Origin of the sequence: Mesorhizobium sp. M4B.F.Ca.ET.143.01.1.1 (genome assembly GCF_004792275.1) — a bacterium.
Lineage (GTDB): Bacteria > Pseudomonadota > Alphaproteobacteria > Rhizobiales > Rhizobiaceae > Mesorhizobium > Mesorhizobium abyssinicae.
Genome location: NZ_SRSR01000005.1, coordinates 1 through 56,242, shown reverse-complemented (window position 1 = coordinate 56,242; position 56,242 = coordinate 1). Strand labels below are relative to the sequence as shown.

Sequence of the window (56,242 nt, the reverse complement as noted above, 5' to 3'; positions counted from 1 at the left end):
TTCGTTCTTGAGCTTCTCGACCAGCTCGGCGACGCTCTTGACCTTGACGCCCGCCTTGCGGCCGCCGGGTTCCTCGGTCTTGATCACCTTGAGGCGCGGCTTGACGTCGGCGCCGTAATCGGCCGGGCTCTTCTCGTCGAGCGGCTTCTTCTTGGCCTTCATGATGTTGGGCAGCGAGGCGTAGCGCGGCTGGTTCAGGCGAAGGTCGGCGGTGACGATCGCCGGCATCCTCAGCTCCACCGTCTGCAGGCCGCCATCGACCTCGCGCGTCACCTTGGCATGATCGCCGGCGAGCTCGACCTTGGAGGCGAAAGTGCCCTGAGCCCAGCCGAGCAGGGCCGCCAGCATCTGGCCGGTCTGGTTGCTATCGTCGTCGATCGCCTGCTTGCCGAGGATGACGAGGCCGGGCTGCTCGGCGTCGACCACGCCCTTCAGCACCTTGGCGACGCCGAGCGGCTCGGTTTGCTCTTCGGTCTTGACCAGGATGGCGCGGTCGGCGCCCATGGCCAGCGCGGTGCGCAGCGTTTCCTGCGCCTGCTGCGGGCCGATCGAGACGACGATGATCTCTTCCGCCTTGCCGCCTTCCTTCAGCCGGATCGCCTCCTCGACCGCGATCTCGTCGAACGGGTTCATCGCCATCTTCACATTGGCAAGCTCGACCGCCGAACCGTCCGACTTCACCCGGACCTTCACGTTGGCATCCACAACCCGCTTCACGGGCACAAGGATCTTCATTTTCCTGTCACCTCTTTCAAGATTTTGGGCGCGCTATAGCAGCGCGCGCCGGGTCAGAGTTGTCGAAAGCCGACATTCCAGACGGAATTCTGGACTTCATCCGCCGTTGCGGTGGCGTTTCCGTAGTGGCGGGAATCGGGCGCGTCAATATCCGCGACGCACTCAAATCGGTTCAGTCCTGGCTTGAAGCGGCTCCTCGACCCCACTGTGGCGCGGGCTGCGCCGGAGCTGGAGCGCTGGCGGCTGGTTCGGTCGGGACGGGCGCCTGCTCGACGTCTGGCGCAGGTTCGGGTTCCCCATCCGCGCCGGCGAGCAGCGGCACGCCGCGGTTGCGCAGGACGAGCACCAGAACGGAGCCGGCGATGATGCCGCCGATGTGGCAGGCCCAGGAAACCTGGTCCTCGCCGCCGGCGGCGAACATGACGATCTGGAAGACGATCCACAGGATCAGCGGGATAAAGGCCGGGATGCGCAAGGGAATGCGGGCGAAGGCGAGCACCCAGACCTTCACCCTTGGGTAGAGGATCAGATAGGCGGCGACGACGCCGGCAATGGCGCCGGAGGCGCCGATCAGCGGCACCTGCGAATCCCAGGCCACCAACCCTTGGAAGAAGGCGCCGGCAATGGCGCAGGCGAGGTAGAAGATCAAATAGCGGATATGGCCGAGGGCGTCCTCGACATTGTCGCCGAACACCCACAGGAACAGCATGTTGCCGCCGAGGTGGAAGATATCGGCGTGCAGGAAGGAATAGGTCAGGTAGCTCAGGCTCTCCGGGATGACGACGAATTCGGGCGAAAGCTCGACCCTGTCATGGACGACGGAGGGGATGAAACCGAGGCCGAGCACCGCGGCATTGGTGAAATCCTCGCCGCCGAGCGTGGTGGCGAAATAGACGAGCACGTTGGCGACGATCAGGCCGATCGTCACATATTGCAGGTGGATGTGACGCAGCCTGTTGGTGTCGTATAGCGGGATGAACATGAGACCCTGGCCCTTCCGCTTCCACGTGGAGTCAGCGGTTCTTGCCCGGAACCCATAACACGTCGGCCTTTCCATTGTCATTGACCGCACGGGCGGCGACGAACAGAAAGTCGGAGACGCGGTTGATGTACTTGATCGCCTCGCGGTTGACCGGCTCGCCGGGGTCCTGCGCCAGCGCCACCATGATCCGCTCGGCCCGCCGCGCCACCGTGCGGGCAAGGTGAAGTGCGGCCGCCGCCGGCGTGCCGCCGTTCAGCACGAAGGATTTGAGCGGCTGCAGCTCCTTGTTGAGGAGGTCGATGTCCTTCTCGACGCGATCGGTCTGCGAGGCGACGATACGCAACGGCTCATAGCCGAGCGGCTTGCCGTCATCCGGCACGGCGAGATCGGCGCCGAGATCGAAAAGGTCGTTCTGGATACGCGACAGCATGGCGTCGATCGAGGGATGGCCGTCAACGGTGTGGATGCGGGCCATGCCGATGCAGGCATTGGCCTCGTCGACCGTGCCGTAGGCGTCGATGCGCAGGTCGGATTTCAGCCGCCGCTCGCCGGTGCCGAGGCCGGTGGTGCCGTCATCGCCGGTGCGGGTGTAGATCTTGTTGAGCTTGACCAAGCGCTGCCCTCCCGAGAGCAATTCCAGGAAAAGTGCGTAGCGGTTTTCCGTCCGGAATTGCGTCAAAACAAATAGATAGAGCGGGTCAGCGATTCTATGAAAAGCTGAACCGCTCGATCGACCGATACCCTCACTTGCGGGTGAAATACACCGCCAGCATGATCAGCACCAAGGCGATGAACTGCAACAGCACGCGCGCTTGCATCAGCTTGTTCGAGGTCATGCTGGAGCCGCCGCGCAACATGTTGATCAGGCCGCGGATCAGCACGAACACCACGGCGAGCATGACGAGGACGGCGAGGATATTGAAGACGGTTGCCATAGTCTGTTTCCAATCAGTTCCGTTCAGGCCCGTTTGGCAAGCAGGCGATAGAGCATCGACGCCGGCAATATGCGTTTGAGGACCACGCCGATCCTTGCCGGCACCGTTACCACATAGTGTGGGCGCGGGCGCCGCGACAGAAGCGCATGGCGCAAGGCGGTGTGAACCACTTCTGGCCCGGGTTTCAGCCGCGAGACGCTGCCGCCGGCCCTCAGCCTCGCCAGCTGCGCCTCATAGGCGGCGCGATGGACGGAGTGCTCGTGGTCGATGTTCTTCAGGAACCAGAACAGCCCGTTAGAGGCGATCTTCGACGTCACCGGACCCGGCTCGATCAGCGAGACATGGATGCCGCTACCCTCAAGCTCCTGGTGCAGGCACAGCATCAGGCCCTCCAGCGCATGCTTTGAGGCCGAATAGGCGCCGCGAAAGCGGACCGGCGTCAGCCCGAGGATGGAAGAGCAATGGACGAGCCGGCCATGGCCCTGGCGGCGCATCACCGGTACGATGCGGCGGGTGAGGTCGTGCCAGCCGAAGAGATTGGCCTCGAACTGCTCCTTCAGCGCTGAAACCGGCAGGTCCTCGACGGCGCCCGGCTGCGCGTGGGCGCCGTTGTTGAACAACGCGTCTAGCCCTCCGCCGGTGCGCTCCAACACCGAGGCGACCAGCGCCTCGATCGAGGCCGGCTCGCGATAGTCGAGATAGAAGGTCTCGATGCCGTCGGCCTCGAGCGCGGCGATGTCGGCCGGCTTGCGCGCCGTCGCGAACACCCGCCAGCCTTCCGCCTTCAGCGCTCGCGCGCAATGGGCGCCGATGCCGGAAGAGGCGCCGGTGACGATGATGGTGCGCGGCGCGTTCACGGCGTGGTTTGACCTAGGGTTGCCATTTGCCGCATTCACTTCCCATATTCGCGGCGTCGAGACAATCGAAGGGAACGCGGTACGTGTTGCGGAAGATCGTCGCCCTGCGCCGCGTGCTCTATGACGCGATCGGTCATTTCAACACCGATGACGGCTGGGCGATGGCCAGCCATCTGGCGATTACCTCGCTGATGGCGCTGTTTCCGTTCCTGATCTTCGCCACGACCCTGGCGAGCTTCCTCGGGGCGCAGGCCTTCGCCGACACCGCCGTGCACCTCGTCTTCGACACCTGGCCGGAGCAAATCGCCAAGCCGATCGCGCGCGAGGTGCTGAACGTGCTCACCGTCCGGCGCACCGACCTTTTGACCTACGGCGTGCTGCTTGCCGCCTATTTCGCCTCGAACGGCATTGAGGCGCTGCGCACCTCGCTCAACCGCGCCTATCGCGTGTCGGAAACGCGCGGCATCATCTATCGTCGCGTGCAGAGCATCATCTTCGTGCTGATCGCCACCGCCTGCTTCCTGGCGATCAGCGTGCTCCTGGTGTTCGCGCCGCTTTTGGCGCGGCTGGCCGAGGCCCATCTCGATTGGATCAGGCCCTATATGGGCACGATCACGCTATGGCGTTACGTCATCGCCTCGACGGTCATCGTCATCGGCCTGTTCTCGGTGCATTTCTGGCTGCCGGCGGGCAAGCGCCGCCTGCTTTCGATCGTGCCGGGCATCATCTTCACGCTCGCGGCATGGCTGATCGGCTCGACGATCTTCGCCACCTATCTCGACCATTTCTCGTCCTATGTGACGACCTATGCCGGCCTTGCCTCGATCATGATCGCGGTGGTCTTCCTCTACATCGTCTCGGCGATCTTCATCCTCGGCGGCGAACTCAATGCCGCGATCAGCCGCTATCTCGAGGCGCGCGCCCGCGTCAGCTGAGCCTGTTCCGGATCATGTCCTGGCCGCCGCGCGGTCGCCAGGCCGACGCCGAGCGTGGCGATCGCCATGCCGACGATCTGCAGCAGATTGAGATGCTCGCCGAACAGCGCCCAGGCGATGACCGCGGTGACCGCCGGGACCAGGTAGAACAGCGAGGCGACCTTCGACATCTCGCCGTCGCGGATCATTACCATCAACAGGAAGATGGCGCCGATCGAGAGCACCAGCACCAGCCAGGCCATGGCGAAGATCAGCTCGCCGTTGATGGTGACGGTGCGCGTCTCGAGGGCGAGCGAGGCGAGCGCCATCAGCGCGGCGCCGCCGACATACTGCCACATCGTCGCCGTCACCAGATCGCCGCCGGAGGCGAAGCGTTTCTGCCAGACGGTGCCGGCGCTCATGGCCAGCACCGAGATCAGTGAGGCGGTCAGCGTGGCGGCGGTGACGCCGCCGCCAACGGCTCCGAGCTTCGGCCACAGCACGATGACGACGCCGACGAGCCCGACGGCGAGGCCCGTCCAATGGCGCGGCAGGATCGCCTCGCCGAGGAACTTGCCGGCAAGCACCGCCGTAATCAGCGGCTGCAGGCCGACGATCAGCGCCGAAAAGCCGGCGGGCATGCCCCTGTGGATCGCCCAGAACACGGCGCCGAGATAGACGCCGTGCATCAGCACGCCGGCAAGCGCGGCATGGCAGGCCTCGGCTCGGCTCGCCCTCCTCGAGCCGAGCACGATCGTCAGAATTGCGAGCAGGATGGCGGCCAGGACGAAGCGCGCGGCGAGGAAGGTGAAGGGCTCGGCCCAGGGCATGGCATAGCGCGCGCCGATGAAGCCGGTCGCCCACAGGACGACGAAAGAGGCGGGTATGAACCGCTTGATGCTGTGCATGTTCGGGGAAGGGCCTGTTGCTTCGTGAAGAGGTGACTAGCGAGATTGCTCTAATGCCGTTCAATCCGGCAATCAAAACGAAACGATTGATCCATAAGCTCATCCGAATTCAACATAGGGCGCCACGGCAACCGACAAGTTGTCGATGGATCAAGGGGCATGGCGTTCAGCGCGCCATGGGCAGGCATGCTTTTGCATCTCGACACGAGCTGGCTGCTGATGACGGTTGCGACCGTCGCCGTCTTCGGCTTCTTCTTCGGCACCGCGCTTGACGCCATCATGCAGGACGACGGCTTCGGCTCGACCGGCAACACGCTGCTGTTCACGGCCGGCTTCTTCCTCGCGGTGATCGTCGCCAATGAACACGGCATCAGCCTCAGGGACCTCAAGATCGCGGTCGCCTGGGGCCTGGGCGGCGCCTTCACCTTCATCAGCGGCATGGCGCTGATAAAAGCCGGCCTGGCGCGCTGGTGATATTCAGGTGAGGCCGGCCTGCGAACGGCAGGCTCCTGTGCCTGTACGGCGCCGCGCGTCCTGCTGGACGCGCTAAGGACGCCGCACCACTTATGCTAGGCGGCCTGACCTGAATCTCAGCATACCCACCTCGAAGAATCCTAGAGACCGACCAGCCGCCGGACGTCGTCCGGCGACGCGCCGGCTTGCCTGAGCGCGGCGAGGCCGGTGTCGCCAAGGCTCTTCGACAGCTTGCGGCCGTCGGGGCCGAGCACCAGGCGATGGTGGAAATAGGCCGGCCGATCGAGGCCGAGCAGGTCCTGCAGCAGGCGCTGAACGCTGGTCGCTAGGAACAGGTCCTGGCCGCGCACCACATGGCTGATGCCTTGCAGCGCGTCGTCGACGATGACGGCGAGGTGGTAGCTGGTCGGGATGTCGCGTCGCGCCAGGATCACGTCGCCCCAGTCCCGCGGCCGCGCCTCGATGCGCCGCGTGGCCCCGAGCGTCTCATCGCTGAATTCGGTCCACGACAGGTCGCTCGAAACACGCGCCATCGCATTTTCGATATCCAGCCGCCAGGCGAAGGGAGCGTTCTCGGCGATCCGCCGCTTGCGTTCGCTGATCGGCAAGGCCTTGTCCATGGCGGGATAGAGCGGCACGCCATCGGGGTCGCGCGGCCAGTCGCGGCCGCGCTTGTCGCTGTCGGCGATATAGGCCCTGATCTCGCCACGGCTCATGAAGGCAGGGTAGACGAGCTCCTCCGCGACCAGCCGGTCGAGCACCGCCTGGTATTCGGCGAAATGGTCCGACTGGCGGCGCACGGGCCGCTCCCACTCCAGCCCCAGCCATTCCAGGTCGCGATAGATGCCGGCTTCGAATTTCGGCGTGCAGCGCGTCGTGTCGATGTCCTCGATGCGCAGCTGCAGGCGCCCACCCGCCGTCTCCGCCAGCCTCTGGTTGAGCAGCGCCGAATAGGCGTGGCCGAGATGCAGGTCGCCATTCGGGCTCGGCGCGAAGCGGAATGTCAGCAGCGTCATCTCTTTGGCGGCAATCGGGTTGTGCGGCGCTTTCGCCGGTTGCTACTTTGCACGGCCATCAATTGCCACTTCGTGCGCGTCCTGGAAACAAGCAAACATGCAACGTATCGCCAGCCTCGACGACATCGCGCAAGGACTGGACGCGCTCTGCCTGCTCGATCCGCGGCTGGAGAAGGTGCGCGGCATGGCGGGCGAGGTGCCGCTCAGGCTTTCCGAGCCGGGGTTCAGGAGCCTGGCCTCGATCATCGTCTCGCAGCAGGTGTCGCGCGCCAGCGCAGACGCGATCTTCGGCCGGCTGGTGCGGCTGCTTGATCCGCTGACGCCAGAGGCGGTGCTTGCCGCCGGCGAGGACATCTTTCGCGAGGCCGGGCTGTCGCGGCCGAAGCAGCGCGGCCTGATCGCTGTCGCCAGCGCTGTCGCCGAAGGTCTCGACCTCCATCATCTTTGCCGGCTCGATGCCAATGAGGCGATCACGGCGATGACGGCGGTGCCCGGCATCGGTCCGTGGACGGCGGAATGCTACCTGCTGTTCGCCGCCGGCCATCCCGACGTCTTCCCGGCGCGGGACGTCGCGCTGCAGAGCGCGGTCGGCCACGCGCTGGGCATCGACCCGCGTCCGCCGGAGAAAACGCTGATCCGCCTCGCCGAATCATGGAGCCCGTGGCGAGGTGTCGCGTCGCGGCTTTTCTGGGCCTACTACCGTGAGACGCGGGGCAGGGACGCCGCGCCACCGGCGTAAATCCGTAAAAAAGCCCTAAAATCATGCGTTTTTGACATTTCGGGCGCGCGACAATCCGCTTCACATCCCTGTCATGTCGGGCTTACAGTATCCGCGCCGATCGGTTACGGCGCCGCGCATCCGGTTGGATGCGAAAAAGACGCCGTAAGACTTTTGAAGTTGCGCATGATCCTTTCGATTTTCGGGGTCATGCGCGGAGCCAAGGAGGTCAACGACGTGACGGTTGCCGTATCTCCGGATGGGCTTCCAGCACTGGTGCTGAACGCGGACTACCGTCCGCTCAGCTATTACCCGCTGTCGCTCTGGTCATGGCAGGATGCCATCAAGGCGGTGTTCCTCGACCGGGTGAACATCGTCGCCGAGTACGAGCATGCCGTCTCCTCTCCGACCTTCTCGATGAAGCTGCCCAGTGTCGTCAGCCTGAAGGCCTATGTGAAGCCGTCGAGGCATCCGGCCTTCACCCGCTTCAACGTCTTCCTGCGCGACCGTTTCCAGTGCCAGTATTGCGGCACGCCTGACGACCTGACCTTCGATCATGTCATCCCGCGCCATCGCGGCGGCGCCACGACCTGGGAGAATGTCGTTGCCGCCTGCTCGCCCTGCAACCTCAGGAAGGGCGGCATGATGCCGGCGCATGCCAAGATGTGGCCGCTGCAAAAGCCCTATCAGCCGACGGTGCACGACCTGCACAACAACGGCCGCCTGTTCCCACCCAACCATCTGCATGAAAGCTGGATGGATTATCTCTACTGGGATGTCGAACTGGAGCCTTAGAGTTCGGCACAAATCCGCGAGCCCGGCCGTCTGCCGCAGCTTTCTGCGCTTCCGGTGCTCACGTACTTAAGTACGCTCCGCTCCGGTTCTCGAAAGCCGCACCAGCCAATCCGGGCTGGCGAATTTCTGGACGAACTCCGTGTTGCGCTCTTCAATTCAATCCCGCGCGAACGCGCTGCGAAAGGCGACAGCGGCGAGGATGAAGCTGGCGATGGCGTTCCAGCCGGCCAGCGACAGGCCGAGGATGCGCAGCGCCGCCTTGTCGCAGGAGGGCGGTACGAACTTGTCGAGCGCGTCGAGCACGCCCTTGCCGCCGGTGTCGACCGGGCCGGCGCCGGCGGTGCAGTCTGCCGGGCCCTGCCACCAGGCCCATTCGACGCCGGAGTGATAGACGCCGAGATAGAGGCCGTAGAGCATCAGCAGGCCGCCGAGGCCAAGCAGGCCGCGCGTCAGCCACGCCGGCGCCTTGAGCAGCGAGGCGATCACCGCCAGCAGCATCAACGGCGCGCCGATGTAGTAGGGGGTGCGCTGCTCCAGGCAGAGATGGCAAGGGATGTAGCCGCCAATGTACTGGAAGGCGAGCGCCGAGCCGACGGTGGCGGCCATGGCGACGGCGAGAAACAGCGCCGCGCGCGTCCGCTGGCGTCCGGTGTCGGCATTCATGATCGCTGTCATCGAAGGTGGTCCGTTGGCTTGGTCGCTAGAGCATGATGCCGAAAAGTGTGAAGCGCTTTTCGGGCGACATCATGCTCTATCTCTTTGCTTAGGGCCGGATTCAGATTTCAGGTCGATTCGACCTGAAATCATCCGGCTCCAGATTGTTTTGACGCAATTCCGGACGAAAAGCCGCTACGCACTTTTCCTGGAATTGCGCTAGGCGTGGGCGTATCTGACGAGGATATAGAGCAAAATAAGGGCAGCGGCGCCGGCGCCGACGATCATGCCGAGGCGCTTCTCGATGAACTCCTTGATCGGTTCGCCATAGCGGCGCAGCAGCCAGGCCAAGAGCAGGAAGCGGGCGCCGCGCGCGACGATGGCAAGGCCGATGAAAAGCAGCAGATTGACGCCGATGACGCCGGACAGGATCGTCACCACCTTGATCGGCGGCAAATGCGCGGCGCCCGAGGTGATCAGCATCAGGATGATGAAGCCGATGCCGGAAGAAGTCCGCAATGCCTCGAACTCGTCGTACTTGCCGTAGAATTCGAGGATCGGCTTGGCCACCGCCTCGTAGGCGTAGTGGCCGATGAACCAGCCGAAAATGCCGCCCAGCACCGAGGCGACGGTGGCGATCAAGGCATAGCGGTAGGCGCGCTCCGGCTTCGACAGCGCCATCGGCAGATAGAGCACGTCGGCCGGCACCAGGAAGACGGAACTCTCGACGAAGGCGATGAAGGCCAGCCACCATTCGGCCGATTTGCGCGCCGCCAGCGAGAGCGTCCAGTCGTAAAGTCCGCGAAGCATCGGCTCTCCTGTGATTTCGCCGCCCTTCAGGCTCTGCGCCCAGCATGTCGGGCGACATGCATCGGCGCGCCGCTTGTCTAGAAAGATTTTCCGCGCCGCACAATGGCAGCACCTTCACGAAACCGAAAGGTGAAGTTTGGTCGCGGGCAAGATGCGGATCGGGAAACTCGCCAGTTGACGAACAGGCCCGCAACCGTATAGTCCGCGCCCATCCAGGCCGCCCGGCCTGAGCCCCTATGGCGGAATTGGTAGACGCGCTCGACTCAAAATCGAGTTCCGCAAGGAGTGCTGGTTCGATCCCGGCTAGGGGCACCATTGACCGCCAGTCGTTGCAAGACCTTCAAGGACCTGGACTCCCGAGAGGTGCATAGCGAGGTCGAGCAGACCCCGCGGGAGATGTTCCAAGAACCGCACCTGAACGCCCGAGCTTGATCATAGTTGACCGGCTCCGGCGAGGACGGCTTTGTTCCGCTGCAGCAGGCGCGGTTTGCTGGTGGGGTTCTTGTTGTGATGGTATTCTGGTCCTCAAGGGATAGGCCCGGTCGACCGCGATTGTGGTCAACTCGGGCACCACGCTTGGGAGGAACCTCGCGATGGCGCGTTTTGCCCACCTTGCCCTCGTCTTCGCCTTGGGATTGTCGCCTGGAATTGCACTGGCTGGGGAGCCTTTCGTCCCAAGCTGGATCAAAAACGATCCCGCGGCCAAGAAGGTGGCCATCGAGATCGTAGCCGACTGGAACCAGATCGAGCGGTACCGCAGGGACAACATCCGGACCGACATCATCGACTTCAACGGCTACTGGGGCGGCAATCTCACGATCATCGTGCCGGAAGACTGGTCGGTGCAGATCGATTTCATCAATGGCTCCTCGAATTTCTGGCACGGCCTGATGGTGACCAGGGTCTATGCCCAGTCGGAGATGCCAGTGAAGTTGAAGGCCGAGGATGCGATCTGGGGAGCGTACACCACCCCGCTGGAGGGGATCAAAGTCAATGAGAAGCGACAGCTCAACTTTGTTGCGCAGCAGACAGGCAGCTATTTCCTCGCCTGTCCGAGACAGACACACCTGATGGACGGACACTGGATCGGTTTCGAGGTGAGAAGCGAACTCGAGCGGGCCGCGGCAATCGTTCATGAAGACCAATTTCCGCAGGAGCAGCCCCCGGGACGTCCATAGATCCGCGCGAGCAGGCCTGAGCCATGACGCCGTCATGGATTCGCCGCAGCCTGACCGGGCACCGTTGACGGCGGTTTGAGCAGCGGGGACCGGGTGGGGGGCTTGGGGTTGGTCCCCGCTGCCTTGAGCTGCCTTCGCGGGTGGCAGCACAACCAAATGGCGACTGAGCAATGACAGGACCCTGACAGGCGAGCCTTGGGGGCCTGTCAGTCTTACGACGGCTGATGCCGCCCGGGGCCAGCCGGGCGGATGTCTCAAGGTGCGGCCGGGGACGGAGCTTCAAAACGTTGCGACTTCCGTAACCCCAACCGCACACCTGGCCTGACGTACGTGCCCACCCGGTGACGGGTGCCCACCCAATGACCCCAGCGTCAAGCGACAGGTCATTTGTAGCCGATATGGACCGCCGCCAAATCGCCCGCTTGAGCTAGCGCGGATAGACAATTCGGGTCAGCGGGCCTCAGCGCGGTAAAAAGAGGGGGCCGGAATGTCCCGGTGCGGGCAAGACCTGCGGCCGGCAAAACCTACCGCTCCGTGAAAGCACGCGCGAAGGAATCGAGCATTGGCCGGGCGAGATACTCGAAGAAGGTCCGGTCGCCGGTGTTGATGAACGCCTCGACCGGCGTTCCCGGATAAAGCTGTTCCGCTTTCACCCCGGGCGGCAGCTGGTCGGCAATCTTCAGCCTGGCGCGGAAATAGGGCTCGTGCGTCGCCTGGTCGATCAGCCGATCGGCGGAAATCTGCGTCACGGTGGCCGAGACCTCCGGCGTCAGCCGCGTGTTCAAGGCCGCCAACCGGAGCTTCGCCGGCTGACCGACACGCACCTCGTCGATGTCCTTCGGCCGCAGCTTGGCATCGACGATGAGACCCGACGCGGTGGGCAGGATCTCCATGATCTTTTCGCCGGGGGCGATCACGCTGCCCGTGGAATTATAGGTCGACGACACCACGATGCCCGCTGCCGGCGCCTTGATCGTCGTGCGCTGAAGCACCGCCTCGGCGGCGCGCATCTGTTCCTCGATGTCGGCCAGATTGGTGCGAACCTCGTCCAGCTTGGTGAGGGCCTCCTCGACGCGCTGCGTCGTCGCCCGCTCGATCTGCTGCTCGGCTTCGACGATCTGCGTGTTGGCCGCGGCGAGATTGGCTTCCAGCGCTCCGGCCTGGCCGACGAGATCGGCCTGCGAGCGCAGAAGCTGCGAATACTCGGTGCGATTGGTGAGGCCCTGGTCCAGCAGGCTGGTCTTGATGCCAAGCTCCTTCTTCACCACCTCGGCCTGTTGTTGAACGGCCTGCTTTTGGGCGTTCAAGCCAATGACGGACTGGCGATGCATGGCGACACGCTGGGCGAGGATCGCTTGTTCCGAGCGGAAGCGGGCGAGCCTGGCGGCGAATTCCTTCCGCTGTTCCCGCACCAGATTTTCGAAATCCTGCTGGAACGGTGCCGGCGCGGCGCCGGAGATCGGCGCCAGCCCGTCCAGTCCGTCGCGCTCGGCCTCCAGCCGTGCAGCACTCGCCCTGAGCGCGATCGACTGTCTCGTCAGCCGGTTGAGGTCGGCCTGCGCTGCCGTTCGATCAAGCAGGATCAGCGGCTCACCCTGCTCAACGCGGTCGCCTTCATGGACCAGCAACTGATTGATGATGCCGCCCTCGGAATGCTGGATGAGGATGTTGCCGCCGGTCGCCGCGATCGTGCCCTGCGTGATCACCGCGCCGGAGAGCGGCGCGCTCACGGCCCAATAGCCAAAGCAGCCGGCCAGCAGCGCTGTCGCCGCGTAGCCGGTCAAGGCCACGCGCCGGAAGTCGGTGCGGGGCTGCGTTTCGAGGGTGAGGCGCCCGGCGGCCATGGCTAGGACCCGAAGCGGATGCTATGCGGACGGATCGTCGGCGCGAAGGATCCGGTCACCACCGTGTTCGGCTGCGCGGCCGGCCCCTTGCCGGTCACCGGCTGCCGCAGCACCTCGCCGCTCGGACCGAAAGCCTCGATCACGCCGCCGCGCAAAAGCATCACGCGGTCGCAGGCCGCGGCGATCGAAGGACGATGCGTGATCACGATCGTCGTCACGCCGGCCGCCCGCGCTGCGGCAAGCACCGCCTCGAGCGCCATCTCGCCGCCGCCGTCGAGATGGGTGCTGGGCTCGTCGAGCACGAGGATGCGCGGATTGCCGTAGAAGGCGCGCGCCAGGCCGATCCGCTGGCGCTCGCCGCCCGACAGTGTCCTGTCCGATGGACCGACCGCGGTCTGGTAGCCGTCGCGCAGCGCCAGGATAAGCTCATGCGCCCCGGCGCGCCCTGCCGCCTCGATGATCGCCGGGTCGGCCGCTTCAGCGTCGAAACGGGCGACATTGTCTCCGATCGATCCGGGAAAGAGCTCCACCTCTTGCGCCAGATAGCCGATGTGCTTGCCGAGCTGGTTTTCGTCCCAGGTCCTGAGGTCGGCGCCGTCGATCCGCACCGAGCCGCCGGTCGGCTGGGCGGCACCGACAAGCAATCGCGCCAGCGTGGATTTGCCGGCGCCGCTCGGGCCGACGATGGCCACCGCTTCGCCGGCGGCGATCTGGAAGTTCAGCCGCTTGAGGATGGGCTCCGCGCCCAGCGGGGTATTCGGCGCGATGAAGAAAATATCCTGCGCGGAGATCGCGCCGGAGGGATCGGGCAGGGTGAGCTTGCGCGCTTTCGCCGGATGCGCCGCAAGCGCGGTCGCCAGCCGCTTCCACGCCCGCCTGGCGTCGACGATCTGCCGCCAGGATCCGATCAACTGGTCGAGCGGCTGCAGCGCGCGCGACGACACCAGCGAGGAGGCGAAGATCATGCCGGCCGTCATCTGTCCCTGCAGCACCAGCCAGGCGCCGGCGCCGAGGATCGCCAGCTGCAGCACCATGCGCAGCGCCCGCGACGCGCCGCTGAAAATCGCGTTGGCGCTCGAGGAGCGGTCATGCAGGACGAGCGCTTCCCCGACGTGCCGTCCCCAGACCCGGGCGGCGTTCTCGATCATGCCCATGGCGCGCAGCGTTTCGGCATTGCGCTCGAAGGCCTGCTCGGCCCGGCTGGCGAGCGCCGAGCGCTCGGCGGACAAGGCATCGTTCCTGCCGATGGCGAGCTGGTTCGCCACCACCAGGAGAAGCAAAAGCACGGCGCCGGCAAGCGTCAGCCAGAACAGCACCGGATGGATGAGATAGAGCAGAGCGAGGAAGGCGGGCGCGAAGGGAAGGTCGAACAGCACCGCCACGCCGCGCGACCTGATGAAGGCGCAGACCGAGGCAAGATCGCGCAGCGGCGACACGCCGCCTGCATATCTGGCGCCCAGCGAGGCGGCGAATGTGCTTGCGCCCAGCTTCCGGTCGACGGCGGCTGCAATGCGCTGCGAGTAGATGGCGCGGACGGCGTCCAGGAAGCCGAGGAAGGCGAGCGCGAGAACGGCGATCACCGACAGGTAGGCAAGCGTCTCGACGCTGGAGGAGGGCAGTACGCGGTCATAGACCTGAAGCAAATAGAGCGGAATGACCAACAGCAGGATGTTGATCAGCAGCGAGAACAGGCCGACATCGGCCACGGCGCGCACGAACACCGCACGAAGGCTCGAGCTTGCGGTCGCTCCTGCATCGTGCGATCGCTCACGATCCCGGGACATGGCGCCGGTCCGCCTAGACAGTGTGTTCGCCTGTCGTGCTCAGGTGGCTCTGCTGCAAATCGTCCAGCGTGTAGGCGCGGATATAGTCGATCTTCATTTCGGCCGGCGTGGCGAGATGGTCCGGCGGTGCGCCGGCCTGACCGCCGATCGCGAGATCGACCAGCATGTACATCGGCTTGTTCATGTCGGACGGCGTCGCCACCTCCGCCACCTGCACGCCGTCATAGGTCCACACCAGCTTGTCCGGGGTCCACAACAGGCCGTAGGTGTGGAAGCCGTCGGTGTCGGATACATTTACCGTCGACCCGACCTTGGTGTGGGTCCCCGTCTGATTCGTGTGCGCAGTCATCAGCAGCGAATTCGGGTTCTGGCCGTACATTTCCACCACGTCCAGCTCCGGCGGCCACGAGCCGTCTTCCGGCAGCAGCCAGAAGGCCGGCCAGGCGCCGGTGTTTTCCGGCAGGTCGGCCCGCATTTCGAAATAGCCATAGGTCTGCGAGAAGGTGTCGTGCGTCGTCAGGATGCCGGAGGTGTATTCATAGTTGTTGATCAGCGGCTTGATGTCGGCCGGCGCCTGCGCGGCGGTGATCGTCAGCACGCCGTTGTTGATGCTGAACGGATGGACCGAGCTCGTCGGGGCGTAGTCGGCGTCGATGTACCATTGCAGCTCGTTGTTCTGGGTGAGCGTGCTGCCGTTCGGCTGCCCCCACCAGAAATTGGTATCCCAAGTGCCGCCTTGGCTGTTGTGAAGGCTGAGCGTGTTGAAATTGTCGGAGAAGGACAAGGTCATGCCGGACTTGTCGATCGGCAGATCGAACTGGCCAGCCGACAGCTTGTCGACGGTGGTGTTGTTGAACACCAGCACCTCATCCGATCCAAGGTTGAGCAGGAGGTTCGGCCCCGACTGGATCATGTGCGCCTTGACGTCGTCGAACGACATGAAGTCGTAGCCGTTGAGGCGGACGGTGTCGTCGGCGCCGAAATCGGTGATCAGGTCGCTGCCATTGCCCTTGGTGATGATGAACGTGTCGGCGCCGCCGCCGCCGATCAGGACATCGTTGCCCTTGCCGCCGTCAAACGTCTGGCTGCTGGTGCCGCCCTTGATGATATTGTCGAGCGAATTTCCGAAGGCATATTTGTTGGCGCCGGTGACGACCAGGTTCTCGAAATTGTCGGGGAGCTTGTAGCTCATCCAGGTGTCGATCGTGTCGATGCCCTGCCCGGGCAGCTCGACGGCCCGGTTGATCGTTGAATAGAGGTGGTAATAGTCGTCGCCAGCACCGCCATACATAGTGACGTTGACGCTGGTGTCGCCCCAGAACGAATCGTTGCCGGACGTGCCGCGCAGCTCCGGTCCGGCTCCGGTTGCGGAGTACCAATGGGTGGAAGCGCCGGTGTAGGGAAGGGGAATGCCTTTGGCGTTGACGACACTGGTCATCGGACGATCCTTCCTCGGAATGCCGGCCTGTTCGAGCCGCTCGATGGGAGTTCAAGCGACCGCTTACGGACCAACGTTGTAGTTCAAATTATCGTTCCAAGGAATGACCATATAGTACAGGGAAATTGTCATTTCCGCCGATTAATCTTTCGGTCGAAGAGAATGAGGAACCGCTAATACAATTAAAGCGTGAAGCCGGGGCAATTTTACTCAATATTTCCGGAATTCTGCCGAATCATTAGGCAGATCGCTGCGTAAGAATGCATTTGTCTTGACGCGGTCACCGCTCCTCAAAAGGGCAATGGCCTACCGCATGTTCCCCGTGTGCCCTTGCGAGTACCGTCCTGGCTGCGGCCACACCGTCAGGCCGTGGGGCTCCGCTCCGACCGGGATCCTGGTGACCGCGCCCGACGTAGTGTCGAACATGTAAACCTCGCTGTCGAAGCGGCCGGACAGCCATAGCTGCCTGCCGTCGGCGCTGACATTGCCCATGTCGGGGCTGCCGCCGCCCGGGACGGGCCACTGGGCGACGACCGAGCGGGTCGCGAAGTCGATCACCGTCACGCTGCCGGGACCCTTGGCACGGCCTTGCTCCATCTTGTGCGAGCCGCGATTCGAGACGTAAAGCCGCTTGCCGTCGCGGCTGACGACAAAGCCATGCGTGCCGATGCCGGTGGCGATGAAGCCGATTTCCTTGAAGCTGTCGCCGTCGACCAGGAAGACGCCGTCATTCATCATGTCGGCGACGTAGAAGACCTTGCCGTCGGGCGAGAGCCTTATGTCCTGCGGCATGCCCATCCTGGAGAGGTCGAGCCGGCCAAGCACCTTCTGGTTCTTCAAGTCGACCTTGAGCAGCCCGCCGTCGCCGTATTCGCAGGTGAATATGGCGTAGGAGCCGTCGACCGAGAAATCGGCGTGATTGATGCCGGCGCAGTCGGGCGTGGCGATGACCGACTTCAGCGCCATGGTCTGCGGGTCGCGCAGGTCGAGCTGCCGCAAGGCCTCGTCGACGATGATGGCCGAACTGCCGTCGGGCATGAAGTACATGTTGTAGGGATCGTCGACGGGGATCTGCTGGCCGGGCTTGCCGGTCTTCGGATCGACCGGCGTCAGGCTGCCGTTCTTGCCGGTGCCGTTGTTGGCCACCCATAGCGTCGTCAGATCCCAGGACGGGACGACATGCTGCGGCTTGCTGCCGACGCCGAACCTATCCACCACCTTCAGGGTCACCGTGTCGATCACCGAGACGCTGTTCGACGACCGGTTCGGCACATAGACGCGCGGCAACGCACCCGCAGTTGCGGGACTGAGGTCGCCGGCGGCGGTATGGCTGTAGATGTCGACGGGCGGCGGCTCGCTGCAGTCCTCGGGACAGGAGCCGGCGAAAACCTTCGTCGGCAGCAGGGCAAGCAGGAGAACCGGCGCGAGGCCGGCATGACGCAGGAAGGCTCGTATCATCTGGAATGCTTTATCGTGGAGGCCGGCCCGATTTGGCCGCCGGCAGCCATAAACCGTGCGCCGGCGTTCATCTAGCGCCTTTTCAACAGGCTGCGCATGCGGTTGCGCAGGATGCGCGCCATGTTGCGGGTCTCGCGGTAGAGATGGAGTTGCGAGGCAGCCTGGCGGGCGAGGCGGTCGGCGTCGGGCGACAGCCCGAGCACCAGCGTGCCCATCGGCTTGCGCTCCACCCACAGCCGGCTCATCACCGGATGGTCGGGCACGGCGCAGGAATCGGTGACCACGATGTTGGGGTCGTCGAGATTCTGCCTGGTCACCTCGATCATCAGCAGCGTGCCCGGCGAATAGGCCGACAGGGTCTCGTCATAGGCGGTCTTCCAGGTGTAGGCGACACCGCCCTCGACGAAGACGATCAGGCAAGCGATGGTGCGGCCGTCGAGCGTCAGCGAATGGATGCGGCAGAGATCTTGCTCGGCCAGCCGGTGCACGGCCTCGCGGGCGAAGGCGGCGCGGTAGCGGTCAATCGCCATAGCGGTGCGCTCGCGGCCCTTCCAGCCGGCCGCCTCCAGCGTCAGGAAGGCCTCGATGGCATGGCGGATATCCTCCGGACCGCGCGCGACCAGATGTTCGAGCTGGCCGAGGTCGGCAAGGCGGCGCTTCAATCGGCGGAATTCGCGGTAATGGTGCGAGCGCAGCGACGCCTTGAGGTAATCCTCGGCGTCAGCCTCGCTTTCCAGCACCGGACGGTCCATCTTGCCGGTGGTGACCATGGTCAGGCCGCGCGTGTCGGCGAAGGTGGTCAACAGGCTCGCCACCGGTCCGTCCAGCCGGATGTCGGGCAGCACGAAAACCTTCGGCATCTTGAGGTGCGGCCTGGACAGCATCGAGACGAAATCCTCAATGACGCCGACCGGATCGTCGCGGTCGACCAGCGGCGTGCCGAGCGGGCCGAACGGGCTCGACCAGGTGCGCATGACGGGGACGCCGAGCGGGATCGCCGGCCGCTCGACCGAGAACGGCACCAGCAGGCGCAGCCGGTTGCGGTATTCGTCGCCGTCGCGGATCACCGCCAGTTTGACCTCGCGGTCCTCGAGCCTCGGCATGGCCGGTGCCAGGAAGCGCGGGTTGAAGAAGACGTTGGGCTCGATGGTGCGGGTGCAGAGATAGTCGAGTTCCTCGACCAGGTCGAAGCCGGCGGAAGCCGGATAGATGGCAAGCTTGCGCTCCGGCCGGTTGTTGGCAAGGATCTCGATATGGGCGGGGTCGGCGTCGCGCGCCAGGCCGGCAAGGCCTTGCACCATGGCGCCGGCCGGACCGCCGCTGGTTTCCTCGAGCAACGGGATGGCGGCCATCAGGCGGTCCCTTTCCTGGCGGTCGCAAAGATCAACATGACGATGCCGAGCTTGCGCCAGACGGTGAAGGAGAGCGCGCTTGCCTCGAAGACCATGGCGAGGCTGGTGGCGATCGCCGCGCCCCACAGGTGGAAGAACGGGATCAAGAGCACGTTGAGGCCGATGTTGAAGGCAAGCGTCATGGCGTAGACGCCGGCGCAGATATTCTGGTTGCCGCTCATGGTGAGCAGGCTCTCGCAGGGGCCGACGGCGGCGCGCGCCACGACGCCGAAGACGAGCAGGAACAAGAGCGGATAGCCGGCGGTGAATTCGGGGCCGAACAGCACAAGCATCGGCTGCCCCAGCGCCAGCACCAGCAGCGCCATCAAGAGCGAGGGCCAAAAGGTCCACGACACCGTCTCGCGGGCGAAGGCGGCAAGCCGCTCCGGCTCGCCATGGGTGAACTGGGCGTAGCGCTGGGCGACGCCGGCCTTGACGGCGAAATAGACGAAATGCACCAGCGCAAGGGTCTTCACGGTGGCGAAATAGACGGCGACGTCATCGGGATCGAGATAGGCGCCGACCATCAGCACGTCGGCATTGGTGAGCAGGAAGAAGAAGCTCTCGACCAGGAAGATCGGCAGCGAGACCATGAACCATTGCGCGAAATGCACCTTCATCGGGCCGGCCGCCAGCTTGCGGTCGATGCGCGCTGTGACGCCCATGAACTGGCCGAGCGTGGTGGCGTAGGTAGCGGCGATCGAGGCGAAGATCGCGGTCCTCGCATCGGGCGCATAGCCCGCCGCCAGCATCAGCGCCATGAACACCAGGATCAGCACCGGCCGCACCAGATAGGTCGGCGACAGCGCGAACAGTGCCCATGAATTCGCCCGCGCCAGCCCTTGCAGGAGATCGCCCAGCGCGATCATCGGCAGACAGATGACGCCGAGGATGAACGGCACGACATAGTAGTTCTCGATCCAGGGCGAGAACAGCCAGACGCCGAGCGCGCCGAGGCCGGCGATGGCCGTCGAGGCGACCAGCACGAACAGCCGGCTCGCCATCACGATGCCGCGCAGTTCGGCGAGCAGGCCGCGCTCGCGATATTCGGGGATGAAGCGGATGACGGAGGTGTGGAAGCCGAGGCAGGCGAGGTTGCCGACGATCACCATCGTCACCCAGACCAGCACGAAGATGCCGTATTCGAAGGAGCCCATCCAGCGCGCCATCAGCACCTGGCTGACGAAGGCGATAACGGCGCTGATGATGCGGATGGTGAAGGCGATGAGCGACATGCGGCCGGCCTCGCCGCGCTCGTCGGCGGTGAACAGCACGGCATCGATGCGGCCAAGCAACGGGCTCACGCGCAGCGCCAAGCGCTGCGGCAAAAACCGCCCGGCAGTCGTCGCCGCGGAAAAGCGCACCCCGATTATTCTCCGTTTTCCGCCTCGTTTCCTGCGTTTCGGTCTAGCGAAAACACATTAAGAAACGGTTGGGTGAGAAGCCTTCCTTCTCCCGTCACTATACGGGGAGAAGGTGCCGGCAGGCGGATGAGGGGCGGCGCGAGCTTCGCCTTGCGGGGCGGCATGACGAATGGCGAGCGAGGGCCGAGAAGTTGCCGGCACGACGTAGTCGCCGGCTGGCAGGCCAGTCGCTATCGTACCCTCCGAACGACCTTTGACAACCAATAAAGTTTGGTTCTAATGCCGTGGCGCGGAGGGGGCATGAGTCAGCTTTTAATTCAGGAATATCTCAACGAAATTGACAGGCTGCGGAAGTTCTCCGGGTCCTTCACCGAGGGCGTCATCTCGGAAGCGTTCAAGGATCTGCTGAAAGCGTGGTCGCGGCAAAATAACCTGCATTTCATTAGCCAATACGAATTTCTATCGCCTCAGAAAAATCGCATCCGTCCTGACGGGACGATCCTGCATGACCTGCGTGTGCCCCTTGGCTACTGGGAAGCTAAGGACACGGCAGATGATCTCGACGAGGAAATTCGCAAGAAACTGGCCAAGGGCTATCCGCAAGACAATATCATTTTCGAGAATTCTGACACGGCAGTTCTGATCCAGAATCGGCAGGAAATTTTTCGCTGCTCGATGACGGACACCGAAAAGCTGCTGAAGCTGGTATCGCTGTTCTTTAAATACGAACGGGAGGAAATCCGCGATTTCCGAAAAGCTGTTGAGCAGTTCAAGCACGATATTCCGGCGGTGCTGACCGCACTTCGTGAACGCATCGACGCGGCCTATGACAAGAATTTGGATTTCCGCGCGTCGGCGGACAAATTTCTGCAGCACGCCAGGGACACGATCAACCCTTCGGTCGGCGAAGCCGATGTTCGGGAGATGCTTATTCAGCATGTATTGACCGAGGAAATCTTCGCCCACGTCTTCGACAACGGCGACTTTCATCGTGAGAACAACATTGCCAAAGAGCTTTATGCGCTGGAAGCGAAATTCTTCACCGGCCAGGTGAAACGCGAAACACTGAAGAGGTTGGAGACCTACTACGCGACTATCCGCGCCAATGCGGCGCTAATTTCCAGCCATCAGGAAAAACAGCAGTTCCTGAAGCTGATCTACGAGAATTTCTACAAGGTCTACGATAGGAAGAAGGCCGATCGGCTGGGCGTCGTCTACACGCCGAATGAGATCGTGAAATTCATCATCGAAGGCGCCGACTGGCTGACGCAGAAACATTTCGGCAGACAACTTATCGACGAGCATGTCGAGATTCTCGACCCGGCGACCGGCACCGGCACTTTCGTATGCGAGCTTTTGGAGCATTTCCGCGGACAACCGCGAAAGTTGGCGCACAAATACAAAAACGAATTGCATGCCAATGAGGTGGCGATCTTACCCTACTATGTGGCGAACCTGAACATTGAGGCGACCTATGCCGCGATCTCGGGCCAGTTCGCGGAGTTTCCCAACCTTTGTTTCGTCGATACGCTGGACAATGTAGCGGGGCTTGGGATCAAAGCGGGCTATCAGCACGACATGTTTGCCGGGCTGTCGGAAGAAAACGTCGAGCGCGTAAAGCGGCAGAACAAGCGGAAGATTTCGGTCATCATCGGCAACCCGCCGTATAATGCCAATCAGGCAAACGAGAACGACAACAACAAGAACCGTGAATATCCGCGCGTCGATCAACTCATCAAGTCGAGCTACATCCGGCTCTCCACCGCGCAGAAGACCAAGGTCTACGACATGTATGCCCGGTTCTTCCGCTGGGCGTCAGACCGCATGGCCGACGACGGCGTGCTGGCGTTCGTCACCAACCGAAGCTTCATAGAAAGTCGAACCTTTGACGGGTTCCGAAAGGCGGTGGCGCAAGAATTCAATGAAATCCACATCGTCGATCTTGGCGGAGATGTCCGTGCCAATCCCAAGCTCTCCGGCACAAAGAACAACGTTTTCGGCATCCAGACGGGTGTTGCGATCTCCTTCTTCGTCAAACGTCATAAGCAGAAGGGCTGCAAGATTTTCTACGCGCGTCGTCCGGAGTACGACACCGCTGAGGATAAGTTGAGCTTTCTGGCGAATGCCAAGGCGTCGACTATTTCCTATCAGCGTGTCGAGCCGGACAAGAATGCGAACTGGGTCAATCTTACCGAGAACGACTGAGGCGACATGATCCCGGTGGCTGGAAAATCTTTCAAGAAGAGTTCAAATCTTAGAAATGTCAAAGCCATATTTGGTGATTACTCGATGGGATATATTACGGCTCGCGATGGTTGGGTTGTAGGCGATAGCGAGAAGCAAATCGAAGTAAAAGTCCGATACTTGATCGATGCCGCGAACTTGACGACAGGCGTTGCTCCTATGGCCAATTCCGGCGCAAGTCGAACCACGACCATCAAGTGGTCTCGTTCACTTCTCCGGTCAATCGCTTCCGGAAACAAGTTAGAATATGAGCCAGCCTCATATCGGGAAACGTTGTATCGACCATTCAGCAAGAAACTCGTCTATTTTGGGAGTTCTCTTGTCGAAATGCCGAACAAGATGCCGGCGTTTTTCAAACACGGCCGGAATCAGTCGATATTTTTCAATGACCCTGGAGCCCGGGCTCCATTTAGTCCGCTCGCAACTGATGTTCCCGCCGAGTTTCATCTTGCCGCGAGCTCCGATGGGTTCCAATGCCTCCCCCGCTACCGATACACGTCGTCAGGTGAACGCGTCGACAACATCACCGACTGGGCGCTGAAGGAGTTTCAGAAGGCTTATGGCAGAGACGGGCAGGGCACCCCGACTTCCCCGTTGGAAAAGGAGAGTGACGGCTCGCGGAAGGCGGTTCTGGCACTGACCAAGGACGACATCTTTCGTTATGTCTACGGTGTGCTGCACGACCCTGTGTATCGCGAGAACTACGCGCTGAATTTGAAGCGGGAGTTTCCTCGCATTCCGTTCTATCCCGACTTCTGGCGCTGGGCGGAATGGGGGAAGCGGCTTATGGACCTGCATATCGGGTACGAGACGGTCGAACCGTGGCCGCTGGAGCGACTGGACACTCCAGACGAGAAGGCGCGAGCGGCGGACCTTGCGCCCAAGGCGCTGCTTAAAGCCGATCACGACAACGGCATCATACGAGTCGACACCGAAACGCATCTTTCTGGCATCCCGAAGGAGGCGTGGGACTACCGACTTGGCAATCGCTCAAGCCTCGATTGGATTCTCGATCAGTACAAGGAAAAGACACCGAAAGACCCGACGATCCGGGAAAAGTTCAACACCTTTCGTTTCGCCGACCACAAGGAGAACGTCGTCGATCTCTTAGCCAAGGTGACGCGCGTGAGCGTAGAGACGGTGGCAATCACCGAAGCGATGAAGGGGGCGAGGCGATAGAATGGTTGATAGTGAAGAATCTGGAGCGACCGGCATTTCGAGGTTGTCCTTGGTGCTGATTTTCGGAGGGGTGATAGTGCTGTGGATCGCTACACCGTTCGCCATGCGATGTATTTATCCGAACCTGTCTGATAGAGGCCTTTCCGGAGACTTATATGGAAGCGTAAATGCCTTGTTTTCAGGACTGGCGTTTGCTGGTGTTATAGTCGCCATTTTGCTGCAGAGAGAGGAGTTGGCCCTTCAAAGGGAGGAGCAAAAGCAGATGCGCGAAGAAGTCCAGCGGTCTACCGAAGCTCAGAATGAGGCGCAAAGGGCATTGAATAAGACCATATATGCCCAGACATTCAAGGTAGCTCTGGATATCATCGAATCGCCTGAAGCTGTTTCCGCGAGGGGCGTTGTTGCTCGTGCAAAGGAAGAATTTCGGAAGCCCGTAGGCGAGTGGGATGCGGGCCAGAGGGCCGCTGCGGAGACTGTGGCTAGAACTTTCGAATCGGTTGGAACGCTGATCAAGCATGGGCTACTTCCTGCGGCGTATATTGTAGAAACTTGGAGTGTCCCGATCGAAAGGAATTGGGTAGTCCTCGAGCCTTATGTGTTGGATCTTCGGGCATCGCGAAGCGATCCGTATGCTGCTGTAGATTTCGAAATTCTGGCTGACGAGGCCAGCAAATTCCTGCAAAAGTCAGCGAGAACTCCCTTGGCGAGCGCGGCTTCTCCAACAAGCGGATAGCCGAGCATCTGACCATCTCGCCGAAGACGGTCGATCACCATGTCTCGGCGGTGCTGGGCAAGCTGGACGCGGTCTCGCGCGGCGAGGCGTCCGCCGCCGCGCGCGCTTCAGGACTGGTGTGATCGCGAACGGCCGCGCTGCCCCTCATCCGGCCCTTCGGGCCACCTTCTCCCCGTGAAACGGGGAGAAGGAAGGTCGCCTTGTTCTGACGCAATTCCGGGCGGAAAACCGCTTCACACTTTTCCTGGAATTGCTCTCAAGCGAACGCGCCGTGGCAGTGCTTGTATTTCTTGCCGGAGCCGCAGGGGCAGGCCTCGTTGCGGCCGATCTTGCCCCAGGTGGCGGGGTTGTTCGGGTCGCGGTCCTCCGCCGCGACGATCGCATTGGATTCCTGGCGCACCAGGAGCGCCGTCTCGCCGCCCTGGAAGTCGTCCTCGCCAGTCGTGCCGTCGATATGGCTGCCGAACATGTCGGGCGCCTCGGGCGGCGGCGCTTCGGCGGCCTGGCGGACCAGCTCGACACGCATCAGCTGCGCGGTGACGGCCTGACGCAGATTGCCGAGCATGCCCTGGAACAGCTCGAAGGCTTCGCCCTTGTATTCCTGCAGCGGATCGCGCTGGGCGTAGCCGCGGAAGCCGACGACCGAACGCAGATGGTCGAGATTGACGATGTGCTCGCGCCAGAGGTGGTCCAGCGTCTGCAGCACCACCGAGCGTTCGACATAGCTCATCACGTCGGGGCCGAAACGCTCGGCGCGTTCCTTGGCGGCCGTCTCGGCGGCGGCGGTGATGCGCTCGCGGATGTCGTCCTCGGCGATGCCTTCTTCCTTGGCCCACTCCTCGACCGGCAGGTCGAGGTTGAGGAACTCGGCCACTTCGGCCTTGAGGCCGGCGACATTCCACTGCTCGGCATAGGCGTTTTCGGGAATGTTCTTGGCGACGATCTCCTCGATGACGCCGTCGCGCATCTCGGCGACCGTTTCCGACAGGCCTTCGCCGTCCATCAGCTCGATGCGCTGCTCGAACACCACCTTGCGCTGGTCGTTGGAGACGTCGTCATATTTCAACAGGTTCTTGCGGATGTCGAAGTTGCGCGCCTCGACCTTCTTCTGCGCTTTTTCCAGCGCCTTGTTGATCCAGGGATGGATGATCGCCTCGTCTTCCTTGAGGCCGAGCTTCTGCAGCATGCCGTCCATGCGCTCGGATCCGAAGATGCGCATCAGGTCGTCCTGCAGGGACAGGAAGAATTTCGAACGGCCAGGATCGCCCTGGCGGCCGGAGCGGCCGCGAAGCTGGTTGTCGATGCGGCGCGATTCATGGCGCTCGGTGGCGAGCACGTAGAGGCCGCCGGCGGCGAGCGCCTTTTCCTTCAGGCGGGCGACGTCGTCGCGGATTGCCTTTTCCTTGGCCTCGCGCTCCGGCCCTTCCGGCAGGTCGCCGAGCTCCTCGGCGATGCGCATTTCGGCGTTGCCGCCGAGCTGGATGTCGGTGCCGCGGCCGGCCATGTTGGTGGCGATGGTGATGGCGCCGGGCTTGCCGGCCTGGGCGACGATGGCCGCCTCGCGCTCGTGGTGGCGGGCATTGAGCACTTCGAAACTCTTGAAGCCGTCCTTGCGCAGGCGCTCGGCGAGCTGCTCGGATTTCTCGATCGAGGTGGTGCCGACCAGGATCGGCTGGCCCTTGTCGCGCGCTTCCTTGATCTCCTTGACGATCGCCTTGTACTTCTCGTCGACGGTCCGGTAGACCTCGTCGTCCTCGTCCTTGCGCACGACCGGCAGGTTGGTCGGGATCTCGGTGACCTCGAGATTGTAGATGTTGCCGAACTCCTCGGCCTCGGTCAGCGCCGTGCCGGTCATGCCGGCGAGCTTGTCGTAGAGGCGGAAATAGTTCTGGAAGGTGACGGACGCCAGCGTCTGGTTCTCCGGCTGGATCGCCACGTGCTCCTTGGCCTCGAGCGCCTGGTGCAGGCCTTCAGAATAGCGGCGGCCGGGCATCATGCGTCCGGTGAACTCGTCGATGATGACGATCTCGCCGTTGCGCACGATATAGTCCTTGTCGCGCTGGAACAGCTGGTGCGCCTTGAGCGCATTGTTGACATGGTGGACGATGGCGACGTTCTCGACGTCGTAAAGCGACTCGCCCTTCAGAAGGCCGGCGTCGCGCAGCATGTTCTCGAGCTTCTCGGTGCCCTCCTCGGTGAAGATCGAGGTCTTCTGCTTCTCGTCGATCTCGTAGTCGGCCGGGCCGAGCTTGAGCATGAAGGCGTCGATGGTGTTGTACATCTCCGAACGGTCCTCGAGCGGACCGGAGATGATCAGCGGCGTGCGCGCCTCGTCGACCAGGATGGAATCGACTTCGTCGACGATGGCGTAGCTGTGACCGCGCTGCACCATCTGCGCGCGCTCGTATTTCATGTTGTCGCGCAGATAGTCGAAGCCGAGCTCGTTGTTGGTGGCGTAGGTGACGTCGGCGGCGTAGGCGGCGCGACGCTCCTCGTCGGAAAGGCCGTGGACGATGACGCCGACGGTGAGGCCGAGGAACTTGTAGATGCGGCCCATCCATTCGGAGTCGCGGGTGGCGAGGTAGTCGTTGACGGTGACGACGTGGACGCCCTTGCCGGCGAGCGCATTGAGATAGACGGGCAGGGTGCCGACCAGGGTCTTGCCCTCGCCGGTGCGCATCTCGGCGATGCCGCCATTGTGCAGCACCATGCCGCCGATCAGCTGCACGTCGAAAGGACGCAGGCCGAGCACGCGGCGCGCGGCCTCGCGCACAGTGGCGAAGGCCGGGATCAAGAGATCATCGAGCGAGGCGCCATTGGCGATATCCTGGCGGAACTTTTCCGTGCGGCCGCGAAGCTCGACGTCGGAAAGCGCCCGCATCTCGTTTTCCATGGCATTGATGGCCTCGACCCGCGGCCGGGTCGCCTTCACCCGGCGATCGTTGGAGGAGCCGAAAACCTTACGGGCGAGACCGCCGAGACTGACCATCCAATGGCCCTTTCGATAGCATTCTTAATCGTTGCGACAGGCACCGGGCGGCCCCATCAAATCCGCGTGAAACGCGGACAAACGCAAAAAGCGCCCGGAAAACGGTTCTGGACGCAAAGTCGTTGGACAGATAAGAGGGGGCTCAAACGATGTCAACGCCGCGCTGGTCCTGCCGACCGCGCCAAATTCCGCCACAATCTGGCCGATCTGAAGCCATTCAGCCCAAGCAATCCCCACCGGAGTTAATCTTGATGACCTTATCGTTCCGCCGTGCGTCGCTCGCCAGCCTTGGCCTGGCATTCGGACTGTCGGCTCTGTCGCTGTCGCCGCTGATGGCGCAGGAAACCGCCCCGGCCCAGCCGGCTGCCCCGGCCGCGGCCGCCAAGCCGGTCGATCCGAACGCCGTGGTCGCGACGATCAACGGCCAGCCGCTGACCGAGGCGGACCTTGGGCTTGCGGAAGGCGAGCTGTCGCAGCAGTTCCAGCAACTGCCGCCGGAACAGCGCCGCGCGGCCGCCCTTTCGGCGGCCATAGAGATCCGCGTCATGGCGGCCCAGGCGGTCGCCACCGGCCTCGACAAGGATGCCGACTTCCAGCGCCGCATGGCGTTCCTGCAGCAGCGCGCGCTGCATGGCGAGATGGTCGAGAAGGGCGTCGTCAACAAGGTGACCGACGCCGAGATTCGCGCCCGCTACGACCAGGAGATCGCCAACACGCCGCCGGTCAACGAGGTGCACGCCCGTCACATCCTCGTGAAGACCAAGGAAGAGGCAGAGGCGATCATCAAGCAGCTCGACGGCGGCGCCGATTTCCAGAAGCTTGCCAACGAGCACACCAGCGATCCGAGCGGCAAGTCCAACGGCGGCGATCTCGGCTGGTTCGGACCGGGGCAGATGGTTCCCGAGTTCGACAAGGCGGCGTTCGCGCTCGAGGTCGGCAAATACACCAAGGAGCCGGTGCAGTCGCAGTTCGGCTGGCACGTCATCAAGCTCGAGGACAAGCGCGCCAAGCAGCCGCCGGCCTTCGAGGAGGTCAAGGACCAGGCCAAGCAGGCCGTCATCCGCGACAAGTATTTCGCGCTGGTGAAGCAGCTGCGCGCCGACGCCAAGGTCGAGATCCCCGACGCCAACCTGAAGAAGGCGGTCGAGACGATCGAAAGCGGCAAGTAAGGCCCGCGACAGCTCATCAGTCTTGCGAAGGGCGCCGTTCGGCGCCCTTTTCGTTTGCGGCATGGAAACAAGCGTGTCGTGCCGGCAGCCCGAGCCCGGCGGCTCAGCGCTTGGCGGAAATGCCGGAGATCACATAGCGGACGGCAGTGCGCAGCGTCGCCTGGTCCTCGTCGAGCCGGTTGGTAAGAAGGTGCCTCCAGGCATAGGAGGCGATGAGGTCGGCGACGATGCCGGCATCGACTTCGGGCGCGACCTCGCCGCGCGCCTTGGCGCGCTCGATCACCTGGCCGGTGTGGGCGCGGCGTCCGGTCGCGTAGCCGGCCAGGGCCGCCGCAGCGTGGCTATCCGACTGCGCCTCGGCGATCAGCGATCTGAACACATTGCCCGACGCTGTCAGGCGCCAGTGCGCGAACAGGTTCTTCAGGAAGCCGACAAGATCGTCCTCGAGATTGCCGGTGTCGGGGACGTCGACCCGCTTCTGCCGCTGGTAGACGTCGAGCAGCAGGGCGGCCTTGCTCGGCCACCAGCGATAGATGGTCGGCTTGCCGGCCCGCGCCCGGCGCGCCACCGCCTCGATCGAGAAGCCGGAATAGCCGGCCTCCGCCAGCACCGCCTCGGCGGCGTCGAGAATGGCGTCGGCGCTGTCGGGATTGCGCCTGGCGCCGATCGATTTGCGCCCGGTTCCGGCGGCCTCGCCCATCTGCCTTGTCCTTGCCGATATGTCTTGCCCGCAGGATACAAGGCTTCTCGGTGAAACGATACGGCCCGTTCCGGGGCCTCCCCAAATGCGCGGCCTTGCAGGCGTGCGGAGCGGGTTGGCGCGGCCGGCAGGAGCGACGAAAACGCCCTTGCGCCGGCGCGTCGTATCGGGCAAACCGGCCTTCCCCAGCGTTTCCGCCGCCCGAGGTCCTCATGTCCGCAACGATTTCGCCGCTCGCGCCGAAGAAATATCCAAAAATGCCCGCGATCGAGGGCGTGCGCATCGCCACCGCCGAGGCGGGGATCAAATACAAGAACCGCACCGACCTCCTGGCCATGGTCTTCGATCCGGGCACCGCCGTCGCCGGGGTGTTCACCAAGTCGAAATGCCCGTCGGCGCCGGTCGATTTCTGCCGGCAGAACCTCGGCGCCGGCAAGGCGCGCGTGCTGGTGGTCAATTCCGGCAACGCCAATGCCTTCACCGGCAAGAAGGGCCGCGCTTCAACGGCGCTGACCGGCGAGGCGGCGGCCAAGGCCGCCGGATGCGCCACTAGCGAGGTGTTCCTGGCCTCCACCGGCGTCATCGGCGAGCCGCTCGACACGGCCAGGTTCAGCCATCTGCTCGCCGGGCTGGTCAAGGACGGCAAGCCCGACCTGTGGACCGAGGCGGCCAAGGCCATCATGACGACCGACACCTATCCGAAGGTGGCGACGGCGACGGTGAAGCTCGGCGACGCCAACGTCACCATCAACGGCATCGCCAAGGGCGCCGGCATGATCGCGCCCGACATGGCGACCATGCTCTCCTTCATCGCCACCGACGCGCCGATCGCCGCACCCGTGCTGCAGGATCTGTTGTCGCGCGGCACCGCCAAGACCTTCAACGCGGTCACCGTCGACAGCGACACCTCGACCAGCGACACGCTGCTGCTGTTTGCCACCGGCGCCGCTGCCAAGCGCGGCGCGCCCGCGATCAGCGATGCCAAGGACGCGCGGCTCGGCGCGTTCCGCCGTGCGCTCGGCAAGGTGCTGAAGACGCTGGCGCTGCAGGTGGTGCGCGACGGCGAGGGCGCGCGCAAGCAGGTCGAAGTCACCGTCACCGGCGCCAAGTCGGCCCGTTCGGCCAAGCGCATCGCGCTGTCGATCGCCAATTCGCCGCTGGTCAAGACGGCCGTCGCCGGCGAGGACGCCAATTGGGGCCGCGTCGTCATGGCGGTCGGCAAGGCCGGCGAACCCGCCGACCGCGACCTTTTGTCGATCTGGTTCGGCGACAACAGGCTGGCGCATGAGGGCGAGCGCGATCCGGCTTATTCCGAGGAAGCGACCTCGGCCTATATGAAGCGCGACGATATCCGCATCCGCGCCGATATCGGCATCGGCCGCGGCAAGGCGACGGTGTGGACGTGCGACCTCACCAAGGAATATGTCGCCATCAACGGCGATTACCGGAGCTGAGGGCGTTGGTGTCCAGACATCCGGCAAGCATGCTCGCGACCGTGCGCCGCTACGAGGCGGCCGGTTTCCGCGCCTGGCCGGCGGCCGCCGTCCATTATGACGGCACCTGGGTGGTACGGCTGACGGCCGGGCATCCGGCCAAGCGGCTGAACTCGGTCAATCCGCTCGACCCCGGCGACACCCAGCACATCGCCGAGCGCATCGGCCGCGCCAGCCGGCGTTTCGACGCCTATGGCCGGCCGCTGACGTTCCGAATATCGCCGCTGTCAGGCCCTGTCCTTTCCAAACATCTCGACGGCGAAGGCTGGAGCAGATTCGACGAATCCCTGGTGATGCGGCTGCCGCTGGCCGACGCCCGGCTCGACACCGCCATGGACCAGATTCCGCTGAAAGACATCAGCCGCTTCATCGGCGCGTCGCTGAAGGTCAGCGGCTCGGACGTGTCGCTCAGGCCAGGCCTGTCGGAGATCATCGGCGCCATCCAGCCCGAGGCCGGGCTGTTCGCGCTCGAGGACGGCAACGAGCCGCTGGCGACGCTGATCTGTGTCCATGACGGCGACCTCGCCGGATTGTTCGAGATCGCCACCGACAGATCGGTGCGCAACCAAGGCCACGGCCGCAACCTTATCCTGTCGGCGCTGAAATGGGCGCGGCTGCGCGGCGCGCGGGAGGCCTGGCTGCAGGTCGAGGCCGGCAACGCGCCGGCGCTGGGGCTCTACCGGTCGCTGGGCTTCGAGGAGGTCTACCGCTACCACTATCGTCGGCCGCCCGGCGCATGAGCGAGGTCAAGCCACCCGGCAAGCGCCTGCTTCTCGTCGCCGCCTGCGCGCTGGTCGATGCGGATGGTCGCGTGCTCCTGGCGCAGCGCCCCGAAGGCAAGCAGCTCGCCGGCCTGTGGGAATTCCCGGGCGGCAAGGTCGAGCCCGGTGAAACACCTGAGGAGTGCCTGATCCGGGAGCTCCAGGAGGAACTCGGCATCGAAACGGACATCCCCTGTCTCGCGCCGCTCACCTTCGCCAGCCACAGCTACGATGATTTTCACCTGCTGATGCCGCTCTTCGTCTGCCGCCGCTTCCGCGGAATCGCGCAGCCAAGGGAAGGGCAGGGGCTGAAATGGGTGCGGCCGCGCCAGATGCGCGACTATCCGATGCCGCCGGCCGACGCGCCGCTGATCCAGTTCCTCATCGATCTCCTGTGAGCGCCTGGGCGCTGGTTTTAGCCAGCGTTAATGGAAGATTTATCCCGGTGTGGAAAATTGAGGCAAAGCCGGGTCCCGGCCGATTCGCGTGGGGAGCGATTGCATGAGCCTCGACAAAGACTGGGACTCGATCCGGCCGGAGCGCGGCTTTCGCGCCGCCGATGCCGGTATGGGCATATTGCGCATCACGCTTCTGTTCGGCTCGGCCGCGGTGGCGCTCGCCTTGATCGCCGCGCCTTTGCTCGACAGCCAGACCCGGTCAGCCCGCGACGGTTTTGCCGGCGTCGACACGATGAGCACCGGTACGATCGGCCATCGCGACACCTATACGCTGCGCCGCAGCGTCTTGCAGCCTCTGCCCAGTTCGGTCTGCGTGATCCGCAGCGACGGCTCGCGCAGCGGGGAGTGTTGATATAGTTAACAAATTTCCGAGAAACGACCCGTTTCACCGCCTGTTAAGCTTTTGCCGTTAACCTTTCTTAACAGGTAGGAGCTATGGTCCTGGCAAGAGGGATCGATGACCATGAAAAAGCTTCTGCAACAGTTCGTCCACGACGAGAGAGGCGCGACAGCCATTGAATATGGCCTGATCGCCGCAGTGCTGTCGCTTGCCATCGTCGGCGGCGTCGGCAGGGCAGCCAATGCGATACAGTGGCTGTTCAGCGACACCAACAGCCAGCTCGTCAACGCCTTCGCCCAGCACTGATCGGTCTCAACGCCGCTGCGGGTCTTCCAGGATCGTCTTCAGCGAAACCTTTGCCGAGCCCGGCTTCAGCGGCTTTTGCTGCGAAGCATCGGGCGCCCAGCCTGACAGCCATACAATCGAGAAGCTCGCCCTGATCCGGCCGTCGGGGTCGGAAAACCGCTCCGCGTAGATCTCGGCGGCGCGGGCGAGGAAATTTCGCGTGCCGGGCCGCCGGCTGCGGTCGACGAGCGCGCTGCTCTCGCCCATGGCTCTGAGATCGGCGAGCAGGTCGAACATGGTGTCGTAGCGGACCGTCACCGTCTCGACATCGGCGACCGGCAGCGCCAGGCCGGCGCGCTGCAGCAGCGCGCCGGCGTCGCGGACATCGGTGAAGGGAATGACGCGCGGGCTGGCGCCGCCGTAGAGCTCGGTCTCGGCGGCGAGCAGGCTCTCGCGCAATTCGGAAAGCGTGCCGGCGCCGGCCAGGGCGCCGAGGAAAAGCCCGTCTGGCCGCAGCGCCCGGCGGATCTGTGCCAGCATGCCGGGAATATCGTTCATCGCCTGCAACGACAGCAGCGAGACAACCAGATCGAGGCTCTCGGCCTCGAACGGCACCGTCTCCAGCGGCGCGACAAGGCCTGCCCTGTCTCCGAGGAAAGCCGCGTCCGCTTCGACGCGCGCGATCTCCGCCGCCTTGCCGCTTTCGGCGAGCACATCCGCTGCCGCCGGCGTCTGGCAAAACAGCGCGGCTGCCTTGCCGAAGCTGCGCTCGACGGCGCCGAGCCGGTCGGCAAGGTCATCGGCGACCCGCCGCATCAAGAAATCGGCGCCGCCCACGGTGTGGGCCAGGGCGCGGCGCTTGCGCGCCAGCCAGAGCGAGGTGTCGATGATAGGCTGCAACGGGCAGGTTCCTGTTTTCCGCGCTCCGATTATAGTGGAGCGGCGACGAAACCACGTGGCCGATCCAATGCCGAAGATCAAGGCCGTTGAACTCGGGACCATCGCGCGGCGGGCACTGGCCTTGCCGGCGCGCATCCTGTTTCCGCCGGTCTGCGCCGGCTGCCGGCGCCATGTCTCGCAGCCCGGCGTGCTGTGCGGGACCTGCTGGCCGAAGCTCAGGCTGCTGGAACGGCCCTGGTGCGCGGTGATGGGCACGCCGTTCACCCATGACATGGGCGAAGGCTTCCTCTCGGCCGAAGCGATCGCCGATCCGCCGCCCTTCGAACGGGCGCGGGCCGCGGTCGTCTATTCCGGCGTGGCGCGCCAGATGGTGCAAGGCCTGAAGTATCAGGACCGCACGGATCTGGCGCCATGGATGGCGCGCTGGATGCTGCGCGCCGGAGCCGAGCTGATCGCGGAGGCCGATCTCGTCGTGCCGGTGCCGTTGCACTGGCGGCGCTTCTTCCGGCGGCAGTTCAACCAGTCGGCCGAGCTGGCCAGGGCGGTATCGCACCTCAGCGGCCTGCCTTTCTCGCCTTCGGTGGTGAGGCGCGTGAAGCTCACCCGCCAGCAGGTCGGGCTGGAGCGGCAGGAGCGCGAGGACAATGTGCGCGCCGCCTTCCGCGTGCCGACCGAGGCGGAGATCGAGATTGCCGGCCGCCGGGTGCTGTTGATCGACGATGTCTACACCACCGGCGCGACAGTGAGGTCGGTGGCCAAGGCGCTGAAGAAGGGCGGCGCCGGAGCCGTCGACGTGCTGACCTTCGCGCGCGTTTTGCCGGGGGACTTTCGGGCCGACGAGTCCGCGACTATATAAAGCGAGAATTGTTGTTTTCGTGCATGTCGTTATCCCGGAAGCGCCACGCGCCTCCAGGCGCATGCATAGGCAGGATTGCTGGCTGATGATCGATGTGACGATCTATACCCGGATGATGTGCGGCTATTGCACCGCAGCCAAGCGGCTCCTCGACCGCAAGGGCGTCGCCTATACCGAGCATGATGCTTCCTTCTCGCCGGAACTGCGCCAGGAGATGATTTCCAGAGCGCATGGCCGTACCACGTTTCCGCAGATTTTCATCGGCGACACGCATGTCGGCGGATCCGACGACCTCCATGATCTGGAGGCGGAGGGCCGGCTCGATGTGTTGCTTGCCAACGGTTCGAGGGCTTGACCATGGGTGTTTTCAAGGCAGCGGCGGTGCAGATGCGTTCGGGCGAGAGCCCGGAGCGCAACGCGGTCGATCTGGAGCACCTCGTGCGCGAGGCGGCAGGCCTTGGCGCCAGCTATGTCCAGACCCCCGAGATGACCGGCGCGCTGGTGCGCGACAAGGAGGCGCGTGCCGCCTCCTTCACCTCCGAGGACAAGGACATCATCGTCTCGACCGCCAGGAAGCTGGCCAGGGAACTCGGCATTTTCCTGCACATCGGCTCGACCGCCATCCTGCGAGCCGACGGCAAGCTGGCAAACCGCGCCATGCTGTTCGCGCCGGATGGGGCGACGATCGCCAGCTACGACAAGATCCACATGTTCGACGTCGATCTCGACAATGGCGAGAGTTGGCGCGAATCCGCCGCTTACGAGCCGGGCACCGAAGCTGTCGTCGCCGAGATCGGCGGCGCGAAGCTCGGCTTTGCCGTCTGCTACGATTTGCGCTTCCCGCAGCTCTTCCGCGCCGAGGCGCTGGCCGGTGCCGACCTGTTGTCGGTGCCCGCCGCTTTCACCCGGCAGACCGGCGAGGCGCATTGGCATGTGCTGCTTCGGGCCCGCGCCATCGAGAATGGCGCCTATGTGATTGCCGCTGCCCAGGGCGGATTGCACGAGGACGGCCGCGAGACCTATGGCCATTCGCTGATCGTCGACCCGTGGGGCCGCATTGTCGCGGAAGCGGCGCACGACCAGCCGGCAGTGATCGTCGCCGAGATCGACCCGGCGCGGTCGCTTGCCGCGCGCAGGAAGATTCCCAATCTCAAGAATGCGCGCGAGTTCTCGGTCAATGCCGGCGAGGCGCCACGCCTCAGGGGTGCCGCCTCTTGATCCGTTTCTCCCTGATCTGCGAGCACGAGCACGAATTCGAGGCGTGGTTCCGGAGCAACGACGATTTCGACACCCAGAAGAAGCGCGGTTTCGTCGATTGCCCGAGCTGCGGTTCGCACAAGGTCGACAAGGCGCTGATGGCGCCGGCCGTCTCGACCGGGCGCAAGCAGGAAAAGATCGCGCTCGCCATGGGCGAAGCGCAGAAGCAGGCGTTGGCGCAGTTGAAGGCGATGGCCGAGAAGGTGCGCGAGAATGCCGACTATGTTGGCGACAAATTCGCCGAGGAAGCGCGCAAGATCCATTTCGGCGAGACCGATCCGCGCGGCATCTATGGCGAGGCGACGGTCGACGAGGCAAAGAGTCTGGTCGAGGATGGCGTCGAGTTCATGCCGATCCCCAGCTTTCCCGACGACCGCAACTGAGCATTCAGCTCAGGCTTCCGATCAGCTTTCCAAGCAGACTGGCCAGTGTCTCCCGCTCCGGCGCGGTCAGTCCGGCGAGGATTTCATGTTCGTTGGCGACATGGGCGGCGAGCGCCTCGTCGGTCAAGGCCAAACCCTTTTCCGTCAACCGCACCACCACGCCGCGGCGGTCGCTGGGATGCGGCGCGCGTTCGATCAAACCGGCCCTCTCCAACCGGTCCAGCCGGGCGGTCATGGCGCCCGAGGTCACCATCGTCGCCTCGTAGAGATCGGTCGGCGTCAAGGCGTAGGGCGTGCCGGAGCGGCGCAGGGTCGCCAGCACGTCGAACTCGCCTTGCTGCAATCCGAAGCGGGCAAACAGCGGCGCCAGCCGCTCGCGCGAGATCAGCGAGGCGGCTTCGTTCAGCCGTCCGATCACGGCCATAGGCGAGACGTCCAGGTCCGGCCGTTCCCTTTGCCACTGCTCGATCGCCCTTGCCGCCCGATCCATCTATCTCACCGAAAAGTATCTTGACATAAAGAATCTTTGTACTATGTTATCGCAAAACACAATAGCGGCCAAGCGCCGCGATTGAACGACGGGACCATCCGATGAAACTTCTCTGGGATTCGGCGGCCGGCCTGCTGGTCGTCACCGGCGGCCTGCTCGGCCTGACGCTGCCGTTCGGCAAACTGGCGACGGCGGCCGGCGTTCCGGCCATGGTCTGGGCTTTCGTCATCTCGCTCGGCGCCGGCGGCGTGCTGTTGCTGGCGCTTCTGGTGCGCGGCGAACGCATCCGGTTGACGGCGCACAAATTACGCTATTTTTTCGTCACCGCCGCCGTGTCCTATGCGGTCCCCAATTTGCTGATGTTCTCGGCCATCCCGCATCTCGGAGCCGGTTACACCGGCATCATGTTCACGCTGTCACCCGTCGTCACGCTGGTGTTCTCGATCCTGCTCGGCGTCAGGCGGCCAAACCTGCTCGGTGTCGTCGGCATCGCGGTCGGCTTCGCCGGCGCGGTGATGGTGGCGGTCACGCGCGGCGAGGCCGGCCAGCCGGCCGAGTTCTTCTGGGTAGCGGTCGGATTGCTGATCCCGGTCAGCCTCGCTGCCGGCAACATCTACCGCACCGTCGACTGGCCCGAAGACACCGGTCCGATCGAACTTGCCGTCGGCAGCCATCTGGCCTCGGCGACGCTGCTGCTGGCCGGCATTCTGACGCTATTCGGCTGGCAGGCATTCGCTCCGCTCGGCGCGGTGCCGCTGGTGGTCGCCGGGCAGGTGGCGTCGGCCTCGGCGATGTTTGCCTTCTTCTTCCGCCTGCAGGCGGTCGGCGGTCCGGTCTATCTCAGCCAGATCGGCTATGTCGCTGCCGCGGTCGGCCTGTTCGCCGGCACGATCTTCCTTGGTGAGCACTATCAGTTGCTGACCTGGGCGGGCGCGGTGATCATCACGATCGGCGTGTTCATCACCACAAAGGCGCAGAACCAGACGAGCTTGAAGATGCGGAGCCAGGCAGCCTGACAGGGCGAGGTCAGACCGAGGCTTTTTCGGCCAGGACCATGTAGTTGACGTCCATGTCCTTCGACCGCTGCCAGCGGTCGGCCAGCGGATGGTAGACGACGCCGGTGCGGTCGATGATGGTCAGGCTGGCCGCGCCGAGGGCTTTTTCCAGCTCCTCCGGCCGTACCAGCTTGCCGAACTGGTGGGTGCCGCGCGGCAGCCAGCGCAGCACATATTCGGCGCCGATGATGGCGAGGCCGAGCGCCTTCAGCGTGCGGTTGATGGTGGCGACGAACATGATGCCGCCCGGTTTGACCATCTGGCCGCATTTGGCCACGAACAGGTCGATGTCGGCGACATGCTCGACCACTTCCATGTTGAGGATGACGTCGAATGTCTCGCCGGCGTCGGCGAGGTCCTCAGCCGTGGTGGCGCGGTAATCGACGCTGACGCCGACCTCGGCCGCGTGCAGCTTCGCCACTTCGATGTTGGTGGCGGAGGCATCGGCGCCGACCACTTCGGCTCCGAGCCGCGCCATCGGCTCGCACAGCAGACCGCCGCCGCAGCCGATGTCGAGGAAGCGCAGGCCTTCGAACGGTCTGGCCGCGCGCGGATCGCGGCCGAAGCGCGCCGCCACCTGGTCGCGGATATAGGCAAGCCGCACCGGATTGAACTTGTGCAACGGCCGGAACTTGCCGTTGGGGTTCCACCATTCGGCGGCCAGCGCGGAAAAGCGTTCCACTTCTCCGGCATCGATCGTCGACCGTCGGGGCTCTGGCATGGGCGGATCTCCTGACGCATGACCCCGAAAATCGCTTTCGATTTTCGGAAAGGATCATGCGTAAAATCAAAGTGCTAGGAAGTCGGTTGCCTGGCCGCGAATGTCAAGGCGGCTTTTTTCGACTGCTGCCACGAGCGAACAGCGAGCCTGCGCGCGCCGGCGGTCGGGCGGAGGCGTTCTGTCAGCACATGGCAGTTTCGTCGGCCCGCAACGGCAACGGCATTGCCCTGACGGACGAATGATGAGGCATGATGTTTCAAACAGGAGCGTGATCATGCGCCCGCACTCTTCGATCCTATGGCGGCGGCTCGACCTGGAAGGGCACGATGCCTGCCTGCTTTCCGATGCGGGCGACGGTTGGAAACTCAGGGGCCATGCGCTCTTCGTCCATGACGACAAGCCATGCAGCCTCGCCTATGAAGCCGACTGCGATTCCGGCTGGCGGACGCGCTCGGCGTGCGTCGACGGTTTTCTCGGCGCGGAAACCCTGCACTTTGAGATCGAGCGGCTTGCCGATGGCGGCTGGACGCTGAACGGCGCCGGCCAGGCGGAGGTCGCCGGGCTGATCGACGTCGATCTCGGCTTCACGCCCGCCACGAACCTCCTGGCGATCCGCCGCTTCGACCTCGGAGTCGGCATGTCGACGCCCGCGCCGGCCGCCTATCTGGCCTTTCCCGAACTCAGGCTGATGCGCCTCGAGCAGAGCTACCGGCGGCTCGACGATACTCGTTACGGCTATGATGCGCCGATGTTCGGCTACAACGCGATCCTGGAAGTTTCACCGGCTGGTTTCGTCCTCGATTACCCCGGCCTGTGGCGAAGCGCGGCGCGGCTGGAATGAGGATCGGCGTCCCAGCACGCCAGGAATCCGCCGGCAGCGGGATCAAGGTCAGACGGCGAGCGCCACCGCCAGATGCTTCATGTCGACGCTGGCGGGATCGATGGCCCGCATCGCCTGGCAATCGCCGATCTCGGCCATGATCCGACCGGCGGCGGCAAGCGCCTGCTCGCGGCTCTGCCAGCGCACCAGATCGACCCAGCCGCCGTCGTCCTGCCTGGCCAGGCAGCGGCTGAGGAAACCGGGCTGCCGCGCCAGCCAGTCGCTGAGCAGGCCGTTGCCGGCGACAAAGCCTGCTTCGGTTCCGGGCTTCAGCCGGAAGGTGACGATTTCCAGGGTCTCGGCCATCTATCCTCCTCGTTGTCGGGCTTCCAGGCTCATCTATCGCATGACCTGGTGCTCAAATCTGTCAGCAACCCCGATATTTTCAGCGCGAATCGTTGTTGCGCGCCATCGCTTGCGAAATCCTGATCATTTGGCTAAGGAGGCCGCGCATTCAGCACCCGGCCTTGGCCGGCGTGTTTTTCGGCCCCACGGCCCAGCATCCAGTCAAAGGCATTTCGTTTCCATGGCGCGCATCGTGATGAAATTCGGCGGAACCTCCGTCGCCGACATCGCCCGCATCCGCAACGTGGCGCGCCATGTCAAACGCGAGGTCGACGCCGGCCATGAGGTCGCGGTCGTGGTCTCGGCGATGGCCGGCAAGACCAATGAACTGGTCGGCTGGACGCGCGAGGCCTCGCCGATGCACGACGCGCGCGAATATGACGCCGTGGTCGCCTCCGGCGAGCAGGTCACGGCCGGTCTCCTGGCGATCACGCTGCAGAACATGGGCGTTCATGCCCGCTCCTGGCAGGGCTGGCAGATCCCGATCAAGACCGACAACGCGCATGGCGCGGCGCGCATTCTCGACATCGACGGCGGCTTCCTGATCAAGCGCTTCGGCGAGGGCCAGGTGGCCGTCATCGCCGGGTTCCAGGGCATCGGCCCGGACAACCGCATCGCAACGCTCGGCCGCGGCGGCTCCGACACCAGCGCCGTGGCGATCGCGGCGGCGGTCAAGGCCGACCGCTGCGACATCTATACCGATGTCGACGGCGTCTACACCACCGATCCGCGCATCGAGCCGAAGGCGCGGCGGCTGGCCAAGATTTCCTTCGAGGAAATGCTCGAAATGGCCTCGCTCGGCGCCAAGGTGCTGCAGGTGCGCTCGGTCGAGCTTGCCATGGTGCACAGGGTGCGTACCTTCGTGCGGTCGTCCTTCGACGATCCCGACGCGCCCGGAATGGGGGATTTGCTCAATCCGCCCGGAACGCTTATTTGCGACGAGGAAGAGATCGTGGAACAGCAGGTCGTCACCGGAATTGCCTACGCCAAGGACGAGGCGCAGATTTCGCTGCGCCGCGTCGGCGATCGTCCCGGCGTTGCCGCCGGCATCTTCGGGCCGCTGGCCGAAGCCAACATCAATGTCGACATGATCGTCCAGAACATCTCCGAGGACGGCAAGTTCACCGACATGACCTTCACGGTGCCGTCGGGCGACGTCGACAAGGCGCTTGCGGTGCTGGAGCGCCTGAAAGCCGATGTCGGCTATGACGTGGTGCAGTCGGAAGCCGGCATGTCGAAGGTGTCGGTCATCGGCATCGGCATGCGCAGCCACGCGGGTGTCGCCGCCACCGCCTTCAAGGCGCTGGCCGACAAGGCGATCAATATCCGGGCCATCACCACTTCCGAGATCAAGATTTCGATACTGATCGACGGTCCGTATACCGAATTGGCGGTTCGCACTTTGCATTCCGTCTACGGTCTGGATAAGCAATAGCAAGACTGAATCAGTTGTTGCGTGAGTGCCGGGCGCGGCGGAAACTGCGCCGGCAAGGACTCTATTGGAGAAGAAGCCGCGATGCGTGATACGGCCAGTGGCCCGCGCGTTCTGCTGAAGCGGCTCCGCGAGCTCATGCAGGAGCCGCTGGAGCCGCAGGAGCGGCTCGACCGCATCGTGCGCGACATCGCCTCCAACATGGTCGCCGAGGTGTGCTCGCTCTATGTGCTGCGCGCCGATTCGGTGCTCGAGCTCTACGCCACCGAAGGTCTCAATCCGAACGCCGTCCACCTGGCGCAGTTGCGGCTCGGCCAAGGTCTCGTCGGCACCATCGCCGCCAGCGCACGGCCGCTCAACCTCTCCAACGCGCAGGAGCATCCGGCCTTCGCCTACCTGCCGGAGACCGGCGAAGAGATCTACAACTCCTTCCTCGGGGTGCCAGTGCTCAGGGCGGGGCGGACGCTTGGCGTGCTCGTGGTGCAGAACAAGACCATGCGCCACTACCGCGACGATGAAGTCGAGGCTCTGGAAACGACGGCAATGGTCATCGCCGAGATGATCGCCACCGGCGATCTCGCCAGGCTGACCCGCCCGGGTCTGGAGCTCGACCTGCGCCGCCCGGTCAGCTTCACCGGCCTCTCGTTCAACGAAGGCGTCGGGCTCGGCCATGTCGTGCTGCACGAGCCGCGCATCGTCGTCACCAATCTGTTCAACGAGGACAGCGAGGAGGAAGTCCGCCGGCTGCAGGCCTCGCTCGGCTCGCTGAGGCTGTCCATCGACGACATGCTGGAGCGCCGCGAGGTCGCCTTCGAGGGCGAGCACCGCGAGGTGCTCGAGGCCTACCGCATGTTCGCCAACGACAGCGGCTGGGTGCGCCGGCTGGAGGAAGCGATCCGCAACGGCCTGACGGCGGAAGCGGCGGTGGAGAAGGTGCAGAGCGACATGCGCGCCCGCATGCTGCACATGACCGACCCCTATCTGCGCGAGCGGATGAGCGATTTCGACGACCTTGCCAACCGCCTGCTGCGCCAGCTGATGGGGCGCGGGCCGGAGGATGTCGCGGCGTCGCTGCCGAAGGATGCCATCCTCGTCGCCCGTTCGATGGGCGCCGCCGAGCTGCTCGACTATCCGCGCGACAAGCTGCGCGGCGTGGTGCTGGAGGATGGGGCGGCGACCAGCCACGTCGTCATCGTGGCGCGCGCCATGGGCATTCCCGTCGCCGGGCAGATGAAGGGCGCCGTTTCGATGGCGGAAAACGGCGATGCCATCATCGTCGACGGCGAAGAGGGCACGATCCATCTCAGGCCGCAGCCCGACCTCGAGGCCGCCTATGCCGAGAAGGTGCGCTTCCGCGCCCGCCGGCAGGAGGTCTATCGCGAGCTGCGCAAGAAGCCGTCGGTGACCAAGGACGGTGTTGCGGTCGACCTCCTGATGAACGCCGGCCTCGCCGTCGACCTGCCGCAGCTTGCCGAGTCTGGCGCGGCCGGCATCGGCCTGTTCCGCACCGAGCTGCAATTCATGGTCGCCTCGACCTTCCCGCGCGCCGAAGCGCAGGAGCGGCTCTACCGCGACGTGCTCGAAGCGGCGCGCGGCAAGCCGGTGACCTTCCGCACCATCGACATCGGCGGCGACAAGGTGCTGCCCTACTTCAAGGGCGCGCTGCAGGAGGAGAACCCGGCGCTTGGCTGGCGGGCGATCCGGCTCACCCTCGACCGCCCGGGCCTGCTGAGGACGCAGATCCGCGCCTTGCTGAAAGCGTGCGGCGGCCGCGAGCTGAAGCTGATGCTGCCGATGGTGACGGAGCTCGGCGAGATCGCCCAGGCGCGCGAGATCATCGATCGCGAGGTCAGGCATCTGTCGCGCTTTGCCCACCACCTGCCGACCAGCCTGAAGCTCGGCGCGATGCTCGAAGTGCCGTCGCTGCTGTTCCAGCTCGACGAGCTGATGAAGGCGGTCGACTTCGTCTCGGTCGGCTCCAACGACCTGTTCCAGTTCGTCATGGCGGTCGATCGCGGCAACACGCAATTGTCCGACCGTTTCGACACGCTGTCGGCGCCGTTCCTGCGGGTGCTGAAGCAGATCGCCGATGCCGGCGCCCGCAACCACACGCCGGTGACGCTGTGCGGGGAACTCGCCGGAAAACCGATATCGGCGATGGCGCTGATCGGCCTCGGCTTCCGCTCGATCTCGATGTCGCCGGCCTCGATCGGCCCGGTCAAGGCGATGCTGACGGAACTGCCGCTCGACGAATTGCAGGCCTTCTTCGCCGACAATCTGATGGCGCCGGCGCAAGGGCTGCCGATGCGGGCGCTGCTGCAGGCCTTTGCCGACGACCGCTCCATTCCGCTATAGAATCCGCCATGATCAACCTGCCGCGCGACCGCATGGATCAAGTCGTCAAGCGTTTCGAGATGCTCGAAGCGCAGATGTCGGCCGGCCCGGCGCCGGATGCCTATGTGAAGATGGCATCTGAATATGCCGAGTTGCAGGACATGGTGGCCAAGGTCAGGGAATTGCGCTCGGCCGAGCACGAGCAGGCCGACCTCGAAGCGATGCTCGCCGACAAGGGCACCGATGCCGAGATGCGGGCGCTCGCCGAGGCGGACCTGCCAGGGGTGGAGGAGCGCATCGAGGCGCTGCAGAAGGATATCCAGATCCTGCTTCTGCCCAAGGATGCCGCCGACGACAAGAATGCCATCCTCGAAATCCGCGCCGGCACCGGTGGCGATGAAGCCGCTCTTTTCGCCGGCGACCTGTTTCGCATGTATGAGCGCTATGCCGCCGAACGCGGCTGGCGGTTCGAGACCGTGTCGGCCAGCGACGGCGATGCAGGCGGTTTCAAGGAAATCATCGCTACGGTCTCGGGCAAGGGCGTGTTCGCGCACCTGAAGTTCGAGTCCGGCGTGCATCGCGTGCAGCGCGTGCCGGCGACCGAGGCCAGCGGGCGCATACACACCTCCGCGGCGACCGTCGCCGTGCTGCCGGAGGCCGAAGAGGTCGATATCGAAATCCGGGCCGAAGACATCCGCATCGACACGATGCGGGCCTCGGGTTCAGGCGGCCAGCACGTCAACACCACCGATTCGGCCGTCCGCATCACCCATTTGCCGACCGGCATCATGGTGGTGCAGGCGGAGAAATCGCAGCACCAGAACCGGGCGAAGGCCATGCAGATCCTGCGCGCCCGGCTCTATGACATGGAGCGCAGCAAGGCGGACGAGGAGCGTTCGGAATCGCGCAAGTCGCAGGTCGGCTCGGGCGACCGCTCGGAGCGCATCCGCACCTACAACTTTCCGCAAGGGCGCCTCACCGACCATCGCATCAACCTCACCCTCTACAAGCTCGACCGGGTGATGATGGGCGAGCTCGACGAGGTCGTCGATGCGCTGATCGCCGACCACCAGTCGAAGCTGCTCGCCGACATCGGCCTCGATGGCTGACATCTTGCCCGGCACGCTCGGGCCGCTGCTGCGGGAGGCGCGTCATCGTCTTGCCGCCGCCGGTGTGGCCGATCCGGCGCTGGATGCCAGGCTGCTGGTCGAGCATTTTTCCGGAACGACCCGCACCCAGGCCATCGCCGAGCCGTCGCAAACGGTGCGGGAGGACGCGATTGCGGCAATCGATGTGGCCCTGCGACGGCGCGTCGCAGGCGAGCCGGTGCACCGTATCCTCGGGTTTCGCGAGTTCTACGGCCTGCGGCTTGGGCTTTCACCCGAAACGCTGGAGCCGCGGCCCGACACCGAGACGCTGGTCGAGGCGATCCTGCCCTTCGCCAGGGCGACAGCGGAGCGGCTTGGCGAATGCCGCATCCTCGATCTCGGCACCGGTACCGGCGCCATCGCGCTGGCTCTGCTCAGCGCCGTTCCCGGCGCTGTCGCCACGGGTGTCGACATTGCCGGGGGCGCGCTGGCCACCGCCATGCGCAATGCCTGCGATCTGGGCCTGGCCGACAGGTTCGAAACGCTTGAATCCAACTGGTTTGCAAAAGTTTCCGGCCGGTACCATGTAATTGCCGCAAACCCTCCCTATATACCCAGTCGAGACATAGGAAATCTGCAGGACGAGGTCCGCGATTTCGATCCGCATCTGGCCCTTGATGGCGGTGCGGACGGTCTTGGTCCCTACCGGATCATCGCCGCTGAGGCGACAAGGTTTCTGGAAGCCGAATGCAGGGTTGCGGTCGAGATCGGCCACACGCAACGGAACGAAGTCACGGACATCTTCATGGCAGCCGGCTACCGGTTGTCCGGTATGTTCCGCGACCTCGGCGGAAACGACAGGGTTCTGGTGTTCGAACGCGCAAACCCCTGATGCAGTGCGAAATAGGGCTTGGCAATGCCCGGGAATGCAGCTAGGGTCGAAGTAACCGGATGAGACGAAGCAGGCAGTGCTCTTAGCGATTCGGTTTTCCTTGGAAATAGCTGCCTTCTTGCGCAATCGACGCCAATGCTTCGTGCGGGAATCGTCCGGCAAGTGATGTAACCGGAACAGGATGGCACGTGGCGCCAACGCAATTGATGCGGGCGAACGCCGGTGAAGAAACGAAACGGCTGGCTGCATGAGCGCCTCCGTTCGTAAAAAAGTTTTCGAAAATTTCACACTGAAGAGAGTCGAATGAGGCCACAACAGCAGAACAGGCGCATGCGCGGTCGCAACAACAATGGCGGCGGCGGTGGCAACAACAACAACCGCAAGGGCCCCAATCCCCTGACGCGCAACTACGAGAGCAACGGCCCGGACGTGAAGATCCGCGGATCGGCTCAGCAGATCGCCGAAAAATACGCCGCACTCGCCCGTGACGCGCAAAGCTCCGGCGACCGGGTGATGGCGGAGAACTACCTCCAGCACGCCGAGCACTACAATCGCATCATTGCCGCCGCGCAGGCGCAGATGCCGATCCAGAACGTCCAGCAGAACCGCGACGATTTCGACGACGATGCGGACGAGGATCGCGACGAGTTCGACAACAACATCGGCAACAGCAATACCGCGGAAGCCCCGGCTGCGCAGGCCAACCATGGCGGCGGGCCACAGCCGGTGATCGAAGGCGAACTGGCCTTCAACCAGGACAACGGCAACCGCGATGGCGGTGGGCGCGACGGCCGCGACAATGGCCAGCGCGACAACAATGGCGGGCGCCACCGCGACCGCCGTCCGAACGGCGGCTACGGCCAGAACGGCCAGCGCGGTGATTATAACCAGCGCGGCGAAAATGGCGGCCAGCGCTTCGACCAGAACCGCCGCAACGAGGCGCCGGCGCAGCCGGAAAGCGCCTCCCCGGCGGAGCCGGCCGTCGCGGCCGAGCAGGCACCGCTGTTCGACAGTTTTTCGCCGGCGGCTCTCGCTGCCCAGGCAGAGCGCAACGAAGCGGCCTCCGACAATGGCGGCTCGCGCCGCCAGCGCCGTCCGCGCCGTGCACGCGGCAATGCCGACGAAACCGGTGCCGACCAGGCCGATAGCCAGGTGGAAACCGGCAGCGACAATGCCGGTGCCGAACCGGTGAATGCCGCCCCTGTCGAAGGCAATGCCGCACCGGCCGAGGACAATCCGGCGCCGGCCGACGGCGCCTCCAGCGATCCGGTTGCTGCCGACGTCAACAACTGATCGGGTCCGGTTTTCAGGTCATCAAGCGGCGGAGAGAAATCTCCGCCGTTTTCGATTTGCGCGGCGCTGGAATAATATGCATCCCGCGCCGCCTGGACGCCTTGAGAGCCCCGTGTCCCTTCACCATATCTCGCGTGAACAGGATCCGGCTCGAATGAGCGGGTCCGTCACCGCAATCTGATCCGGTGCCGCAAAGCGGGCCGGTGATGGAAGGAGACAGATATGAATCTTGAAAAATATTCGGAGCGCGTGCGCGGCTTCATCCAGTCCGCCCAGACCATGGCGCTCTCGCGCAACCACCAGCAATTCACGCCCGAACATATGCTGAAGGTGCTCGTCGATGACGACGAGGGCCTGGCCGCGTCGCTGATCGAGCGTGCCGGCGGCAATGCCCGCGACGTCAAGCTGGGCGTCGAGGCGGCGCTCGAGGCGATGCCCAGGGTGGAAGGCGGCAACGGCCAGCTTTACCTGGCGCAGCCTCTGGCCAAGGTGTTCTCGACCGCCGAGGACCTGGCCAAAAAGGCGGGCGACAGTTTCGTCACCGTCGAACGGCTGCTGCAGGCGCTCGCCATGGAGAAGTCGGCCAAGACCGCCGACATCCTGTCCAAGGCCGGCGTCACCGCGCAGGCGCTGAACCAAGTCATCAACGATGTCCGCAAGGGCCGCACTGCCGATTCGGCGAGCGCCGAGCAGGGCTATGATGCGCTGAAGAAGTACGCGCGGGATCTGACGGCCGACGCTCGCGCCGGCAAGCTCGATCCGGTCATCGGCCGCGACGACGAGATTCGCCGCACCATCCAGGTGCTGTCGCGCCGCACCAAGAACAATCCGGTGCTGATCGGCGAGCCGGGCGTCGGCAAGACGGCGATCGCCGAGGGCCTGGCGCTGCGCATCGTCAATGGCGACGTGCCGGAATCGCTGAAGGACAAGCAGCTGATGGCGCTCGACATGGGCGCGCTGATCGCCGGCGCCAAATATCGTGGCGAGTTCGAGGAGCGGCTGAAGGCGGTGCTCAACGAGGTCACGGCCGCCGCCGGCGGCATCATCCTGTTCATCGACGAGATGCACACGCTGGTCGGCGCCGGCAAGGCAGACGGCGCCATGGATGCGTCCAATCTTCTGAAGCCGGCGCTGGCGCGCGGCGAGCTGCACTGCGTCGGCGCGACCACGCTCGACGAGTACCGCAAGCATGTCGAGAAGGACCCGGCGCTGGCCCGCCGATTCCAGCCGGTGTTCGTCAACGAGCCGACGGTGGAGGACACGGTCTCGATCCTGCGCGGACTGAAGGAGAAGTACGAGCAGCATCACAAGGTGCGCATCTCCGATTCGGCGCTGGTTTCGGCGGCGACGCTGTCGAACCGCTATATCGCCGACCGCTTCCTGCCGGACAAGGCCATCGACCTTGTCGACGAGGCCGCGTCGCGGCTGCGGATGCAGGTCGATTCGAAGCCGGAGGCGCTGGACGAGATCGACCGCCGCATCATGCAGCTCAAGATCGAACGCGAGGCGCTCAAGGTCGAGAAGGACGACGCCTCGAAGGACCGGCTCGCCAGGCTGGAAAAGGAGCTTGCCGGGCTGGAGGAGGAGTCCACCGAGCTCACCTCGAAATGGCAGGCCGAGAAGCAGAAGCTCGGGCTCGCCGCCGACCTCAAGAAGCAGCTTGACGAGGCGCGCAACGAACTGGCCATCGCCCAGCGCAAGGGCGAGTTCCAGCGCGCCGGCGAGCTTGCCTATGGCAAGATCCCGGAGCTGGAAAAGAAGCTGAAGGAGGCCGAGGCGCAGGACGGCAAGGCCGGCATGGTCGAGGAGGTGGTCACGCCCGACCACGTCGCCCATATCGTGTCGCGCTGGACCGGCATTCCGGTCGACAAGATGCTGGAAGGCGAGCGCGAGAAGCTGCTGCGCATGGAAGACGAGATCGGCAAGCGGGTCGTCGGCCAGGGCGAGGCGGTGCAGGCAGTCTCCAAGGCGGTGCGCCGGGCCCGCGCCGGACTTCAGGATCCGAACCGGCCGATCGGCTCGTTCATGTTTCTCGGCCCGACCGGCGTCGGCAAGACCGAGCTCACCAAGGCGCTCGCCAATTTCCTGTTCGACGACGAAAACGCTTTGGTGCGCATCGACATGTCGGAGTTCATGGAAAAGCACTCGGTCGCCCGGCTGATCGGCGCGCCTCCCGGTTATGTCGGCTATGAGGAAGGCGGCACGCTGACCGAAGCGGTGCGGCGCCGGCCCTACCAGGTCGTGCTGTTCGACGAGATCGAGAAGGCGCATCCGGACGTCTTCAACGTGCTGCTGCAGGTGCTCGACGACGGCCGGCTGACCGATGGCCAGGGGCGCACGGTCGACTTCCGCAACACGCTGATTATCATGACTTCGAATCTCGGCGCCGAATATCTCGTCGGCCTCGGCGAAGACCAGGATGTCGATGCCGTGCGCGACGAGGTGATGGGCGTGGTGAGGGCCTCGTTCCGGCCGGAGTTCCTCAACCGCGTGGACGAGGTGATCCTGTTCCACCGGCTGCGCCGGCAGGACATGGACCGCATCGTCGAGATCCAGCTCAAGCGGCTGGAGAACCTGCTCGCCGACCGCAAGATCACGCTGTCGCTGGATCATGACGCGATCGAGTGGCTGGCGGCCAAGGGCTACGATCCGGCCTATGGCGCGCGGCCGCTGAAGCGGGTGATGCAGAAAGAGCTGCAGGATCCGCTGGCGGAGAAGATCCTGCTCGGCGAGATCCTCGACGGCTCGACAGTCAAGGTCACCGCAGGTTCCGACCGGCTGAACTTCCGCTCGAAGCCGACGGTCGTGGCGACCGAGGCGGCGGCCTGAACCGCCTTGCCTTACCGGAACGGCGGAGCCTGAATGGGCTTCGCCGTTCTTCTTGTTTGAAATGGCGGGGCCCGCATGACGCTAGATGACTACAACAGCTTCTGCGCCTCGCTGCCCCGGGCGACCCATGTCGTCCAGTGGGGCGGCGCTCACGTCTGGAAGGTCGGCGGCAAGGTGTTTGCCATTGGTGGCTGGAACGGGGGCGAACAGCTCTTCGTCACCTTCAAATGTTCCGACATCGCCTATGACGTGCTGAAGGAGCAGCCAGGCTGCAGGCCCGCGCCCTATCTTGCCTCGCGCGGCATGAAATGGATCCAGCGCCAGACAAGCCAGAGCATGGATGATGCGGCGCTGAAGGACTATCTCGGCGAAAGCCACCGCCTGGTCGTCCTCAAGCTGACGAGACAGACACGCAGGGAATTGGGGCTGTAGCAGCCGGCAGTCCGCCATCTTCATGCCCGGTTCATGTTGGAACCTTAAGCTCGGTAAATGGTTTGCTGGCGAAGGGCTCGCCACAAAGGGACATGCCGCGCGGCGGCAATTACGGACCGGAGAGTTGGCCACAATGTTGCGCACGATCGTCTGCCTTTCGGCTGTTGTCGCCGGATTGGTGTCTTCCGGCGCGTTCGCGGCGCCGAGTGGCGACGGCGCGGAAAGGGAGGCCCGCGCTCCCGGCGGCATCCTTCTCGCCCAGGACGGCAACATCGACGTCTATTACGACGCCCGGGGAAACCGCGTCATAGTCGATGCCGATACCGGCAAGGTCATCGCTATCCAGCCGCCGGGCACCAGGCTCGATCGCAGGGCGCTGCGCCGGCAGCTGCGGATGCAGGAGCTCGGCCGCGCGCCGGTCGAGGATGACGACCGCTACTATCTCGACGATCCCGAAGACATGGCCCGCTTCCGCCGCAGGCAGCTGGACGAGGAAGGCAGGGTGATTCCGCCGCCGGCCGACGAATACGATCCCTATGGCGACAATTCCGTGGATGCCTTTCCCCCGGTGCCGGACGATGAAGGCAACACCGCCACCTACCCGGAGGCGCCGAAGCCGAATACCGTCAAGCGCCAACCGCTGAACGAGGCGTCGATCAACCCCGCGCAGCCGGATCAGGATACGCAGGCTTCCCTGCCGCCGGACACCGGCGGCAAGGCCACGGTCGACCCGTCGCTGTCGCTCGGCGCGCGCCAGGATGTGGCGGCGCTGCAGGTGCTGCTCGATCGCGCCGGCGCGTCGCCGGGCGTGATCGACGGGCGATTCGGCTCCAACGTCGACAAGGCGCTGGCCGCCTACAACGAGATCACCGGCAGCAATCTGCGCTCGACCGACGCCGTGGGCATTCAGTCGGCGCTGGCGCAGTCGGGCGGCGATGCGTTCGCCTCCTACACGATCACGCCCGAGGACGCGGCCGGCCCCTACGTCGCGTCGATCCCGGAAGACTACAGCCAGAAGGCGCAGCTCGACCGCATGGGCTACACCTCCGTCACCGAAGCGCTGGCCGAGCGTTTCCATATGGACGAGAACTATCTGAAGTCGATCAATCAGGGCCTCGATTTCAACCGCCCCGGCACGATCATCAAGGTTGCCAATTTCGGCAGGCTGGTGTCGACGCCGGTCGCCCGTATCGTGGCCGACAAGGGCAAGAAGGAAGTCTTCGCCTATGATGCTGCGGGCAAGCTGGTCGCCGCCTATCCGGCCACCATCGGCTCGTCCGACACGCCATCGCCGTCGGGCATTCACACCGTGTCGCGTATCGCGCTCGACCCGAACTACACCTACAACCCGAGCATCAATTTCAAGCAGGGCCAGAACGACAAGATCCTGACCATTCCGCCGGGGCCGAACGGGCCTGTCGGCTCGGTGTGGATTGCGCTGGACAAGCCGACCTACGGCATCCACGGCACGCCCGACCCGTCCAAGATCGGCAAGACCGAAAGCCATGGCTGCGTGCGCCTGACCAACTGGGATGCACGGGAACTCGCCAAGCTGGTGTCGCCGGGCGTCACCGTGGAGTTCGTCGGCGGACCCACGATCATCGATGTCGGCGGGACCTCAACCGATGAATTTACGCAGCAGTGAGGCGCGCGGCGCGGCGGCATAGACCAGCTGCGCCAGCAGGATGAACGCGATACTGAGCAGCGGGCTGAACAGGCAAAGTGCCGCGCCGACCGCCCACAGGATCTGCGCCTTGATGATGCGCTGGTAGACAGTGCGCCTCGTTTCGGCGTCGACGTCGCCGGCCAGCATCTCGTTCTTGTCGGCGTACCACCAGCTGGCGAAAAGCGTCACGCCAAGCATCAGAAGATTCAGCCAGTAGACGAGCACCGCGACCCGGAATTCGAGGAAATCGGCCAGCAGGTCGGTGGAGAACGGCAGCAGCGCGATGAAGGCCAGAAAGCAGAGATTGAGCGTTGCCAGCCGCCGGTCCGATCTTGCGATCAGGCCATGCTGCGCTTGCTGGCCGAACCAGAAGATGGTCAGGGTCAGGAAGCTCAGCGCATAGGTCAGGAAGCGCGGGGCGAGTGCCGTGATCGCCGCCAGCAACTCGCCCTCGGAATGGACCGCTTCGTGCGGCGGCACCCTGATCTCGAGAACGATCAAGGTCAGCGCGATGGCAAAGACGCCGTCGGTGATGCCGACGACGCGCCCGCGAGCCTCCGCCGACGGTTCGAGTGGCCGCTTCATGGTTTCCCCTTTTGGCGCTGGTTCGGTTGGCGGGTCGGAACCTAGCACGCGACGCTTCGTTTGCATCATAAGTGCCGGCCCTCCTGGCCGTCCTGCCGACGCAATCTGGTTTCAAGAGCAGCAATCTTGTGGCTTGTTGCCGCGACCTCACCGCAGAGCTAAGCAGGCTGTCATGTCAGCTTCGGACGAAAACATCGCCGATTCGCTTTCGACCGCGCAGCGTGCGAACGGCACGTTCTGCCCGCAGGCGCAGCGCAAGTTCGTGCTGATCGCGGCGATCCTGGCGTCCGCGCTCGGTTTCATCGACGGCTCGGTCCTGGCCATCGCGATGCCGGCGCTGCGGGAAAATCTCGGCGCCAGCCTGGCCGAGGTGCAATGGATTTCCAACGCCTATGCGCTGACGCTATCGGCGCTGATCCTGGCAGGCGGTGCCGCCGGCGACCGGTTCGGGCTCAGGCGCGCATTCGTGACCGGCATTGCGCTGTTCATCGCCGCTTCGCTGGCCTGCGCGCTGGCGCCCAATGCCGGCGTGCTGATCGGCTTCCGCGCCATCCAGGGGATCGGCGCCGCCATCATGGTGCCGGGCAGCCTCGCCATCATCGCCAAGGCCTATCCGAAGAAGGAGCGCGGCCGTGCGATCGGCGTCTGGGCTGCGGCCTCGGCGCTGACGACCGCGCTCGGTCCGGTTCTGGGCGGCCTCGTCCTGTCCACCTTCGGCAATGGCATCTGGCGGGCGATCTTCGCCATCAACCTGCCGCTGGGCCTCATCTCGATCTATCTTCTCCTGGCCAAGGTGCCGGCCGATGACGCCACGGAAAAGCGCAGCCTCGACCTCGGTGGCGCCGGACTCGCCACGCTGGCGTTCGGATTGCTGGCCTACGGCCTGACCTCGATGAGCGCCGAGGGCGGCGGCCAAATGTCCTGGCCGAGCATCGCAGCCGGCCTGGTGCTGCTTGTCGTGTTCGTTTTCTTCGAGCGCCAGCATCGCGAGCCGATGATCGACCTGTCGCTGTTTCGGATCGGTGCCTTCGCCGGCGCCAATCTCGCGACCTTCTTTCTCTATTTCGCGCTGTCGGCCAATCTGTTCTACCTGCCGATGCTGCTGATTGCCGGCTGGGGGCTGAGCACGGCCGAGGTCGGCTTCATTTTCGTGCCGCTGTCGGCATCGATCGCGCTGCTGTCGGGACCTGTCGGCCAGTGGTCGGACAAGATCGGGCCGAGATTCCCGATCGCCGCCGGCAGCCTGGTCGTTGCCTTTGCCTTTGCCGGGCTGGCGCTGCTCACCCATGCCGGCATCCACAATTTCTGGACCGGGACCTTTCCATTGATGGCGCTGATGGGGCTCGGCATGGCGCTGGTCGTGTCGCCGCTGTCGACCGCGATCATGACGGCGGTCGAGGACAAGGACACCGGCGCCGCCTCGGGCATAAACAATGCGGTCTCGCGCATCGGCGGCCTGATCGCGGTTGCGGCGATGGGTTCGCTCGCGGCCTGGGTCTACGCACTGAACACCGGCGCTGCGCCCGGCATTCCGGGTTTCGGACAACAGGCGCCGGCAGGGCTTGCATCGGATCTCGAAGCCGCAAGGCTCGCCGCCAGTGACGCGGCCTTCGCGGCCGTCGCCGCCGTCACCACGCTGCTCTGCCTGCTTGCGGCCGTCATCGCCTGGATGACGGTTTCCGGCCAGGCGCTGCCGTGGCCACGCCGAGGGGATGATCCACAGGCTGATTCGCCACGAAACTGATTCGTCGCGGGCGACAGGCGATTCGCTCGCCAACCTATCCTTCGACCTTGGCGCTGGCGACCTTGAGCGGATTGTTGTCTTCCTGCTTGAGCAGGTCGTCGATACGCTCGCGCTCGCGCTTGAAGGCAACCAGGTCGTCGCCTTTCAGCACCTTGCCGACCGGCAGGCGAACGCGCATCGGATCGACCTTGGTGCCGTTGACGATCAGCTCGTAGTGAAGATGCGGGCCGGTGGCGAGGCCGGTCTGGCCGAGATAGCCGATGACCTGGCCCTGGCGGACATGGACGCCTGGCTCGATGCCTTTGGCAAAGGCGGTCTGGTGATTGTAGGAGGTCTCGTAGCCGTTGGCGTGGCGGATGATGATCTGCTTGCCATAGCCGCCGGCCCAGCCGGCCTTCTCGATGGTGCCGTTGCCGGCGGCGATGATCGGCGTGCCGATCGGGGCGGCCCAGTCGACGCCGGTGTGCATGCGGACATAGCCGAGGATCGGATGCCGGCGGGCGCCGAAGCCGGAGCGGAATTTTCCCGCCGGCAGCGGATTGCGCAGCAGGAACTGCTGGGCGCTGGAGCCGTTCTCGTCGAAATAGTCGGTGCCGCCGTCCTGCATCTGGAAGCGATAGAAGTTGCGCAGCTGTCCGCCGAAGGTCGCCGAGACATAAAGCAATTCGGATTCGTCGGAGGCCTGGTCGTCGCCGTCCGGCTGCGAGAACAGCACGTCGATCCTGTCCGAGGGGCTGAGCCGCGACTGGAAGTCGACATCCGAGGCGAGCAGCTTGACCAGTTGCTGGGTCAGCTTCTTCGACATGCCGTAGGAATAGGCGGCGCGGTAGATGCCGTCATAGATGTTGGGCAGGTTGCCGCGCACGATCACCGGCGGCGAATCGTCGAATGCGGTCAGCAGCTCGGGATTGGGCTCGGGCTCCTGCGCCGGCACGTACTGGCCGCGATCGTCGAGCGCGATGGTGACGATGTGCTGGGTCCGGTCATAGACGCTGGTGCGCACCACCTTGGCGGCGTCGCCATGGATTTCGAGCCCGACGCGCAGCACGGTTCCCGCCTTCAGCGCCGGGGCGTTCAAAAGCTTGCCGATCGCCTCGGCCATGCCGGTGGCGTCGCCGCCGGTATAGCCCGAATCAGCAAAGGCCTCGGCGATGTCGGTGTCCTTGGTGAAGGGGATGATTTCCTCGGCGAAGGCCGGCGTCTGATCGTCCGCCTCGACGCGCGGCGAGACCGAGACATTCTCGGGCACGATCTTCACGTCGTAGGAGCCGGCCATGCTTTCGGCGAAGGCATCGCCGAATCGCTGCGGATCGACATAGTGCAAGGAGGCGACCTGGATGGCGCCGTCGCTGAGATCGGTGCCGGCCTCGCGCACCACCTTTTCCACCTCGTCGGCGGACAGGTCGCTCTTCTCGTCGAAGGACGCCGTCTCGATCGGGAAATCGACGGTCTTCAGCGACATCTCGCTTTCGACCTTGGCGCCATAGATCTGGCCGGCGACGGCCGCTGGCGCCGGCTGGCCGGCATTGTCGTCGCCGTCGTCGCTGAACACCTGCATCGGGTCGAAGGGCGGGTAGGGGCGGTTGGTCGTGTGGCCGGCGGCCAGCGCCATCTTGATCTGCACGAAAGGCATGGTGTGGATGACGTCGCGGTCGCCGACCTTGGTGACCATCGACACTTCCATGCGCCGGCGGTCCTTGGCCTTGGCGATCTGGCGCGGCGCCACCAGCCTGGTGGTCTTGGCCATTTCGCCGGAATCGCCGCCGTTTTCCATATGGGCGAGCTCGGCGATCTCGGGTGGCGTCGCCAATTGCTGGCGCCCGTCGAGCGCGGCGAACAGCGCCACGCCCATCAGGACACTGGACGTCACGCCGGTGAGAAAAGTGCCCGACAGCCAGCGCGCCGATACCTCGCGCCGATCGGGCGGGCCGCTCCGGCCATCCGCGATCAGCGGCGGCTCGTTGCCGAGTTCGGCTATGACATCTTCCGTATCTGGCATCCAGAAAGGCTGCTTCTTCCCCGGGCGGAACGGCTTGTCGCTTTTGTTGTGCGCATGACATTTGCCTGTCACGGCGGTTTAAGTCAACGAAACGCCAAGCCTAGGCCGAAATCCCCAACCGCGCGTCTCTTGTAACTGGTCTTCCCACAGTCCCTTATAGAAGGCCTCGCGCGGGGGGTGCGCGGGCGCCTCCTTCGTTGGTGCCGGTGTCGAACCGCAATGCGGCGGCAATAGGGCTCCCTGGTGGCCGCCATCCGTGTTATCCCCGTTCCGTTGGGGCAGCCGGCTATCAACAGGCAGGGGCCGAAACTTCTGTCGCAAAAAGTTCAAAAACATCTGAGAAGGCTGTTGACAGTGTGAAGAGGTGGCGACTATATACGCCTCACCAACGAGGGCGGCTCGCCGCTGGCGACGAAGAAGTTCGCTTCTAAATCTGCCCTTGTGAGAAATTCAAG

The 56,242-nt window shown here is 64.4% G+C and carries 54 protein-coding genes and 1 tRNA gene (1 of these 55 cut by a window edge); 32 read left to right on the top strand and 23 right to left on the bottom strand.

Features of this window, described 5'->3' with window-relative positions:
• The 5 genes from EN786_RS13860 to EN786_RS13840 all read right to left on the bottom strand — a co-directional run.
• Positions 1-735, bottom strand: partial view of an electron transfer flavoprotein subunit beta/FixA family protein gene (locus tag EN786_RS13860; protein ID WP_127284363.1) — the 5' portion only. Its footprint begins 15 nt before the window's first position; 735 of the gene's 750 nt are visible here — the first part of the coding sequence; the start codon lies at positions 733-735; its stop codon lies off the left edge, out of view.
• A 172-nt stretch (positions 736-907) separates the two neighbouring features.
• Positions 908-1,717, bottom strand: a complete 810-nt coding sequence (locus EN786_RS13855) for a rhomboid family intramembrane serine protease (RefSeq protein ID WP_127284364.1) — start codon at positions 1,715-1,717, stop codon at positions 908-910.
• A 31-nt stretch (positions 1,718-1,748) separates the two neighbouring features.
• On the bottom strand, positions 1,749-2,330 hold the full coding sequence (locus EN786_RS13850) for a cob(I)yrinic acid a,c-diamide adenosyltransferase (protein WP_127284365.1): 582 nt from the start codon (positions 2,328-2,330) through the stop codon (positions 1,749-1,751).
• Between the two features lie 130 nt (positions 2,331-2,460).
• Positions 2,461-2,652, bottom strand: coding sequence for a twin transmembrane helix small protein (locus tag EN786_RS13845; protein WP_126058117.1), 192 nt, complete (start codon positions 2,650-2,652; stop codon positions 2,461-2,463).
• A 23-nt stretch (positions 2,653-2,675) separates the two neighbouring features.
• Entirely contained in the window at positions 2,676-3,509 is an 834-nt protein-coding gene (locus EN786_RS13840; protein WP_127284366.1) for an SDR family oxidoreductase, read from the bottom strand.
• 83 nt (positions 3,510-3,592) lie between these two features.
• Between EN786_RS13840 and EN786_RS13835 the strand changes: the two genes are divergently transcribed.
• Complete coding sequence (locus EN786_RS13835; protein ID WP_127284367.1) at positions 3,593-4,444, top strand: YihY/virulence factor BrkB family protein; 852 nt, start codon at positions 3,593-3,595, stop codon at positions 4,442-4,444.
• Here the strand turns inward: EN786_RS13835 and EN786_RS13830 are convergent.
• Entirely contained in the window at positions 4,414-5,331 is a 918-nt protein-coding gene (locus tag EN786_RS13830; protein WP_127284368.1) for a DMT family transporter, read from the bottom strand. The genes EN786_RS13835 and EN786_RS13830 overlap by 31 nt on opposite strands.
• A gap of 159 nt (positions 5,332-5,490) precedes the next feature.
• Here EN786_RS13830 and EN786_RS13825 point away from each other — a divergent pair, with 159 nt between their 5' ends.
• Positions 5,491-5,805 (top strand): hypothetical protein, encoded by a 315-nt coding sequence (locus tag EN786_RS13825; protein WP_245478406.1) that lies wholly within the window; start codon positions 5,491-5,493, stop codon positions 5,803-5,805.
• Positions 5,806-5,945: 140 nt separating this feature from the next.
• On the opposite strand, the gene gluQRS is transcribed toward EN786_RS13825, so the two are convergent.
• Positions 5,946-6,821 (bottom strand): tRNA glutamyl-Q(34) synthetase GluQRS, encoded by an 876-nt coding sequence (gene gluQRS / locus EN786_RS13820; RefSeq protein WP_127284369.1) that lies wholly within the window; start codon positions 6,819-6,821, stop codon positions 5,946-5,948.
• Between the two features lie 97 nt (positions 6,822-6,918).
• Here gluQRS and EN786_RS13815 point away from each other — a divergent pair, with 97 nt between their 5' ends.
• Together EN786_RS13815 and EN786_RS13810 are read left to right on the top strand one after the other, a co-directional pair.
• On the top strand, positions 6,919-7,560 hold the full coding sequence (locus EN786_RS13815; RefSeq protein WP_127284370.1) for a DNA-3-methyladenine glycosylase: 642 nt from the start codon (positions 6,919-6,921) through the stop codon (positions 7,558-7,560).
• A gap of 216 nt (positions 7,561-7,776) precedes the next feature.
• Positions 7,777-8,334 carry an HNH endonuclease gene (locus tag EN786_RS13810; protein WP_010911702.1) on the top strand — a complete coding sequence of 186 codons (558 nt, stop codon included), beginning with the start codon at positions 7,777-7,779 and terminating at the stop codon, positions 8,332-8,334.
• Positions 8,335-8,490: 156 nt separating this feature from the next.
• On the opposite strand, the gene EN786_RS13805 is transcribed toward EN786_RS13810, so the two are convergent.
• Together EN786_RS13805 and EN786_RS13795 are read right to left on the bottom strand one after the other, a co-directional pair.
• Positions 8,491-9,009, bottom strand: coding sequence for a disulfide bond formation protein B (locus tag EN786_RS13805; protein WP_127284371.1), 519 nt, complete (start codon positions 9,007-9,009; stop codon positions 8,491-8,493).
• Between the two features lie 198 nt (positions 9,010-9,207).
• Positions 9,208-9,798: a YqaA family protein gene (locus tag EN786_RS13795; RefSeq protein WP_127284372.1), complete on the bottom strand. Its 591-nt coding sequence runs from the start codon at positions 9,796-9,798 to the stop codon at positions 9,208-9,210.
• Between the two features lie 230 nt (positions 9,799-10,028).
• On the opposite strand from EN786_RS13795, the gene EN786_RS13790 reads away from it, so the two are divergent.
• Positions 10,029-10,113: transfer RNA gene (locus tag EN786_RS13790), tRNA-Leu, on the top strand.
• A gap of 278 nt (positions 10,114-10,391) precedes the next feature.
• On the top strand, positions 10,392-10,976 hold the full coding sequence (locus EN786_RS13785) for a sulfocyanin-like copper-binding protein (protein WP_127284373.1): 585 nt from the start codon (positions 10,392-10,394) through the stop codon (positions 10,974-10,976).
• Between the two features lie 524 nt (positions 10,977-11,500).
• Here EN786_RS13785 and EN786_RS13780 read toward each other — a convergent pair.
• The 6 genes from EN786_RS13780 to EN786_RS13755 form a co-directional block, all read right to left on the bottom strand.
• Positions 11,501-12,820, bottom strand: a complete 1,320-nt coding sequence (locus EN786_RS13780) for an HlyD family type I secretion periplasmic adaptor subunit (protein ID WP_127284374.1) — start codon at positions 12,818-12,820, stop codon at positions 11,501-11,503.
• A gap of 2 nt (positions 12,821-12,822) precedes the next feature.
• Entirely contained in the window at positions 12,823-14,604 is a 1,782-nt protein-coding gene (locus tag EN786_RS13775) for a type I secretion system permease/ATPase (protein WP_127311496.1), read from the bottom strand.
• Between the two features lie 13 nt (positions 14,605-14,617).
• Positions 14,618-16,042 (bottom strand): family 16 glycosylhydrolase, encoded by a 1,425-nt coding sequence (locus tag EN786_RS13770; protein ID WP_127311495.1) that lies wholly within the window; start codon positions 16,040-16,042, stop codon positions 14,618-14,620.
• A gap of 306 nt (positions 16,043-16,348) precedes the next feature.
• Positions 16,349-17,500 (bottom strand): YncE family protein, encoded by a 1,152-nt coding sequence (locus EN786_RS13765; RefSeq protein ID WP_135908604.1) that lies wholly within the window; start codon positions 17,498-17,500, stop codon positions 16,349-16,351.
• A 71-nt stretch (positions 17,501-17,571) separates the two neighbouring features.
• Entirely contained in the window at positions 17,572-18,852 is a 1,281-nt protein-coding gene (locus EN786_RS13760; protein WP_127309177.1) for a GNAT family N-acetyltransferase, read from the bottom strand.
• Positions 18,852-20,255, bottom strand: a complete 1,404-nt coding sequence (locus EN786_RS13755) for a lipopolysaccharide biosynthesis protein (protein ID WP_127309176.1) — start codon at positions 20,253-20,255, stop codon at positions 18,852-18,854. The genes EN786_RS13760 and EN786_RS13755 overlap by 1 nt, the downstream gene beginning before the upstream one ends.
• A 300-nt stretch (positions 20,256-20,555) precedes the next feature.
• On the opposite strand from EN786_RS13755, the gene EN786_RS38570 reads away from it, so the two are divergent.
• Genes EN786_RS38570 through EN786_RS39440 form a run of 4 tightly spaced genes read left to right on the top strand, consistent with a single transcriptional unit; the run spans position 20,556 to position 24,533 of the window.
• Positions 20,556-22,460, top strand: a complete 1,905-nt coding sequence (locus tag EN786_RS38570) for an N-6 DNA methylase (RefSeq protein ID WP_245478142.1) — start codon at positions 20,556-20,558, stop codon at positions 22,458-22,460.
• A gap of 6 nt (positions 22,461-22,466) precedes the next feature.
• Entirely contained in the window at positions 22,467-23,678 is a 1,212-nt protein-coding gene (locus tag EN786_RS38565) for a type ISP restriction/modification enzyme (protein WP_245478141.1), read from the top strand.
• A gap of 1 nt (position 23,679) precedes the next feature.
• Complete coding sequence (locus EN786_RS13745) at positions 23,680-24,411, top strand: hypothetical protein (protein ID WP_127285205.1); 732 nt, start codon at positions 23,680-23,682, stop codon at positions 24,409-24,411.
• The gene (locus tag EN786_RS39440; protein ID WP_348627053.1) at positions 24,351-24,533 is read left to right on the top strand and encodes a LuxR C-terminal-related transcriptional regulator; all 183 of its coding nucleotides are present in this window, start codon (positions 24,351-24,353) and stop codon (positions 24,531-24,533) included. Before EN786_RS13745 ends, EN786_RS39440 begins: the two co-directional genes overlap by 61 nt.
• Before the next feature lie 134 nt (positions 24,534-24,667).
• On the opposite strand, the gene secA is transcribed toward EN786_RS39440, so the two are convergent.
• Complete coding sequence (secA, locus tag EN786_RS13735) at positions 24,668-27,400, bottom strand: preprotein translocase subunit SecA (RefSeq protein WP_127309175.1); 2,733 nt, start codon at positions 27,398-27,400, stop codon at positions 24,668-24,670.
• Between the two features lie 251 nt (positions 27,401-27,651).
• On the opposite strand from secA, the gene EN786_RS13730 reads away from it, so the two are divergent.
• Positions 27,652-28,569, top strand: a complete 918-nt coding sequence (locus EN786_RS13730; RefSeq protein ID WP_127285211.1) for a peptidylprolyl isomerase — start codon at positions 27,652-27,654, stop codon at positions 28,567-28,569.
• 103 nt (positions 28,570-28,672) lie between these two features.
• On the opposite strand, the gene EN786_RS13725 is transcribed toward EN786_RS13730, so the two are convergent.
• Positions 28,673-29,269, bottom strand: coding sequence for a TetR/AcrR family transcriptional regulator (locus EN786_RS13725; protein ID WP_127285207.1), 597 nt, complete (start codon positions 29,267-29,269; stop codon positions 28,673-28,675).
• 212 nt (positions 29,270-29,481) lie between these two features.
• Here EN786_RS13725 and argJ point away from each other — a divergent pair, with 212 nt between their 5' ends.
• The 5 genes from argJ to EN786_RS13700 all read left to right on the top strand — a co-directional run bounded on the left by argJ (position 29,482) and on the right by EN786_RS13700 (position 32,627).
• Positions 29,482-30,723 (top strand): bifunctional glutamate N-acetyltransferase/amino-acid acetyltransferase ArgJ, encoded by a 1,242-nt coding sequence (argJ, locus tag EN786_RS13720; protein ID WP_127285208.1) that lies wholly within the window; start codon positions 29,482-29,484, stop codon positions 30,721-30,723.
• A gap of 29 nt (positions 30,724-30,752) precedes the next feature.
• Positions 30,753-31,502 carry a GNAT family N-acetyltransferase gene (locus EN786_RS13715; protein ID WP_127285212.1) on the top strand — a complete coding sequence of 250 codons (750 nt, stop codon included), beginning with the start codon at positions 30,753-30,755 and terminating at the stop codon, positions 31,500-31,502.
• Entirely contained in the window at positions 31,499-31,921 is a 423-nt protein-coding gene (locus tag EN786_RS13710) for a (deoxy)nucleoside triphosphate pyrophosphohydrolase (protein WP_127285209.1), read from the top strand. Before EN786_RS13715 ends, EN786_RS13710 begins: the two co-directional genes overlap by 4 nt.
• Before the next feature lie 103 nt (positions 31,922-32,024).
• On the top strand, positions 32,025-32,333 hold the full coding sequence (locus tag EN786_RS13705) for a hypothetical protein (RefSeq protein WP_127285210.1): 309 nt from the start codon (positions 32,025-32,027) through the stop codon (positions 32,331-32,333).
• Between the two features lie 105 nt (positions 32,334-32,438).
• Positions 32,439-32,627, top strand: a complete 189-nt coding sequence (locus EN786_RS13700) for a Flp family type IVb pilin (protein ID WP_127309173.1) — start codon at positions 32,439-32,441, stop codon at positions 32,625-32,627.
• A 6-nt stretch (positions 32,628-32,633) separates the two neighbouring features.
• Here the strand turns inward: EN786_RS13700 and EN786_RS13695 are convergent, their stop codons facing one another.
• Positions 32,634-33,506, bottom strand: a complete 873-nt coding sequence (locus tag EN786_RS13695) for a methyltransferase domain-containing protein (RefSeq protein WP_127286040.1) — start codon at positions 33,504-33,506, stop codon at positions 32,634-32,636.
• Between the two features lie 55 nt (positions 33,507-33,561).
• Here EN786_RS13695 and EN786_RS13690 point away from each other — a divergent pair, with 55 nt between their 5' ends.
• The 4 genes from EN786_RS13690 (at position 33,562) to EN786_RS13675 (ending at position 36,002) form a co-directional block, all read left to right on the top strand.
• On the top strand, positions 33,562-34,362 hold the full coding sequence (locus tag EN786_RS13690; protein ID WP_127286041.1) for a ComF family protein: 801 nt from the start codon (positions 33,562-33,564) through the stop codon (positions 34,360-34,362).
• An 85-nt stretch (positions 34,363-34,447) separates the two neighbouring features.
• The gene (gene grxC, locus EN786_RS13685) at positions 34,448-34,717 is read left to right on the top strand and encodes a glutaredoxin 3 (RefSeq protein ID WP_127286042.1); all 270 of its coding nucleotides are present in this window, start codon (positions 34,448-34,450) and stop codon (positions 34,715-34,717) included.
• 2 nt (positions 34,718-34,719) lie between these two features.
• A complete protein-coding gene (locus EN786_RS13680) occupies positions 34,720-35,580 on the top strand; it encodes a carbon-nitrogen hydrolase family protein (protein WP_127286043.1) in 861 nt (286 codons plus the stop codon).
• Positions 35,577-36,002, top strand: coding sequence for a DUF1178 family protein (locus EN786_RS13675; protein ID WP_127286044.1), 426 nt, complete (start codon positions 35,577-35,579; stop codon positions 36,000-36,002). Before EN786_RS13680 ends, EN786_RS13675 begins: the two co-directional genes overlap by 4 nt.
• A 4-nt stretch (positions 36,003-36,006) precedes the next feature.
• Here the strand turns inward: EN786_RS13675 and EN786_RS13670 are convergent, their stop codons facing one another.
• Positions 36,007-36,492 carry a MarR family transcriptional regulator gene (locus tag EN786_RS13670; protein WP_127286045.1) on the bottom strand — a complete coding sequence of 162 codons (486 nt, stop codon included), beginning with the start codon at positions 36,490-36,492 and terminating at the stop codon, positions 36,007-36,009.
• Positions 36,493-36,593: 101 nt separating this feature from the next.
• On the opposite strand from EN786_RS13670, the gene EN786_RS13665 reads away from it, so the two are divergent.
• Positions 36,594-37,508, top strand: a complete 915-nt coding sequence (locus tag EN786_RS13665; protein ID WP_127309172.1) for a DMT family transporter — start codon at positions 36,594-36,596, stop codon at positions 37,506-37,508.
• A gap of 10 nt (positions 37,509-37,518) precedes the next feature.
• Here EN786_RS13665 and ubiG read toward each other — a convergent pair whose 3' ends face one another.
• Positions 37,519-38,268: a bifunctional 2-polyprenyl-6-hydroxyphenol methylase/3-demethylubiquinol 3-O-methyltransferase UbiG gene (gene ubiG / locus EN786_RS13660; protein WP_127286047.1), complete on the bottom strand. Its 750-nt coding sequence runs from the start codon at positions 38,266-38,268 to the stop codon at positions 37,519-37,521.
• Between the two features lie 56 nt (positions 38,269-38,324).
• Here ubiG and EN786_RS13655 point away from each other — a divergent pair, with 56 nt between their 5' ends.
• Positions 38,325-38,510, top strand: a complete 186-nt coding sequence (locus tag EN786_RS13655) for a hypothetical protein (protein WP_127286048.1) — start codon at positions 38,325-38,327, stop codon at positions 38,508-38,510.
• 32 nt (positions 38,511-38,542) lie between these two features.
• Positions 38,543-39,109, top strand: coding sequence for a putative glycolipid-binding domain-containing protein (locus EN786_RS13650; protein ID WP_127309171.1), 567 nt, complete (start codon positions 38,543-38,545; stop codon positions 39,107-39,109).
• Positions 39,110-39,157: 48 nt separating this feature from the next.
• Here the strand turns inward: EN786_RS13650 and EN786_RS13645 are convergent, their stop codons facing one another.
• Positions 39,158-39,454, bottom strand: coding sequence for a hypothetical protein (locus tag EN786_RS13645; RefSeq protein ID WP_127309170.1), 297 nt, complete (start codon positions 39,452-39,454; stop codon positions 39,158-39,160).
• Positions 39,455-39,674: 220 nt separating this feature from the next.
• Between EN786_RS13645 and EN786_RS13640 the strand changes: the two genes are divergently transcribed.
• From EN786_RS13640 to EN786_RS13605, 8 genes are all read left to right on the top strand, one after another.
• Positions 39,675-40,928, top strand: a complete 1,254-nt coding sequence (locus EN786_RS13640; RefSeq protein ID WP_127286051.1) for an aspartate kinase — start codon at positions 39,675-39,677, stop codon at positions 40,926-40,928.
• Positions 40,929-41,009: 81 nt separating this feature from the next.
• Positions 41,010-43,280, top strand: coding sequence for a phosphoenolpyruvate--protein phosphotransferase (gene ptsP / locus EN786_RS13635; RefSeq protein ID WP_127309169.1), 2,271 nt, complete (start codon positions 41,010-41,012; stop codon positions 43,278-43,280).
• Positions 43,281-43,288: 8 nt separating this feature from the next.
• Positions 43,289-44,368 (top strand): peptide chain release factor 1, encoded by a 1,080-nt coding sequence (gene prfA, locus EN786_RS13630; protein ID WP_127309168.1) that lies wholly within the window; start codon positions 43,289-43,291, stop codon positions 44,366-44,368.
• Positions 44,361-45,239, top strand: coding sequence for a peptide chain release factor N(5)-glutamine methyltransferase (prmC, locus tag EN786_RS13625; protein WP_127309167.1), 879 nt, complete (start codon positions 44,361-44,363; stop codon positions 45,237-45,239). The genes prfA and prmC overlap by 8 nt, the downstream gene beginning before the upstream one ends.
• 330 nt (positions 45,240-45,569) lie before the next feature.
• Positions 45,570-46,532: a DUF4167 domain-containing protein gene (locus EN786_RS13620; RefSeq protein WP_348642236.1), complete on the top strand. Its 963-nt coding sequence runs from the start codon at positions 45,570-45,572 to the stop codon at positions 46,530-46,532.
• A gap of 222 nt (positions 46,533-46,754) precedes the next feature.
• Positions 46,755-49,361: an ATP-dependent chaperone ClpB gene (clpB, locus tag EN786_RS13615; protein ID WP_127311942.1), complete on the top strand. Its 2,607-nt coding sequence runs from the start codon at positions 46,755-46,757 to the stop codon at positions 49,359-49,361.
• Between the two features lie 75 nt (positions 49,362-49,436).
• On the top strand, positions 49,437-49,793 hold the full coding sequence (locus EN786_RS13610; RefSeq protein WP_127286713.1) for an MmcQ/YjbR family DNA-binding protein: 357 nt from the start codon (positions 49,437-49,439) through the stop codon (positions 49,791-49,793).
• Positions 49,794-49,926: 133 nt separating this feature from the next.
• Positions 49,927-51,438 carry a L,D-transpeptidase family protein gene (locus EN786_RS13605; RefSeq protein WP_127286712.1) on the top strand — a complete coding sequence of 504 codons (1,512 nt, stop codon included), beginning with the start codon at positions 49,927-49,929 and terminating at the stop codon, positions 51,436-51,438.
• Here EN786_RS13605 and EN786_RS13600 read toward each other — a convergent pair.
• On the bottom strand, positions 51,412-52,044 hold the full coding sequence (locus tag EN786_RS13600) for a TMEM175 family protein (RefSeq protein ID WP_127286711.1): 633 nt from the start codon (positions 52,042-52,044) through the stop codon (positions 51,412-51,414). The genes EN786_RS13605 and EN786_RS13600 overlap by 27 nt on opposite strands.
• A gap of 172 nt (positions 52,045-52,216) precedes the next feature.
• Here EN786_RS13600 and EN786_RS13595 point away from each other — a divergent pair, with 172 nt between their 5' ends.
• Positions 52,217-53,788, top strand: coding sequence for an MFS transporter (locus tag EN786_RS13595; RefSeq protein ID WP_127283193.1), 1,572 nt, complete (start codon positions 52,217-52,219; stop codon positions 53,786-53,788).
• Positions 53,789-53,822: 34 nt separating this feature from the next.
• Here the strand turns inward: EN786_RS13595 and EN786_RS13590 are convergent, their stop codons facing one another.
• Positions 53,823-55,787 (bottom strand): M23 family metallopeptidase, encoded by a 1,965-nt coding sequence (locus EN786_RS13590; protein WP_189340323.1) that lies wholly within the window; start codon positions 55,785-55,787, stop codon positions 53,823-53,825.
• Positions 55,788-56,242: the final 455 nt, after the last annotated feature.

Bases quoted from the DNA above. Each gene is read 5' to 3' on its own strand.
- EN786_RS13855 (WP_127284364.1), bottom strand. From the start codon at position 1,717: ATGTTCATCCCGCTATACGACACCAACAGGCTGCGTCACATCCACCTG.
- EN786_RS13845 (WP_126058117.1), bottom strand. From the start codon at position 2,652: ATGGCAACCGTCTTCAATATCCTCGCCGTCCTCGTCATGCTCGCCGTG.
- EN786_RS13830 (WP_127284368.1), bottom strand. From the start codon at position 5,331: ATGCACAGCATCAAGCGGTTCATACCCGCCTCTTTCGTCGTCCTGTGG.
- EN786_RS13825 (WP_245478406.1), top strand. From the start codon at position 5,491: ATGGCGTTCAGCGCGCCATGGGCAGGCATGCTTTTGCATCTCGACACG.
- gluQRS (WP_127284369.1), bottom strand. From the start codon at position 6,821: ATGACGCTGCTGACATTCCGCTTCGCGCCGAGCCCGAATGGCGACCTG.
- EN786_RS13815 (WP_127284370.1), top strand. From the start codon at position 6,919: ATGCAACGTATCGCCAGCCTCGACGACATCGCGCAAGGACTGGACGCG.
- EN786_RS13805 (WP_127284371.1), bottom strand. From the start codon at position 9,009: ATGACAGCGATCATGAATGCCGACACCGGACGCCAGCGGACGCGCGCG.
- EN786_RS13795 (WP_127284372.1), bottom strand. From the start codon at position 9,798: ATGCTTCGCGGACTTTACGACTGGACGCTCTCGCTGGCGGCGCGCAAA.
- EN786_RS13785 (WP_127284373.1), top strand. From the start codon at position 10,392: ATGGCGCGTTTTGCCCACCTTGCCCTCGTCTTCGCCTTGGGATTGTCG.
- EN786_RS13780 (WP_127284374.1), bottom strand. From the start codon at position 12,820: ATGGCCGCCGGGCGCCTCACCCTCGAAACGCAGCCCCGCACCGACTTC.
- EN786_RS13775 (WP_127311496.1), bottom strand. From the start codon at position 14,604: ATGTCCCGGGATCGTGAGCGATCGCACGATGCAGGAGCGACCGCAAGC.
- EN786_RS13770 (WP_127311495.1), bottom strand. From the start codon at position 16,042: ATGACCAGTGTCGTCAACGCCAAAGGCATTCCCCTTCCCTACACCGGC.
- EN786_RS13765 (WP_135908604.1), bottom strand. From the start codon at position 17,500: ATGATACGAGCCTTCCTGCGTCATGCCGGCCTCGCGCCGGTTCTCCTG.
- EN786_RS13760 (WP_127309177.1), bottom strand. From the start codon at position 18,852: ATGGCCGCCATCCCGTTGCTCGAGGAAACCAGCGGCGGTCCGGCCGGC.
- EN786_RS38570 (WP_245478142.1), top strand. From the start codon at position 20,556: ATGAGTCAGCTTTTAATTCAGGAATATCTCAACGAAATTGACAGGCTG.
- EN786_RS38565 (WP_245478141.1), top strand. From the start codon at position 22,467: ATGATCCCGGTGGCTGGAAAATCTTTCAAGAAGAGTTCAAATCTTAGA.
- EN786_RS13745 (WP_127285205.1), top strand. From the start codon at position 23,680: ATGGTTGATAGTGAAGAATCTGGAGCGACCGGCATTTCGAGGTTGTCC.
- secA (WP_127309175.1), bottom strand. From the start codon at position 27,400: ATGGTCAGTCTCGGCGGTCTCGCCCGTAAGGTTTTCGGCTCCTCCAAC.
- EN786_RS13730 (WP_127285211.1), top strand. From the start codon at position 27,652: ATGACCTTATCGTTCCGCCGTGCGTCGCTCGCCAGCCTTGGCCTGGCA.
- EN786_RS13725 (WP_127285207.1), bottom strand. From the start codon at position 29,269: ATGGGCGAGGCCGCCGGAACCGGGCGCAAATCGATCGGCGCCAGGCGC.
- argJ (WP_127285208.1), top strand. From the start codon at position 29,482: ATGTCCGCAACGATTTCGCCGCTCGCGCCGAAGAAATATCCAAAAATG.
- EN786_RS13715 (WP_127285212.1), top strand. From the start codon at position 30,753: ATGCTCGCGACCGTGCGCCGCTACGAGGCGGCCGGTTTCCGCGCCTGG.
- EN786_RS13710 (WP_127285209.1), top strand. From the start codon at position 31,499: ATGAGCGAGGTCAAGCCACCCGGCAAGCGCCTGCTTCTCGTCGCCGCC.
- EN786_RS13705 (WP_127285210.1), top strand. From the start codon at position 32,025: ATGAGCCTCGACAAAGACTGGGACTCGATCCGGCCGGAGCGCGGCTTT.
- EN786_RS13700 (WP_127309173.1), top strand. From the start codon at position 32,439: ATGACCATGAAAAAGCTTCTGCAACAGTTCGTCCACGACGAGAGAGGC.
- grxC (WP_127286042.1), top strand. From the start codon at position 34,448: ATGATCGATGTGACGATCTATACCCGGATGATGTGCGGCTATTGCACC.
- EN786_RS13680 (WP_127286043.1), top strand. From the start codon at position 34,720: ATGGGTGTTTTCAAGGCAGCGGCGGTGCAGATGCGTTCGGGCGAGAGC.
- EN786_RS13670 (WP_127286045.1), bottom strand. From the start codon at position 36,492: ATGGATCGGGCGGCAAGGGCGATCGAGCAGTGGCAAAGGGAACGGCCG.
- EN786_RS13665 (WP_127309172.1), top strand. From the start codon at position 36,594: ATGAAACTTCTCTGGGATTCGGCGGCCGGCCTGCTGGTCGTCACCGGC.
- ubiG (WP_127286047.1), bottom strand. From the start codon at position 38,268: ATGCCAGAGCCCCGACGGTCGACGATCGATGCCGGAGAAGTGGAACGC.
- EN786_RS13655 (WP_127286048.1), top strand. From the start codon at position 38,325: ATGCGTAAAATCAAAGTGCTAGGAAGTCGGTTGCCTGGCCGCGAATGT.
- EN786_RS13650 (WP_127309171.1), top strand. From the start codon at position 38,543: ATGCGCCCGCACTCTTCGATCCTATGGCGGCGGCTCGACCTGGAAGGG.
- EN786_RS13645 (WP_127309170.1), bottom strand. From the start codon at position 39,454: ATGGCCGAGACCCTGGAAATCGTCACCTTCCGGCTGAAGCCCGGAACC.
- EN786_RS13640 (WP_127286051.1), top strand. From the start codon at position 39,675: ATGGCGCGCATCGTGATGAAATTCGGCGGAACCTCCGTCGCCGACATC.
- ptsP (WP_127309169.1), top strand. From the start codon at position 41,010: ATGCGTGATACGGCCAGTGGCCCGCGCGTTCTGCTGAAGCGGCTCCGC.
- prfA (WP_127309168.1), top strand. From the start codon at position 43,289: ATGATCAACCTGCCGCGCGACCGCATGGATCAAGTCGTCAAGCGTTTC.
- prmC (WP_127309167.1), top strand. From the start codon at position 44,361: ATGGCTGACATCTTGCCCGGCACGCTCGGGCCGCTGCTGCGGGAGGCG.
- EN786_RS13620 (WP_348642236.1), top strand. From the start codon at position 45,570: ATGCGCGGTCGCAACAACAATGGCGGCGGCGGTGGCAACAACAACAAC.
- clpB (WP_127311942.1), top strand. From the start codon at position 46,755: ATGAATCTTGAAAAATATTCGGAGCGCGTGCGCGGCTTCATCCAGTCC.
- EN786_RS13610 (WP_127286713.1), top strand. From the start codon at position 49,437: ATGACGCTAGATGACTACAACAGCTTCTGCGCCTCGCTGCCCCGGGCG.
- EN786_RS13605 (WP_127286712.1), top strand. From the start codon at position 49,927: ATGTTGCGCACGATCGTCTGCCTTTCGGCTGTTGTCGCCGGATTGGTG.
- EN786_RS13600 (WP_127286711.1), bottom strand. From the start codon at position 52,044: ATGAAGCGGCCACTCGAACCGTCGGCGGAGGCTCGCGGGCGCGTCGTC.
- EN786_RS13595 (WP_127283193.1), top strand. From the start codon at position 52,217: ATGTCAGCTTCGGACGAAAACATCGCCGATTCGCTTTCGACCGCGCAG.
- EN786_RS13590 (WP_189340323.1), bottom strand. From the start codon at position 55,787: ATGCCAGATACGGAAGATGTCATAGCCGAACTCGGCAACGAGCCGCCG.